This is a genomic window from Novipirellula artificiosorum, assembly GCF_007860135.1.
Lineage (GTDB): Bacteria > Planctomycetota > Planctomycetia > Pirellulales > Pirellulaceae > Novipirellula_A > Novipirellula_A artificiosorum.
Map to the genome: position 1 here is coordinate 1 of NZ_SJPV01000019.1, position 57,671 is coordinate 57,671.

Below are 57,671 nucleotides of genomic sequence, written 5' to 3' on the forward strand. Positions count from 1 at the left end.
GCTGTGTTGGTGATAGTCCAGTCCGACGTGATAGGTTATTTTCGACATTGCTCGTTGCTCCGAGTGAAATCAGGGGAAGTTAGATATCACTTGGTTTTACTCTGCAGCGAGCATTTCATCCCCATCTACGTTTAGATCAAGCGGTAGCAAAGCAATAGGCAGTCGGACGGCTAAACTCCAACGGTTACCAATGACTCGGTAGCCGTCGGGGTTGTCCCTGGTGGTCTACACAGGCGATCGTGGTGGTGCCTTCGACGATCAAAAGACCATCCCGCTCGATTCGGTAGCGGTGATAGAGCCGGACTTTGCGGAATCCGGTCAGCTCCGTCGTCATGGTCAAAACATCGTCAAAACCCGACGGAGCGTGGTATTTGACGTTGATTTCGGTCACCACCAACATGAACCCTGCCTCTTCGAGCCGCTTGTAGCTCAATCCGGCGGACCGCAGCATCTCAACCCGCCCGCGCTCGAAGTAGCTGGCGTACCTCGAATGGTGGACATGTCCCTGTCCATCGGTTTCGTGGTATTCAACGCGAAAATTGATCGTATGAGTGGCACCGTTTTGCAGAACGGGCGAATTCGTGCTTGCCTGGGTCAAGTTTGCACCCTGATGAAGAAAAATAACGAAGATTGACCAACAACGTGGCCGAAGCCTACACTGGCAGCTAGTTTTCTACCAGCATTTACGCGACAAGACGAGCGAATCATGGGCAACAGCGAAGGATCGGATTCAGGAACGGCATTCGAGACCGCTCGCGGTCGCAACTACCCGGCCTTGCGCCAGTTTACGGTCTTTTTGGAGAACCGGGTTGGCCAGCTGCTGGAAGTCGTCAAGCGTTTTGAGGGAACGGGGATCCGAATTTGCGCCCTGTCGATCAACGATGCGGCCGAATGTGCGTTCGTCCGTTTTTTGGTCAGCGACGCCGACCGTGGCCGTGAAATCCTTGAACGCAGCGGACTGGCAATCATCGAAACGGACCTCGTGGGGATCGAGCTACCCGAAGGCCCCCAACCCCTGCTTCGCGTTTGCACGGCGCTGTTGCAAGCGGAACTGAATATCGTTCAGGCTTACCCCCTGTTCGTCCGGCCCCATGGAAAACCGGCGGTCGCGATCATGGTGGAAAACATCGATTTTGCGATGAAGACGCTGCAAGAAAAGGGCTTCCAAATGATCACTGAGGGTGACTTGTCGGACGATCCGATCGGCGACAGCTGATCCCACAGCGGTTACCAACCGCCGTCTTGCCAGGAATTCACTCGAATCGTTCCGCGCTCATCAAGCTGGACACGAATCGCTCCCACGTCGGCTGTCACATGGACGGTCGATCCCAAAACACCAAGCATTTCACGGACTTCCGGTCTGCGGGCCCGCTTGCCGCCGCTGACGATCACCTCCGCGGGCCGTGACCACTGCAATATCGACTTGGCGTCCATCGTCAAACTGCCATGATGCGGAGCCATTAAGACGCCACCGGGCGGTGGGCGTCTTTGCTTGATCAACACGTCGGTTCCAGGCCGTTCTAAATCACCGGGCAGTATCAAAACCTCCCCACCATGGTTGATCTGCAACACCATACTTTTGGCGTTATCACTTCCGCCTATTTCAAAGCGTGGTGGGTGCAAAACCGAAACACCTGATCGGAACCCCGTGACCCGATCACCTGCGGCAACTTCTTGAATCGGTACGGCATGTGCCTGAATAGCCTGACGGATCGCGACCAAACCGATCTCTCGTTCGGCAAGGATCCCCGGTGGGGACACGATCAAGTCAACCTGGAACCGCCGCAAAATTCCTGGCAGCGCATTGTAGTGATCCGTGTCCGCATGCGATAGGAAAATCGCGTCCAAACCGGTCACTCCCATCGACCAAAGCGTCGTGTCAATGTCTCGACTACTGCCATTGCTGTTCGCAAGTCGTCCGCAATCGTAAAGCCAAACGCGATCGCTCGAATCACGAAGCACGACGCAGGTTCCATGTCCGACATCAACAAATGTCGCTTCGAGTGAATCGTCTGGCAGGGGCGAAGGTGTCGTTGCCAATCCCCATGCAATCAAGCCCCAAAGTGGGATCCAAGCGTAGCGAAACCATGACGCCTTCGGATGACGCAGCGATAGCGAGCCAACCATCACCACATAAAACAAAACCACCCACCACACCGGAGGCGATGGCAACCACCAATGCCCCGCCGGAATCGCTGCAGCAACGTCAATGATCCCGCGCATCACCGACAAACCTGCGGCGCACAAGAAACCAGGAAGGACCGCCAGGGGATCAAGGATCCATCCGCCGACCACCGTCGCCACTCCCATCGCCAAACACCAAAACAAGAAGGGACTCAATACGATGTTCGTGACGACACCGACGAATGACACCACATGAAACTGGTGCCACACCAACGGCATGCTGATCGCGCTGACACAGCCGCTGTACCAGACGGCTTTCGATAACTTGCTGGCGACCCAATGACCATACCGGTAGTAGGCGGGCTGCGAAGAGCGAATCAATCGGTCAAGCTCCTGTTCGTTCTCCAACGCAGCCTCGGCACCTCGATTCGAGGCGATCGATCTCCGCCCACAAAGGAACAAGGTTCCGACGGCGAGAAAGGACAGCTGCACCCCTACATGAAACAAGTTCTTGGGATTCAAAAACATTAAGATCAACGCAGCAAGTGCCAATGTGTTGATGGGCTGGGCCGGACGGCGAAACCATAGCGACAGCATCACCATGCCAACCAAAACGGCCGCTCGCATCACCGGAGGTCGACCGCCCGTGATCGCGGTGTAGAGACCACAGATGAACAAGATCCAAGCAATCCGTAGACTCAGGGGAAAGCGAAGCAGCGTCGCCGTCCAACTCGCTAAGACAATCACGATCGCCAAGTGCAACCCGCTGACACTCAGCAGATGGGCGGTTCCCGTCACCAACAACAAGTCGCGCGTGTCGGAATCGACAAACTCACGTTGTCCAATCACCAAGGCCACCGCCAAGGGGCCGGCCGAGCCACCGCAGTGCCGAAGCAACAGCTCTCGGCTTCGTGCGGCCAGGGTAGCGATCGGACGATCGAAATCAAAGGATTCCCCGATCACAACGATTTGCTCTTTCGAATCGACATCCATTCGCGCGTGAATCCCGCGGTGACGGTAGACATCACGAAAATCGATTTCACCCGGATTGGTCGGTCCGTTGATCTTCTGAAGTTGCCCGTGAACTCGAACCACGTCACCGGGGCGAAGCTGTTCGAGCCGTCCATTGCTGACGACCAACAAACGCCCCTGACACGGTTGAAACGATTGGCCCCGCCGGCAATGCGTCAAGTCAAGCTCGAGGATTGACTGCCATTCCGATTGGTCCTTCCGCTGCGGTAAATCACCCAGCGGATGCCGTCGGATCACGATCGGCCGGTCGATTCGTCCGTCAAGTATCGCTGGTTCAGCAAACTTCGGAGCGATTTCAAGCAGAGGAGCCGTTTCATAGCGGTGGTCACGGTGCGCGTGACTGAGTCCCCCCAAAACCGTGACCCCCAGGACGAGACCCGCACGTCGGATCCGTTCACGATGGTTTGCAAAGGCGAGCACAGCGATGCCACTGGTCAAAATCCAAGCGACCAATCGCATCGAGAATGGAACGTCCAGTGCGACGTCCACCGCAATCCCGCCTGCGGACGCCAATGCCAAGAGCAACAGCGGATGACGGGCCCAAAAATCGTGCACTCGTCCGCTGTCAACTTGATCGGTTGTGACATCCGAGAACGCTGCCAACGAACCATTTCTCCTATTTTTAAGGTAGAATCCGCTTTGCACGCTGCGCATCCGCTGCCCCGAAGCCAAACGCATGCTGGGCCCCGTCAACCTGTTAACTGGCCAGCCGACCTTGCTTCACGCGCTGGGCAAGATGCTACGTTGCCTTCGGGTCGCAATCCGTTTGCGCGGCTCCGCCATGGCTTGCTTTCGTCCTTTCACCATCACTACCGCTCCAGGCAAACGATATTCAATGTTACACGTTCTTTGCAAACAAATGTTTGGTTTCCCGTTATGCTTTTTGGCTCTTGCGACACTCCCTCTTTCCGCAGCTGACTCGACCCCGACCAAGAAATCGACAAACACGATGCAATATCCCCAATCCAAGAGGGTTGACGTAACGGACGATTACCACGGCCACATCGTCGCGGATCCTTACCGTTGGCTCGAGGACACGGAAAGCGTGGAAACGGCCCAGTGGGTCAGAGCTCAGAACGAAGTCACTCAGGGCTACTTGCAATCATTACCGCAGCGGTCGGCCATGCGGGATCGGCTCGAGAAACTGTGGAATTACGAACGGTTTGGGCTGCCTGCGTCCAAGGGTGACCGATACTTCTATACCCACAACAACGGTTTGCAGGACCAGAGCGTGCTGTACAAGGCTGCCTCGCTCGATGCCGACCGCGAAGTGTTGATCGACCCCAACACGTTAAGTCAAGACGGCACGGTCGCGCTGGCAGGAACCGCGATCACCAAAGACGGACGGCGATGTGCCTACGCACTCGCGGACGGGGGAAGCGATTGGCGGACCTGGAGGGTTCGTGATGTCGAAACGGGGGACGATCTGCCGGACACCGTCCGTTGGGTGAAGTTCAGTGGCATCGCCTGGATGCCTGACGCTAGCGGCTTTTTCTACGCACGCTACGCCGAACCCGTCGAAGGCGAAGCGCTGCTCGGTAAGAACGAAAACCAGACTCTCTTTTTTCACCGACTCGGCGACGATCAATCCAAGGACCAGCTGATTCTCGAGCGACCCGACGAGCCCAAGTGGGGATTCCAACCCTCGGTGACCGATGACGGACGCTACTTGGTGATTCACAACTGGAAAGGAAGCGAACCGAAGTCGCAAGTCTTCGTGAAAGACCTCACGAACCCGAACGCAACCGTAAACCCACTGATCATGGGATTCGACGCCGAATACGAGTGCATCGGTTCAAGAGAAGATGTCCTGTACTTTCTGACCGACCACGAAGCCCCGCGACGACGTTTGATTGCCGTCACCGTAGGGAATAGCGGACGAGCCGACTGGAAGGAAGTCGTGGGGGAATCCGATGACGTTCTGGAATCGGTGAGTCTGTTTGGCGAAACATTTTATCTCAACTCTTTAAAGGATGCTCGCAGCCACATTGCACGCCATTCGATCGCGGGCGAGTGGATCGATGATTTGGCTTTGCCCGGTGTGGGTTCCGTGCACGGATTCGGTGGCCGTCAAGATGCCACGGAGACGTTTTTTGGGTTTACCAACTACGTCACCCCCGAATCGATCTATCGTGTTGACTTGAAAACCGGCCAGACGTCGCTGTGGCGGACTCCCGAGGTTGCCATCAATGTGGACGATTTCATTACCGAGCAACTGTTCGCGACCAGCCCAGATGGGACTCAGGTGCCGATCATTGTGACTCGTCACCGCGACACGAAACTTGATGGTGGTAACCGAACGTTGCTGTATGCCTACGGCGGTTTCAACATCTCAATCACGCCATCGTTTTCGCCAGCCAATGCAGCTTGGATCGACAGCGGCGGTATCTATGCAGTGGCCAATCTTCGTGGCGGCGGCGAGTACGGACGCGATTGGCATGAGGACGGCATGAGATTGAAGAAACAAAATGTCTTCGATGACTTTATCGCATCGGCGGAACACTTGATCCAGAAGGGCTATACCCAGAGTCACTTGTTGGCGGGGCAAGGCCGAAGCAACGGAGGTTTGTTGATCGGAGCGGTCATGACTCAGCGTCCTGATTTATTCGGAGCTTGCCTGCCAGGTGTCGGTGTGATGGATATGTTGCGGTACCACAAGTTCACGATTGGATGGGCTTGGGTGACTGAATTTGGCAGCAGTGACGAAGCCGATCAAGTCGAAAACTTGTTGTCCTATTCGCCGCTTCACAATATCGAATCGGGATCCTGCTATCCTGCTACACTGATCACCACCGCCGACCGTGATGACCGGGTCGTTCCTGGGCACAGCTTTAAGTTCGCAGCCACGCTTCAAGCGGCACAAGCTTGTGACCATCCCACGTTGATTCGCATCGAGACAAGGGCCGGCCACGGAGCGGGCACTCCCGTGACCAAAAAGATCGACGAGTACGCCGACACCTGGTCGTTCCTGATGGAGAACTTAAGGTGATCGAGGTCAACCGTCGACGTTCATCTCGCCGGTGATTTTGTCCTTAAACGTGGCCAATCGCCCGAGAGCGTTATCGATATCCCGATCGCTAACGCCATGTTGTTTCGCGGAGTCCGCAAAATGACTGCAGAACTTGGCAAAGTGCTGTGCACGAATGCCGCGGTTACGATGAGCCGCGGTCAATTCGACACCGGCGTAATTCAATGGCCCGTCAAAAGCGCCCGCGAGAAACTCGAATTGCATTTTCCGCACACGTTCCATATCGGCGTGCTGAAAAATGGGCGATAGCTCGGGATCGGCCAACACCAACTCGTACATCGTATCGACGATCTTCGACAGACCCTCGGTGCCACCAATTCGTCCAAATAGTTCCGACTCTTCGCTCATTTTTCGCCTTTTCGTCTACAGGATGCGGGATGCCCCCATAGTTTAACCGAACCGAGCCGCCCCAGGATGGCGTACCGCCGACTTTTTCAAAGTGCGCAGCTGTGTGAGCGATAAGGAAGGTCTGGCCCCGGAGAAATCGTGGCAGCTTACTGGACCGGCCTTTTGTGGCTGACTTACGGATTAACAGCGAAAAATGTGGTGGGAGCGTATTCGCTGATGACCTTCGCCAAGACCCACTCTACATCAATCAACCGGGTTATCGCGACGCTCGCAATTGCCCTCGAGCTCGGCGGATGGCGGTTTCTTTCAGCGAAGCTTGCTCCGGCGTGACCGAGGGCATTTCGAACGCTTTCTCCAACGAGGCTTGCGCCTGCTCGCTGTCGAGCAAGTCGACAGGGACCGCCCGGGAAGTGAGGACGTTAACGACGTCCTTCTCCACTTGAGCGAAGCCGCCGTCGATGAAGTATCGCTCGGGTCCCGCCGCCGTTTGCAGACGCAGCGTCCCATAACCAAGTCGACCAATGAACGGAGCGCGGCCGTTCAAGACGCCAAGCTCGCCGTCGAACATCGGCAACACCACCGAATCGGCCTCACGGTCAAACTCGGTTTTTTCGGGAGTCACGACAACACATCGAATCGACATCGGCTACTTCAACTCCATCTTTTTGGCTTGGGCTTCGGCCTGCTCGATCACACCGACATACATGAAGGCTTGCTCGGGCAGATGGTCCCACTTGCCATCACAAATCTCTTCAAAGCTGCGGATCGTGTCCTCGAGTGATGTGATTTCCCCCGCCTTGCCGGTGAACACTTCGGCGACCAAGAACGGTTGCGACAAGAACCGCTCGATCCGACGTGCACGATGCACGACCGTCTTGTCCTCTTCGTTCAACTCGTCGACGCCAAGAATCGCGATGATGTCTTGAAGTTCGCGGTACCGTTGCAGAATGGTTTGCACTCGGCGAGCGATCGCGTAATGACGATCCCCAACATACTGAGGATCCAAGATACGCGAGTTCGATGCGAGGGGGTCAATCGCTGGATAAATCCCCTTTTCGGAAATCGATCGTTCCAAGTAAATGAAGGCGTCAAGTTGGCTAAAAGCGGTCGCAGGGGCGGGGTCGGTCGGGTCATCCGCAGGAACGTAAACCGCTTGCACCGACGTGATCGCACCCTTCTTGGTGGACGTGATGCGTTCTTGAAGTGCCCCCATCTCCGTCGCAAGCGTTGGTTGATAGCCCACCGCCGATGGCATACGTCCCAGCAGTGCCGAAACTTCGGAACCGGCTTGTGAAAAACGGAAAATGTTGTCGACGAACAACAGCGTGTCTGCACCCGTGGAATCGCGGAAATACTCGGCCATGGTCAGAGCCGAAAGCGCGACGCGTAGACGCGACCCCGGTGGTTCGTTCATTTGGCCGAACACCATGCAGGTTTGCTCGATCACCTTGCGGCCGGTTTGACCGATTTCGGTTTCTTGCATTTCCAGCCAAAGGTCGGTTCCTTCACGGGTTCGTTCTCCGACCCCCGCGAACACCGAATAGCCACCATGGCTGCTGGCGATCCGAGCGATCAACTCGGTTAGAATCACCGTCTTGCCGAGCCCCGCACCGCCGAACAGCCCCGCTTTTCCGCCGCGAACGAACGGGGTCAGCAGGTCAATCACCTTGATGCCGGTTTCAAACACTTCGGTGCTGGTCGACAGTTCCGAGATGACCGGAGCTTGACGGTGGATCGGCCAATAGTCATCGGCTTCGACAGGGCCACGATTGTCGATCGGGTTACCGAGCACATTGAAGACCCGGCCGAGGGTTTGTTGACCCACGGGCACTGTGACCGGTTTGCCCAAGTCCAACACGTCCATGCCACGCATCATTCCGTCGGTGCTGCCCAACGCAATCGCACGAACGCGACCGCCACCGAGGTGCTGTTGAACCTCACCGATCAAGTTGATCGTCACACCTTTGTGCTCGCTTTTGATTTCAACCGCGTTGTAAATCTTCGGCAACTGGCCTTCCGGGAATTCCGCATCAAAGGTCGATCCAATCACTTGTGTGACCTTGCCGATCACGCCTTGTTCGGTTGCAGTAGACATGTTTTTGTTAGTTTGGTTTCAAGTAGGGTGATCGTCGGTACCGGAACTCTCTGCGAGTTCCGTTTCCGCCGTGTTCAACGAAAGTCGCTGCGACTTCCGCTACGTTGTTTTCTATCCTTCGAGGGCTTCGACGCCGCCGATGATTTCCATGATCTCGCCAGTGATTTGGCTTTGTCGTGCTCGGTTGTAGGTCATCGAAAGCTGTTTGATCATGTCGCCCGCGTTCTCCGTTGCACCCTTCATCGCGATCATCCGAGCCACCTGCTCGCTGACGGCCGCATCGAGGAAGCACTTGAACAACCGAACCTTGAAGCTGGTCGGCACGACCTCCTCCAGGATACTTTCGGCCGACGGCAGAAACTCATACTCGGCGTTAACTCCGCTTTCCGCAGACGATGCATCCTCGGCGTCGAGTGAACCGAGTGGCAAAAGCGTTTCGACCGTCGCTTGTTGGCGACTGGTGCTAATGAATTTTGTGTAAACGACATCCAACCGATCGAGTTCCCCGGTGATGTACATCGACAGGTATTTCTCGGCGATCTTCTCCACTTCGGCAAACGCGGGCTGGTCTTCGAAATTAAGGTAGGCGTCCGCTATCTTAATTTTTCGGAACTTGAAACCGTTCATACCCCGTTTGCCACTGACATCGACCGGAACATCGTCGATCGATTCGCGAAGCTCGCGGATCAGCGGCATGGCAGCACGAAGGACGTTGCCGTTGTAGCCGCCGCACAATCCCCGATTGCTGGTCAACACCAACGCGCGGGCGTGTTGGGTGACTTCGCGTTTTTCCAACAACGGGTGTTGGACCTCCAAGCCGGCAGCTGCCAAACGGCTGACGATCTTGGTGATTTGGTTCGTGTAAGCCGTCGCCGCGTGCGCACGATCCATCGCTTTCTTGTAACGCGCCGTCGCAATCAATTCCATCGTCCGCGTGATCTTGCGGATGTTTCGAATTGACTTGCGACGTTTATCGAGTGCTCGTGCGTTGGCCATAATTTTAAACTACTGGAACAAACGAAGGTTATAGGGATACTGGTAAGGTTTCCCGTCTCGAACCGCCAAAGCGGCAACAATTCCAAATACGATTTGCAAGACCATCGGGACAAACACGATCGGGAACAGCGTTCCGCAGGTCGCCACGGTGATGACCACACAAATGACACTTAGGATCAACAGCGTGATTTGGAAGTTGAGTGCTTCTTTCGCTTGTGACTCCACAAAAGGTGACTTGTCTTTGTACATCAAGTAAAGAACCAACGGTCCGACGAAACCAACCAAGCCGCCCAGTGCAATGCCCGCACACCCGCTAAGGTGCGCGATGAGGGCTAAATTGCGATCATCCTGGCTTGTTGAAAATTCATCGATCGATGCTGGGTCGTTTGCCTGATTCGATTCGGGTGGCGTAAAGGGGTTGGACATCGGAATCCTCACTTCTTTGGCCACAGGGGTAGTTACTGGTTTAAGCTTCCGCAGGCTTGTAGCCCGCTTTGAATTCCTTGATGATCGAAACGATCTTTTCGGCGACTTCGTCGGTCAGATCCTGCTTTTCAGCAAGTTCGTCGCACAATTTGCCATGCTTGTCTTTGGCATATTGCAAGAAGTCTTTTTCCCATTGGGGGACCGCTTTGATCGGCACATCGTCAAGGTGTCCACGTGTTCCCGCGTACAGGCTTAGCACTTGGTCGGAGACCGACATCGGTTGGTATTGCGGTTGCTTCAGCAATTCCACCATACGGTATCCGCGGTCAAGTTGGGCTTGGGTGGCCGGATCCAAGTCGGTGCCAAGCTGGGCGAACGCTTCTAAGGCACGAAACGCAGCCAAGTCGAGGCGCAAGCCACCGGCCACTTTTTTCATGGCTTTGATTTGAGCCGCACCGCCCACTCGTGAAACCGAGATCCCCGCGTTCATTGCTGGACGAATTCCCGCAAAGAACAAGTCGGGCTGCAGGTAGATTTGTCCATCGGTGATCGAAATCACGTTGGTCGGAATGTAGGCAGAAACCTCGCCTTCGAGTGTTTCAATGATCGGCAAACTGGTGATCGAGCCACCACCGAGTTCATCCGACAATTTCGCCGATCGTTCCAGCAACCGGCTGTGACAGTAAAAAACGTCCCCGGGGTAAGCTTCACGACCCGGCGGGCGACGCATCAACAGACTCATTTGGCGATACGCAACCGCCTGTTTGCTGAGGTCATCGTAAACCACCAAGGCGTGTCCGCCGTTGAACATAAAGTGCTCGGCCATCGCCGTGCCAGCGTAGGGTGCAATGTATTGCAGCGGCGCGGGTGCACTTGCCCCCGAAGCGATCACGCAGGTGTATTCCATGGCACCTTTCTGCGTCAGCACTTCGACGATGCTGGCCACCGCGGAGTCCTTTTGGCCGATCGCGATGTAGAAGCACTTCACCCCCGTGCCTTTTTGGTTGATGATCGCATCGATCGCAATCGCCGTCTTGCCGGTTTTTCGGTCACCAATGATCAATTCACGTTGCCCACGTCCAATCGGCGTCATCGCGTCGATCGCTTTCACGCCCGTCTGCATCGGTTCGGTTACCGGTTGCCGTTCGGCAACGCCGGTTGCGATGATTTCCACGGGACGAGTGATATCGGTTTGAACGGGGCCTTTGCCGTCGAGCGGGTTGCCGAGTGGGTCAAGGACACGTCCCATGACAGCATCGCCGGCAGGAACGCTAAGCAACGTTCCAAGGGCTTTGACTTCGTCACCTTCTTCGATCGACAGGTAGTCGCCGAGGATGATCACGCCGACGGAGTTCTCCTCAAGGTTGAAGGCGAGTCCAATCGCGCCGTTGGGGAATTCAACCATTTCACCGGCCATCACGCCTGACAGGCCGTAGACGCGTGCGATCCCGTCACCGACTTCTAATACGGTGCCGACTTCGCGAACATCAATCTTATTGTCGAATTGATCGATCTCTTGTTGGAGGACCGATGCGATCTCGTCGCTGCTAAATTTCATGGGTAACGCTAATCAATGGATAGGGGCGTTGGTTTGTATTTCTAAAATTTACGTGTTGTCATTCAAAAACGACTCAAACCGTTTCATCAACTGGCTCGAGAAGCCTTCGCGAGCCTTACGGCCCATTTGATCAAGCCGATTGGCGACGCTGCCGTCGAACACCGTGTCGCCAACGCGAATCACCATCCCGCCGACCAAATCGGGGTCGACCGTTTCCTCCAACCGAACCGCCCGACCCAACACGGCCGACAATCGTTCGGTGACTTGCCCACGCAGGGCTTCATTGAGTGCGGTGGCCGTACGAACGGATGCTACAACTTGTCCCACCGATTCATCCAACAAGGTTTCGGCTGCGATGCGGACAGCGGCGACGTAGCCGAGACGCTCACGATGGGCCATCACCTTCAAGAACTTCACAAGCACTGGGTGAAAATCGTCAGCAAAGAGTCGATCGATGACACGAATCTTTTCTTCCTGCTTCACGCGAGGCGACGCGAACGTCGTGGCAAGCGGTTCACTTTGCGAAAGGTAATCGTCCACGACGCGACCGAGCTGCTCGACCACTTGGTCGGCCACCCCTTCGTTTTGTGCTGCACCCATCAGAGCCCGCGCGTAGGTCCTGCCCAATTGCTCGGCGCCGGTATCAAGAACCGTGTCGTGTTTCGGGGCTTCGCTCATAGTGGCTCTTGCGTTTTTTGGCAACGCATTGATAAAGTCGGATGGAACGGAAAACAGATCCGTTGCTGACAAAGGGATCGCACCCCTTTTCAAGCAACGCTAATTATTGCTGGGCAATCGATCGAGCGATTGGCGAACCAAATCGGCATGATCTTCGGGGCGAAGTTCGCGACCGACCACTTGCTTGGCAACTTGCATCGCGATGTTCGACGTTTGTCCGGCGAGCTCGGTCAGTGCGACTTTTTTCGCTGTGTCGATATCAGCAACCGCACGCTCGCGATTGCGATCGGCTTCTGCTTTCGCCTCGGCCAAAATCCGTTGGCTGTTGGCCTCGGCATCTTGACGTGCCTCGGCCAACATCGCTTGGACTTGACCGGACGCTTCGTCAAGCTTCGTTTGGTACTGATCGAGCATCGTACGAGCTTCCGTATTGATTCGCTCAGCATTTGCCAAGTCACTATGGATCTTGTCCTCGCGTGCTTTCAAACCATTGAGGACTGGCGGCCATACGAACTTTGACAAAATGGCCAACACGCCGAGAAAGATCCCAATGTTGACGACCGCCGAACCGACATCGAACTGCAAAATCGGTGGCGTATGGGCATCTTCGTGTTCAATCGCTTGGCCTTCACCGTCGACCGCAGCGTTTTGATGCACCGCATCGGCAGCCTCCGCAAAACAAACCGTTGACGAGATGCCGCCAAACGTCACTGCAACGAGGCACGGAATCGACAAACGAACCAATTTCAAAAGCATCAGGGTGCCTTCACACGCAACAAACGGAGAACGGAAAACAAATTCAGCAAACGAAACTAGCCGTTAAGCATGAACATCACAATCAACGCAATCACGGTCACCCCTTCGATCAACGCCGCGGAAATTAGCATTTGGGTGCTAATCGGGCCAGCGGCTTCGGGTTGACGCGAAATGGATTCCACTGCGGTGCCACCGATACGGCCAATGCCCCAGCCTGCGCCAAGGATCACAAGACCAACGCCGATGCCAAGGCCCATCTTGCCGAAATTCATTGAATCTTGAACGACGGCCTCTTGTGCCAACATCATCGCCATTTCAAACATCTTCGCATTACTCCTGAGGTATTTTTCTCGAAAGTGAAAAGTCTGCGACCGTTCGCCGATAGCAGACCGATTGGGTGAAAGTCAATTTAACAAACGAACTAGTCGACCAAGGGACCTAAACGTTTCAGGTCCGTGATTTTATCCAGGTCCATTCGTCCCGCGTCCGAATGGGGATCATCATGTTCGTGATCCTCGTGGTGCGTGGCAGTCATCGAAATGAACAGGACCGTCAAAAACGTGAAGATGAACGCCTGTAAGAAACAGATGAACAACTCCAACAGCGTAAGGGCAATGCCACCGAGAATCACTGAGAACTCTACGCCGTAGCCGAGCATCGGAGAAACTTTCGCGGCCATGAAAACAAGGCTAACGATGGCGGCAATCACAAGGTGCCCCGCCATCATGGTTCCGAAAAGTCGCATGGCAAGGACCACCGACTTGATGAGCAGACCCACCCACTCCAAGACGTAGAGCGGGATACCAATCAGCAACATCTTGGGATCGTCCCAGCCGACCGGGTTGAAGTGGGCAAAAAAAGCTTTGGCACCCGTTTCGCGAATCCCAATAAACAAAATCGCCGCGAAACTCGTCAGCGCCAACATCACGTTGAGCGACAAGTTCCCCGTCGCGGTTCCCCCCCAGTGCGAAAAATGAGTGTCGCCCGTAATCGATTGAAGGATGTAACCGATCGGAATCAAACCCATCACATTGCAAAACAGGATGAAGAAGAAAACGGTCCAAATGTAGTAGATGTACTTGTCGGTCAAGGAGCCAAGATTTGGGCGAGCCACTTCGTCACGGATGAACGCGGCCATCGTTTCAAACAATTGCGAAAACCGACCCTTCGTTTTATAGGCCTGCAATCCTTCGCCTTTCGGACGAACTCGCATCGCCACATAGGCAAAAACGATGAATACCGTGATCGCTGCCACCGCCGTCATCATCAAATGATTGGTGATGAAGAACCGATAGTGCCCGTCGTAGATGTTCAACGCTGGAATGTCGCCACCCCCAACGTGGAGGTCAAAAATCGGCTCAGGATGCAGCGGATGCGGAACCACATGAGTGATTGGGCTATGATCGGCAGCGGCAACGAGGAAAGGCATCCGAAAACGTCGTTTTGGTTAGCGATTCATGAGCGGAAATTCATGGCCCGGGCAAGAGTAGACACTTCAATCGTCGTCAGGTAGATGTACCAACCGAGGACGATCAGCGCGAGCCAACCTTCTGGTTCGGCCAATTGATAACGGCAGAACAAAAACAACGCAACCGTCCCGACCAAACGAAACATCATCGCCGCCGCCCAAGCGAACAGGAATCGACCGAATTCGGCCCCTTGTTCAATGCGTCTCTGAGCGACTTCGTCGAGCTCCGATGGGGTCAAGGGAGCCAGCGCCGCCTGTCCCGGTTCGACCTGGCTGTCCACCTTTTTGTTCACATCCCTCTGTCCCCTTGAAATGGCCTCCTTGGCCACGCCCAAGCCCAGGCCGGGCAGCAACGAACTGATCGCGATCATCCCGCTGAAGATCGAGAGGATCAGAAAGCTGGGCAACCGATCGGGCGCCACGATCCCGGTCGTGAGGGCACCCATCCCCACAGCCAATATCCAGCATGCCAGTACGTTGCGAAGCGCGATCACGTAAACGCAGCCCGTTTGGACATTCCGCACGCGACCGCCGCTGGGGTGGCTTGGGTCACCCGTTCTCGGCACGTTTTGAGCCTGGTTTTCCTTGCAAAATCGCTCCATTTAGTGTTTCTCGCTCATATGCCTTCCTGGCGGCGTAGCGCCTTGCGACACCCCACTGTTGAGTGCCACGATGATGAATCGAGTCATCCCAAGGCTGAATCCAACGAGCATGCCCAGTGCGGTCGCCAACGGCCGCTCGGCGTCGCGCCAAGCATCAATCCAGTATCCCAACGCGGTAAGGAGGAGGGTCGTCCCGGCCAGTTCAAGCCCCATGCCGGCGTAGCGAAACCATGCCGTATCTGACGAAAACCGTTGACCTGGCGGCAACAAACCGCTGCCCTCGATGGGTGCGTCCGTCGGTTCGGCCCGCATCGGTCCGGTCGTCGTTCTTCTCTCAGATTCATCCATTCTGGTACCTCATCGTCTGCTGCAGGTTCCCCGGCCGCACTTCCTCGCACAAGCAGGCGCGAGAGCATTCGCCACAGGCCAGACGCGACATTTTGCCGCACCCCCATTCGGATTTTTTTATGGCCACTCGTTCGTTTCGTTCGTAACGGAAGGCACCACAACATTCCTTAAGCCTTGGCAAGAGTACGGGAACACTTGGCAAGTTTGACAAGGCACTCGCCCAGGGCAAGTTGGGAAGAATGCGTTTTCTAACACTATTTTTACGAAGAATAGGGCTGCTCCCCTGATTTCTAAGGGGGAATGTCAAGCTTTTCGCCAGCTGCATCTAGAACCGAGCGGGCTCCCTTGCCATAATGATTCCGGTGACGATTATGCCATTACTGTCGAAAATCGGGGCGAAAATAGCACAATCGCCCGACGGCAGGGCGAATCGGTCGCAGGCAAGGGAGGCATTTTAGTGCGGGGCGTCGGGGCCGTTCCGGACGAGGAAGGTGCCGTATCAATCATGATTTATAGACAACTTGGAACCGAGTGATTCGGGCGAGTTCAACAGCTGGGAGATATGCAGGGTGATCAAGACCGCAGACTTAAAAGCACAAACACGACGCGAACTCGCTGAATTAGCCAAGAATTATGGAGTCGAAGGCTGGCACGGGATGCGGAAAGACGATCTCGTCACCGCGATCTCGAAGGTCCAGCGGCGTCTACGGCGGAAAGCGGATGCGAAGAATGGGACCAAAAGCGATAAGAAGAAGGCATCGCCGAATTCGCGGTCCCGTCCGAGCGTTGTGAATCGATCAACTTCCAAGGTGGATGTGAAGCAAACGCCGACTCCGAGCAATTCAACCAGTCGACCCGCGCCGAGCAAGTCGGCTCGAATCGCAGCCGCCCGAGCCCGGACCGCTGCGGCGAATTCTCAGCGAGCAGCAGAGGAGATGTCCAAGAAAGAGGAAAACGAGCGGATTTCAGCAAAAACCGCTCGCATTCGAGCTCAGATGCGTAGCCGACGAGAAACGATGCAACAGCACCGTGATCTTTCCACCGGCACGTTGGTTGGTGGTTCGGCCGTCTCCAAGGGCGCAAACCGGGTCCGAGCGGCGGAACCTCACCAAGACCGAGTGGTGTTGCTGGTGCGTGACTCTTATTGGCTTCAAGCGAGTTGGGAGATCACACGAGCGAGTGTCCAGCGAGCTGAGTCGGCCATGGCCGAGCGGTGGCATTCTGCGAAACCGATGCTGCGACTGCTGGCGGTTGGCGACATTTCCAACAATCGTGCCGAAGTGGTTGCGCGGGATATCCCCATTCATGGTGGGGTGGACAACTGGTACATCGACGTGGACGAGCCACCGGCGCGATTCCGCGTCGTCATCGGGTATTTGGCAGATACCGGTGATTTCTACACGCTTTGCCGCAGCAATGTTGTCGAAACGCCGAATCCCGGCGAATGCGAGCGGCTCGATGAGCACTGGAGTGACATTGCGGAAGATTACGAGCGAATTTATTCACTCAGTGGCGGCTACGACAACGACGCTGGTGACTTGAAGGAGGTTTTCGAGGACCGTCTGCAGCGTCCAATGCCTAGCCGAGGTGATCAGGGCCAAATGGTGGCCGACCCCAGCTTGCTACGACAAACCAGGTTGCCGTTCAAGGTCGATGCGGAGCTGATCGTGTTCGGCAAGACCACTCCGAATGCAACGGTGAGTATCGCCGGTCGACCGGTCAAGCTTCAAGCCGACGGTTCGTTCACCGTTCGAATGAAGCTACCGGACAAGCGTCAAGTTTTGCCGGTCACGGCGGAAAGCCGCGATGGTCTTCGCCAACGGACGACGGTGGTCGCCGTCGAACGGAATACGAAAGTGATGGAAACGGTCGAGTTGGACGATCGTTTCTAGACTTGGGCTCGTTGCCTGCTGCAACTCCATTCATTTTGAAGCGTTGTCGTCCCCTTTCCATCCTAGCAGTGTCGTAGGACTTGTCCTGGCTGGATCGCGGATAACAGGAAAGGTCCTCGTCGTTTTCAAGGCTGCCTTAGGCACCGCCCAGCAGATCGAGCAGAGCTTGGTCATAGGACTCAGGTTCCCCGCTGGTCTTGCGCATCATTTCGTTGATCACTTCTAAGACATCAACGGCGGACACTTTCCCGTCGCCGTTCACATCGAGGTAGGGCGTTGGGTGAACCGTCTCGGTGATGCTGGGCAATTCGCCCGTTGCTCGGTTATGAATTCGCGCGTCGGTCAGCTCATTGATGATCGCCAAGGCGTCTGCTGGAGAAACGTCGCCTTTTCCATCCACGTCAAACCGTAACTTCGGGTTCTGCCATTCGGCTTGAACGGGATAGTTGATCTCTTGATTCAGTTCATTGATCACCTGCAAGGCATCGAGTGCCGTCAATCGTCCGTCACCGTTGACGTCGTAGAATGGCGGCGGTCCAACGGTTTCGGTAATCGGGAACAAGCGGTAATCGTCCACCGGATCATGAACCGAGATCGCCCTCATTTCGTTGATGATCGCCAGCGCGTCGGCAGCCGTCACGCCATTCATGCCATCGACATCAAAACGGTTGATCGGGTTCTGCCAACTGACCTCCGCAACGTCGGCACGGAGTTGGATGTCACTCACGCGAACGCGACTGGCGTCCTCACCAAAGCCAACCAAATCAAAGTACAACGTCGCGGTCTTGCCATTTGCCGACTCAGGAATCGGCACCGTCACAACAATCGGTTCCGCCGACAAATCCACTTGATCACCGCTTTGGCTCGCACCAGACACGATGACTGAATCTGCAAAGAAGGTGTTGCCATCGGCTTGGATATTGAGCAGCGCATCCCCGCCGGCCATGCCTACCATGTCGCCGAGCAGCGACGTGGTGGTATTTGCATCAAGTAGTGCGACTTCAAATGCCTCGGGCGGATGAGCCCCACTTCCGACATCCAAGTTCATACCGCCCAGTGTGAAGGTCAGTTGGTTGACACCCTGAGGAATCACAAACGTCTGCGACAGATCCGAAACCATACCGACGTCTTCGCTGATCGTGGCAGCACCCTCGGCGATCATCACATCGCCGACGACATTCCATCCAAACTGCTGCGAGGATGGATCGCTTACCGCAAACGTCGTGTTGTTGAGTGTTCCAATTTGACTTTGCGTGGACAAAGCGGTTTCGATCGGCTTGAATCCGTTGGCGGGGCTACCGTTGAGTCGACCTTCGACACCGAACGATCCGAAACCAATTTCTGAAGCCCTTTGAGCCATTTCAATCGCGGAGAATTCCGCGCTGCTGATGGTCTTGCGAACACCTGGTTGTAAATTGCCCGCCATCAATTGATTGGGATGTCGACGTGCGTCAAGTTCGTTGCCGGATGGATCGAGGTACAGTGATCCGGCAGCGGTGTCAATCACTTGACGTCCTTGTCCATCGCCGTGACTCAAGGCCTCGAAACCGTCAAACGATTGCGAGAAGCCCAATATGTGTCCCAACTCGTGCTGCAACACGCTTAACAGGTCGAAGCTTCCAACAGCATTCTCGTCAACGGCAACAAGCGCACCATTTTCATCGAAAGCGAATTCCTCGGACTGATTTGGCGTGGAATCGATAAACCAGCCATGTCCCGCACCATCGTCATCGATCACGATGGTCGCTCGAGAAGGCAATCCGTCTTGATCGGTTGCTCCGAGTTCAACATAGCCAAGCTGAGTGCCGTAAAGCGGCTGAACCAAAAGCGTTACTGCGGGAAAAATGTTCAGATTTCCAACTTCGTTCCACGATTCGATTGCCGCATGGAGAGACAAGCTGGCATCCTCTGGCGACAGAGTCATCGATGGCGATAGACCGGGAGACGAATCAGAATGCAAGAATCCGCTCGGTCGTAGCGACGTGCCTGCACTACGACCTTGCGACGAGGCGGGAACCTTGGTCTTGATGACGAGGGAAAGGGGGAATTGCGTGCCAACCACAGTCTCGTTTTCAGCAAACAATGGAATGCCGGTTCGCGGAGCTGTCTTGGGCTGCGTCGATCGATACGTTGCCACCGATGTTTCGGTGAAAATGGGAACCCCCAAGCCCTTCAGCGCGGCGAAAACCGCATCGTCGTCAAGCACGAAAGATGCGAGTGCATTGGCGGAGCCGCTGATCTGTGAGTGAGGAGAGTAATCGGGCCGTATCGGGTTGTGAGCCAAATCTCTCAAACTTTGCCAAGCGTTCGCTTCAAACACGCGATTAAGCTGTTTCTGACCGTTTGAATAAACGTCAAGTGAGAAGTCGGCTCTTTTGGCGATATCGGTCCAACTGTGACTGTCCAGCATCCTTTGGAAAAACGCAACATCGCGTGCCCGCACGTCCGGCAGGTTTCGGAACGGTCGATTGAATGACAATGAAATACCGTCGGCGGCAAGTTCAAACGCGCTGCCACCCAAACTGTAGGGGTGATCGGCAACGATTTGACGAAGAGCTTTGGCACTTTGGTATCGTTGCCGAACGGTCTTCGACACACCAAAACTTGGCAGATTGAGACTCGCGTCGGTTGGGAAAGTTGTCGCTATCAGAATCTCCAGATCGTTTTGCAGACTCGTTTGTCGGGTCAATGTATCGTAGTGCTGCTGGAGGGCTGATTGTCCAATCCTTGGACTAGCGGCGACTGAATCCACGGTTGGGTACTGACGCAGCAGACTTTGCTGGCGAGACTGCTTAATCATGTTTGGTAGAGCAGAAATGAAGTCGTTGGTTGCTCGAACACCGGAACGACTGTTGAACTCGTTCAGGAACGATGCTGCATAAACGACGTCAGCTGCCTGATAGACCACGTTCGCGTCAGGAATCTCATACGACAACAGAGGTTGCTGTAGCCGGGAATCCACCAGATCACGAATCGCTTGTTTATAGATCACGTTTTGCTCGGCGTTGAAGCGAATCACCTGATTGGCTCGGCCGTTGATGTCAGCGGTGAATCCGCGGCCTGCAAATTCGCTCGTGATCGCATCGATTGCACTGACCGAGCGATATAGGTTTTTCTGTGCTCCTCTGACACCTCCGAATCCTACCGAGTCGAATTGACCATTCCCCAGAATTCGACTGTGGTCAGTCAAAGCAGAGACCAACTGTGAATCGGCCAGAATTGCCTCGATAGGATTTCTCGCAGCTACGACACCGTCTCCGATAGCGTCTTGTGCAACGCGAGCTACCCTGTTGTTAACTCCCGCGCCTCGGTCGTTTAGAATTGTCTTTGCACCGAAGCGTACATTCCCTTGATGCGTTCCATTCCAACCTACCATGGCGGCTTGGCGGATATCGGAGACTCGACTCAGCGTTTTGAATGTCGATGATCGATACATTGGCGGCTCGACAATCGTGCGGTCCACAAACATCGCGTTCTGTTCCGGCGTCAGTTCGCTGCGTCGCTGATGCACGCTGCGGCGATAGTTGTGGAAATCCTTGACGTCCGATTTGATGCCTTGAATCCGCTTTCCGGTTGCCTGCCATTCGGAGCGAATTTGCCCGAATTCGTGAGAGATACCGCTCCTGACGCGATCCCCTCGGCTTGCAAAATTGCCGCGTGCCCCATCACCAATCCCTGCTCTGGCACCGCCGACGCCATCTCCGGCGAGCCCAATCACCGATCCCTGTATGCGACTCCACCTGCGATCGAAGTTTGGTTCGTAGGCATAGCTGGCCGCAATATCGGTTACGTTCGCGGCCACACTCAGATAAGTGCCCGTGCGCACTCCGATGCGTGCAGCAGCAACTCCAATGACAAGCTTCGCAGCATCGATGGCGATGAACCGGGAATCGTGATTCGCTTGAATATCGTCGTACAAGGTCACAAGTCCAAAACCGGTTTGGGTGATCAAACCACCAAGAGCAAATCCGACTCCCACAGGCCCGGTAATGAGCGATCCGAGCGCGATGGCGATTGCCGGAGCTTGCGCTATCGAGTCACGCACAACACCACTGGCGAACGTTTCCCAATCAAAATGGAACGTCGAACTGGACTGTGCATTAATCTTGCTGTCGTTGACATCGCCTTGCGCGAGTCTTACCGAATGGGTAACCGGATTGGTAATTGCCGACCCCGCTTCCAACCCCGATGGGTCGGAAAAGCTGATCGGATCAGAAAGCCCGTAGCGGTACAGATTTGGTTCGCCTGCCGAGAAACCAGACGGATCGGTGCTAATGAATCGGCCGTTGTTCGAGTCGTAGTACCGCGCGCGGTTGTAATAGAACCCCAGTTCTTTTTCAAATGGCCGCCCGACATGGTAGTAGCGGTTGAAGACGGTTGGGTCAGTTCGAGACACAATGGAACCGAACGCGGTGTATCGCAAATGGTCAAGCACTTCGGCATCACTGCTGATGATGTCCCGGACCGATCCTTGCACGTCAGGCAGCAGCCATGTTACCTCGCCGCTACGATCCTGAGCCATAGGCATGTCAGTGGAAGTCCCGTGCAAATAGACCACATCAATCTGCGGAGGATCGCCGTTGTCCAAACCATCGTCGTCCGAAATTTCCAATAACACGTCTTGGTCGTTGTAGATGTAGGCTCGCCAGGATTCAGGTTGCGGCCCATCACCGTCTGGGTCCACTTGCTTCGTGACCCGACGATCCAACGCGTCATAGGTCAGTGTCACACGTTCCACCAACACACCGTCCGAATCGCGAGTCTCAGCACCAACCAATCGATTGCGATGATCCCACTTGAAGGTCGTGACATGGCTCGTCGCAATTTCGGTTTCCGTCTCTAGGTTGCCTTCCGCATCGTACGTATAAGAGTACTCGCCATTGGTCGCTAAACGGTTTTGTGATAGATAGCTGTAGCCGTCGCCGTGTTCCGTGGACTCCGTTCGGTTGCCTGCATCGTCCAACGCAAAACTCTCATCGGTCATCCCGGCATCGGTATAGGTAGCCGATTCGAGTCTTCCCGAATCGTCATAGGCGAAAGTTGAAAGGCCAAATAGATCGGTAACGGTCTCGATTCGAGAATCAGCGTCGTAGGTGTAGTCGTAACGCGCCAGTTCGCTGCCTTCGTCATCACCACCGATGTGTCGGATCTGTTGAACGAGTTGCCGATTATTTAGGGTTGTCCGCGTCGTAGCGACAAGTTCGTCTTCGGTAAATCGTTGAATCTGTGAATAAGAAACGACGCCTTGGTGATAATCGAACTCGATCCGTTTATCCGTAACCAAGGAACCTGACTGCGAGATCGAAAGCAGCCGATCGTCGCTTTCTCTGTACGAGAAGGTCTGCTGAACAATGCCAGTTTCATCAGCGTAGTCTAGCGTGAACGCGGTGAGCTGGCCGATGGCATTTTGCGTGAATGCGTACTCAAACTCTTCTGCGTCTAACACGGTGTTACCGGCTCCAAGGAGTCGCCCGCTGGCATCATCCGCATAACGCAACGTGTTGACGTTTCCGCCATCGCTGGACCGAATCATTCTTCCCAAAGCGTCGTAAGCAAACGTCAACTCGTTGACGACCACGGCGTCAGTGAGCCATTGTTCGCTCAACGGACGATTGTTTCCATCGTACCGTCGTTCGATAATCCGGCCGTTTCGATCCTTGGCGGTCACGAGGTTGCCGGCGGGATCGTAGGAATAAGTGCGTGTGCCAAATTCATTCGACTCGCGAACAACGCGTCCCATCGCATCGTTGACAAATGTGGTTTGGTTACCGACGCCGTCGACAAGTTCCGTCAAATTCCCGGCTTCGTCATAGTTCATGAACGTCGTGCCGCCATCGGGTTCGACAATTTGACGCTGGCGATTGAGAGAATCGTAGAAATACTCGAGTGGTCTGCTGTCTCGTGCGTCCTGTTTCGTTTTCAGGTTCCCAACGGCATCGTACGTATAGTTGTAGGCGTGACCGTTCCCATCGTTTTCCGATTCAAGTCGATTCAAGGCATTGTAACTGTAATTTCGCTCGACGTTTCCAACGATGAGTTGCTCCAGGTTTCCATTCTCATCGTAAAAGCGTTCCTCTGTCTCGGCCGAGTGTTCCTCGCTACGAACGAGCCGCTGTGCTTTGTCGTAATCCAATACGAGCGAGGCGTTTCCGGCCTCATCAAACTGTTCGATACGATAGCCTTCGCCAGTGTCGACGTAGTTCCACGTGTTGACCAAATCATCTTGACCGCTGCGTCGGACGACTTCTTTCTTGATTCGCCCCAGAAGATCGTATTCGCGATCGATTATGTGGCCGAGCGCATCGGTAATTTGAGTCGTTTGGCCGGCATTGTTGTAGACAAACGATTCGCTGACTAATTGCGGATTATCGGGTGTGCCGACTTGACGTTCGATCTTCGAGACGCGGCCAAGGCCATCGACCGTGTTGACAAACTTGTAGAATTCGCCTTGTGCCGGCGTCTTGGAAATCACATTGCCAACACCGTCGTATTCGGTTGACTCAACAATCCAATCATCGCTTCCACCGGGTGACCCGATGCCGGCCAAATCGGCAGTACCCGCGCGGCGGCGGGTCTCGATTTGTCGTCCACGACCATCGTATTGGTATTCGGTCCGGTAGTATTCGCCGCGCGGATCGATCGACGCCGTCAAACGACCTAGGACATCGTATTCATACGACATCGATGTTTCGTCGGGCGTACCGGTACCGTACGAAACCGATAAAGGAAGGTTCCGAGCGTCAAAAGTGGATCGACTGATATTGCCGTTTCGATCGATCGTTTCCACCACGTTTCCAGCCGCATCGTACTTCTGAGAACTAGAAATACCGGTGGCATCAGTCGCTTTGATGGGACGACCGAGACGATCACGGTGACCTTCACTCGCATTCTCTCGGGCGTCAATCGTTGTCATCTCAAGCCCACCAGCGGAGTAAACGAATCGCGTCGTTTCTTCCTCAGGATTCGTGGATTCGGTGGGACGATTTAGACCGTCGTAACGATTCGTCGTTGTTCCATAGACATCGGTGACTGTCAGAACGTTACCGAAGCGGTCATACGACCATTTGGTTTCTTCTGCAATGGGATTGACGGTGAGAATACGACGTCCGAGCGCGTCATACTCGTAGGTCGTCACATATTGCGGCCCGCCGATGCCAACGTGCCGAGTCAAGTTACCCTCGGCGTCATAGGTAGATGTCTCGGTGACATAGTCTGCTCCGGCAGGATCAAGAACCGCATAAGTTGCCGTCAGCGGACGCCCGGCAGCATCGACTTGATAGTTGGTGGCGTAGGCTTCGCCCCGCGGATCAATGTGTTGAATGACATTGCCGGCCAAATCGTACATATATTTGTCGACTTCATAAAACGGGTTTTGTGATGGCCCGGATGCCATGCGGACTTCCAACGGATTGCCGCGATGGTCATACGCCGTTTCCGTCGCGAATGAATCACCCCTGGGACCGACCACGCGGAGCACGTTGCCTACACCATCATGTACAAATTGAGTCACCAAAATGTCGCCTGGTTCGAACTCCGTTCCGGTTGGCTGAGACATACTTATCAGCCGATTCGCACCGTCGTATTCATAAGTCGTATCAGCCCAAACACCGCGAGCATCGCCCACCTTAATGCGATTTCCAGCCAAATCGTATTCGAAACTGGTGACTTCGTTCTCGGCGTTGGTTTCACTTCGCACTAGTGAACGACCGTCATAGGAAAACTGCGTGACCGAGGCACCGTCCTCGTTCGAAAATGGGCCGACAATCCGTACCAAATTTCCAACGGCATCATATTCGTTGGTCGTCTCGAACTTCTCGGGATCCGTCGTCTTCTTCAGTCGCCCAAGCTGGTCATACTCCATCGCGGTGACTCGCGTTGACGTGGTCTCGTCACCGGTTTCGGTCATACGAAAAGTTAACCCTGCCGCGTCGATTTCGTAAGTTGTTAGGGCACTGGTGCTATCGCGCATCGACAATCGTCGTCCGGCAGAATCATAGGTGTAGACGGTGGGCAATACATTCTCGCCCGCGTTCTCGCGAGGATGATGGATTTTGTCGATGGTTCCGCCCGGAAAATAGTCATACGTGGTGACAGCCGGAGATTGTGGCAAAGCCTCTGATCCCTGAGGAACGGTTTGCGAGCGCATTCGCCCAAGTTCGTCCACTTCGATCTTGGACGTGTAATACTCGCCGCGCGGATCAATCTCAGCAGTTAGGTTTCCAGCTGCGTCAAAGACGTACTGCCGAACCTCATCCGGCCCAGGCGAATCCTCATTCCCGGTGGGCTGAGTGGATTTGACGAGACGATTTCCCGCGTCATACTCGAACCGAGTTGTATGATATTCGCCACGTGGGTCCGCGCTGCGAATCAGGTTGCCGACCGCGTCGTACTCGGTGATTGTTTCGAGCAGGGTCGAGTCCCCCTCTGCGCCAACTGCATTGACCCTTTCGCTGGTTCGGAAATACAGCGAATCGTAGTCGTATTCAGTGTAGTATTCTGGGCCGCGCGGATCCTCGTATCGTTCTAAGTTTCCAACTTTATCGAACACGAACGTTTCTTTGGCAACTTCGTCGCTTCCCTCGGCCCCAATGGTCTGCCGTCGTTCTTTCAGATGTCCTAGAGCATCATAGTCGTATTCAGTGAAGAACTCACCCGGCGTCGATGGATCGAAGGTTCGCGGATCGACTTCCCGTATGACGTTGTCGAGCGCATCGTATTCTTTTTCGATTCGATACCCTTCCGCATCGACGACGGCGGTCAAACGGCCGATTCCGTCGTAGTACATACGAGTCGCAAATTCGGTTTGGCCGAGTGCGCCCGAGCAAGATTCTAATCCACTGCGTGGATCGACGCTGACAATGACGTTGCCACTATCATCATTTGCAAAACAGGTGGTATGCCCAAGTGAATCCGAAACGCCACTTTGGAATCCTAGTGTATCGTACTCGATCGTCATGACCGCTGCGTTCTCACCGTCGAGCGATGGCGATTCGACTCGAATCGTGTTGCCGGCGGCATCATAGAAATACTCTGTTTGTTGACCCATTTGGTCATACGAGAACTTGAGCCGCCCAGCATTGTCATACCGCATCGACGTTTCGAGCCCGTTTCCGCGAGGATCATCACGGCGAATTACATTTCCGATTTCGTCATAATCCGTTATGATCGTAAACGGTTTTGGATCGCCGGGCGTCCCCGAGGGGGCGGTCATTTCGACTTGACGCTTTAACTGGTCGTACTCGAATGATTGCGTGTAGAACTCGCCGCGCGGGTCAGTGACCGAGAGCAAATTTCCAGCAAAATCATAATCGTAGGTTGTGGTAGCTGATTTGTCCGACGAGTAGCCAACGGTAATCGTCTCTGGGTAGTACAACTCATCGAAGGTTGTTTTCGTGACTTGACCCAACGGATCGGTCACGGTTTCGACCATGCCCAAGGGATGGTAGGTGGTTGTGGTGGTTGCCGCGAGTGCCCCGGACCCCGCCGCAGCGACTTGTTTAGCGATTCGGTTCAATTTGTCGTGTGTGAATTCGGTTCGGGTGGCTGCGCCACGGGCATCGGTCAACGCAATCAGGTTTCCGATTTCGTCATATTTGAAATCGGTGCGTTGTTTATTCGCGTCAATCGTCCACTCACGTCGATTACTCTTGTCAAACTTATGCTTGGTGATGTCAGTCACCACTCCATCCGCTGTCAATCGTTCTCTCGAAATCTGTTCAACATTACCGCCGTCGTCATATTCGTACGTCGTTTTCCGTCCGGCGGCATTGGTTACCGTTTCGAGCCGATTTGCAGCATCAAACGTATTGATCGTCTGCAACGGCTGCTCATCGGTGGACCTAGGATCGCCCACCAAAACTTGATTGCTCATCTTGTCGTACTCATAACGAATCTTATCCCCATTGGGATTCGTTTCCGATACCAGACGATTCAATGCGTCATATTGGAAAGACTGACGGAAGTCTTCACTGTCACGGTTTCCTTTGGAACGACCATCAACCACCGCGACTTGATTTCCGTTACCGTCGTAGACAAAGTTGGTTGCGTTTTGCTCCGCATCGATTTGAACCACTAAGCGACCCAATTCGTCATATTGGAAAGTTGTGGTTGCATTGTCCGCGTTGGTCGCTGACTTGATGCGTCCGCTCGGGAAGTACTCTTTCGATGACTCTGCCAATCCGTTTACGGTTGAGATATGACTTCGACCGCGTCCATCAAGGTCGTGTTCGATGATTCGCTTGTCCGTTCCCGTTGCATTCTCAACCGCTCGCCGTGGATTCCCCGCCGCGTCATGCTCAATGATCGTAACGACATCGATTGCGTTGGTCGTTTGTGCGATTGCATCATGAAGGTTGTAGACATTGGTGATCGTTTGATCGCCGGTTCGACTGTTTTTGAAAGTCTCGGATATGGCTCGATTTGCCGCATCGTAGCTCGTTGTCATGACCTCTGTCGTCGGACCTTCGCGGCGTACTTCGCGGCCCCGCCCATCGGGTGTCACCTTGATCAATCCGCCATTGGGCAAATCAATGCCGACCATTTGATACGCATCGTTGTATCGATAGGTCGTTACGCGACCGAGCGTATCGATGTTTTGCCGGAGATTACCCATCCGGTCGGTGACCGATAGCGAGACGTGGTCGCGGGCATCTTTGGTGTACTTGTAGCTGAAGTCGGGATCGTTCTTCACACTCGCGTTGACCGACATGGCACCAAAATCGTAGGCAAACTCGGTCGTGATGTCTAAATCGTCGGCAGCTTCGATTCGCTTGGTTGGTCGATCAAAAGCGTCGTATTCGTACTTCGTCTTATTCTCGTTTCGGTCGGTTTCCTCGACTAAGTTTCCTTCCGCGTCGTAGTTTGCTGATTCGGTATAGGTCACACCATCGATGGTGATGTCGACGCTCGATGATGCAAACCGATTCATCGAATTGAAACGTGTTTCCACGACGAATCCGTCCGCGTCGGTGGAACGGACGGAATAGCCCGCTCGATCAGTATACTCGATCATCTCTTTCCCGTCGGCGAAACTCGTTTCCTCCAGACGACCATATTCGTCATAGCGGTATTCGCTGACGATTCCGATCGGATCGGTCATCTTCTTCATCAGGCCATCGGCGGAACCCGATGTGTAGTATTCATACAAGGTGGTCGCTGAAGACGGATTGCCTTGCACTGGAGTAATCGTCGTCGAAATGGTTTCGGTTTTCACATTTCCCGAATCGTCGAGTGCCCGAACGGTTGTTCGGCCAACTGCGTCTGTCCGCGAAGTCCAAATGCTCTTGAAGTCGGAGTCGGCATAAACGTACGTGACCGTCGCTGCGGCCGTGCTATTCGGACCTGCCGGAAAGTCGGTGGTTGTTAGTATGTTTCCAAAGTCGTCGTAGCTGTGACATGAAACATTGCCAACCTGGTCGACTTGAACACCAATCAAACCAGAATTCTCGCCGCGACCGAACGTTTGTCCGGGTTGTGGATCGTTTGCAGTGCCAGTATCCACATGCACAAATTGGCCGAACTTGGTCATCTGATAGACCGCTTCTTCGCCCTGGAAATCAGTATACTTTGCTTCCGCCGTGAATTCAGAGCCCTTGACTTTCTCAGGAGCAATCTCGCATTTAGCAGCAGCATGATCGATGCTTTGCTGCTGCGGAGCCGGTCCACGCAGCGCAGCGACAACAATCCCCTCGTCGGGGTCGCTGGTGTCGGACAGCGTGGATACCGCTTTCATCTGTGCCGGGGTCAGCAAGAAGGTGTCGTCGTCGATCCTCTCGCCACCGATCACGCGCCCAAAATCGTTGTACTCGATGGTCTCTTCGAAGGGATTCGACAGTTTTTCAGTTGAGTCGTTGCCGCGTTTACGGACTTGTCCGGTCATCAAGTGTTTGTAGGGCTCGATCAATCGGTCTTTGGGAACCTTCGCGTCATACTCAAACGTTCGCTTACTGCCGTCCGGATCGGTGATGCTGACAAGGTTGTCACCGTCGTAAGTGAACCGCGTCGTTCGATCGGCGGGATCGGTGATCGAAGTGACTTTCTCACCGCTGTAGTTGAAAGTGATTTTTAGCCCAACCGGATCGGTAATCTGCGTGATGCGTGTGCCGTTGTAGCTGTAAACGGTAACGTTGCCATGCCGGTCGGTGACAGATTGAAGTAACCCTTCACCATCATAGTTTTCAACAGTTCCGTCGATCAATCGTCGCTCGAATTCCCCGTCGTCGTCGCGTTTCAAGACGCTACGATCGAGCGACACCGGCGTGTAGGCTTCGGTCGGCACCAAGGGTGCGAGAAAAATCTGCTCGGTTCCATTGCCATCGACCAACAGCAAACCGCCATCGCCCGGATAAATACGTTTCAGTCCTTCGATGGACCAACCGGCCCCAAACTCGCTCTTGCGGCTATTGATCACCGGCAGCAGTTCGCGGTCGGATTGAAAATCGCCGTCCACGTAGCCGCTGCGGGTTTCGCCAAACAGGCCGAAGTCGAAGGACAAGTCATAGACGCCCGTTTCCGCATCTTGCAGATCCATTAGCAAGCCGGCACCGTAGACTTGGTCTTTGTCGAGTTCTTTTGGCAGCCCAAAGAAGTGTTCCTCGCCGCGAAAACCGACGACCATCTCGGCGGACTTGGGCTCATAATTCGATTTTGCGACGTAGGACTGTTGGCCCAAAGTCGCGGTAGCTCGAACAACCAGTTTCGCGTCTGCGTTGTCCGCTGCCCCCGCTAGTCCTGCGATGCCGAAGTACGTTAGCGGTCGTGGTTCGGCCCGCAAGGAATCATAGTGCAGCACGATGCCGCGATCGGTTTCCTGAGATTTGTAGGTGACGAGCGAATGTGTTTCGTGCAGTGCTCCACTGTGAATCTCAGCCTGCGTCGTACGGCCGGTTTCAACGGTTTGTGTCTCCGACGGAAACGCTTGCAGCGTTGGCGCGGAAGTATATGGTGTTGGAAACAGTGCCAGTTCCGGCAATGTCTGCTTGGGTTGCGATTCAATTCCCCGAGGCAGGTTGCCAACATCAATCGGCCCAAACTTGTTCGGAGTCAAACCAAATGGATCGACATTTGGTACGCCGTAGCCCGTGTTGTTGTCTCCATCGGTAAACCCGAAATGAGCAGCAATCAGCGTGGTAGGATACATTAGATCGATCGGAATCTGGCCCATCGGACCACGCACTAACGCCGACAAGGTTTCCGGCACATCCTTGTAAGGCGATCGATCCTCGTTGAAGTCAAGCGGATCGGCAGCGGCATGAAGCTCAATCGCTGCGATGGATTGCGGCACGTTGTAGGCAAACACGGTGTCATAGCGTTGCATCGGAACCAACGCAAAGCCCTGCGTCGAAACGGTAACGTCATCCGCAAAACCACCGAGAACCGGATTGGTCGCAGCCACTAAACGCGGCTGAAGCTCTGGATCGAATGGGCTGCCGAGCGGATTGCGAATAAAGCCGATATTGCTGCCCGCACCAACCGGGAATAGGCGTCGTTGGCGAACGGTTCGCGTGTAGGTCCGGCCGTTGGCTCCCAGGAACGGTTCGTCGACATCGACCACCAACGGTACAGCCGGATCAACCGTGGGACCGATGTAGCTGGCGAAAAATGGCGCGAGGTCAGGATTCTTTTTCGAGTCGAGCGAACTGGTTACCGCGTTGTAGGCACTAAAGACCAGATACGATGGATGAGGTCCGATCACGTCGATGTACTGGTTCTCGGCAACAAAATCAATGCCTTGCGCATTGCTGACGCCAAACGCCTGAACCCCGCGACCTTCACGCGGATCGAGCCCAAACGGAGTTAAATCGATCGGCGTAACTTCATGCTCGACAAACCCATCAAGACTTACTAAACGGCGAATGATTCCAACGCCTTCTTTGTCGTTTGTTCGATCGGTTGCGACCATCACGTTGGGATCGCTGGTCGCAGCAATGTCGTAAGGCGTTCGGCCAAACTCGATCACCGAATCCGGACGCGGCTCGAACGACAACGGTGCCACCAAGACAGGTTCTTTTGGCTCGTCTGACTCGTTTTTTTCCATTTCGGACGGAGCCAGCAGACGGCGACGATCCGCGATTGACAACAGATCCACAACAAACACATAGCCCGGCTCGCCCGTGTCTTGGCGGAACAGATCCCGACCGGGGGCCGCGACATATACACGCGATCGATCCGCCGAAACAGCCAATCCGCGCAGCCCCATTCGCACCAGTTCCGCACCATTGGAATTGAAACTGAGTGTTTGCAAGAGCTTATGGTACGTCGGTGAATACGGATCGATGTCGATGACATAGAGTGCATCTTTGGCTCGATCCGTTATGAACAAATAGCGATCGTTTCCGTCAACGGCCACGTCGAACGGACGGGCTCCCGGAGGCAGCGGGATGCCTTGCGTTCCCGTCGTTGTGGAATCGCTAGGATCGTCCGGAACCATGTCGACTTCTTGCAGGCCAACCGCGTCGATCATCGAAATCATCGCGGCATTGTCATACGTCACGTACAATCGATCGCCACCCGAAGTAATGACGCTTTTGGCCGGGTTCAGTTTGTCGACTTGATCGGTCCCGACACCCAACTTGATCCGAGCAAACTCGCGCGGATCGGGGATATTATTAGCTAGATCGATTCCGTAGCCTTCGGTCGCTTCCAAATTGAGCACAGTCACCGTTCCCTCAGCACCGTTGAGAACAAAACCGTAGCGTGATTGGACCAACAGTTTGACTGGATTGCTCGGTACTTCGATGACACGGTAGACGCCGTCGAGTGCTCCCTCTTGTTTTCGAGTCACCGTTACATTCGCATCGCCAACGAAAGCTCCTTTTGGAATCCGCACCAGCAGCTTTTTGTTCACGATCGATAAGTTGTCCGCTTCAATGACAACATCGCGCCCGCCAACAATACGCGGTTCACCCGACGGTTCGACCGTATCGCGACCTCCCACTTCGAGGGTCACGTACAAGTCTTCCTTGCGGGTTCCAAACAGCGATCCTGGAGGCGTCACTTCATCGGCTTTGAGTAGGAAGGTTCCTTCCAACTCAAGGATCGGTCCCGAAGCAGCTGCCTCGGTTTCAAACCTCAGTTCACCTTTGGTGATCTGCGGTGCGAGGGTGCCAAGGTTGACGCGCGTTCGAAGCGGCAGCGCGATCTCGGTCAACTTGGTCGACGGGTCAATCTCAACCTCCGTTACCGACAACAGTTCAAGTTCCTGTTCCCCAGCCGACAAAACCCCCACCTTGATTTTGAAATCGGGGACTAAAGGAACGTAGTAGTCGCCCAGTAAGTCACCGGCTCCGAAATATAGATCTTCGCCACTGCCACCCGAAATATCGCCAATACTGACTACCGCTGGATTGCTCTTCGCGCGAGAATTCTGGTCCGCCCGCGCGAATGCGAATGTCAGCAAGGACGGGGAGGCCAAGAACGCAGCTCCCGCAACCGAAGGTTTCGAATGTCTGCCAAAGCTGATCCGCGTCCGTGCACCGACACCCAAGTTGGGCGGCGATGTGGTGTGAGCTATGCCGTCGTCACCAACGACCAACGAATCGACAATTTCCCACGAAGACAAAACACGCCCGTCAGCCAGTGTCACGTCAACCGGTTGGAACAAATACATCAGGTCGCCCGGCGATTTATCTGCCGGCGCAGGCATCGAAACGCTAAGCGGATACTTGGCCAAATCGTTGCCGTAGTCGATCATCAGTCCGCCGCCAAAGTTCCAGTGCGTCGGCAAATTGTAAGGCAAATCGGTTTCCGCCAATGCGGTAACGGACAGATCAATCGGTGTGTCATAAGCTCCGGGCGGAACACCCACCGTGATCGATCCACCATCGCTGATCAGCCCACCGTTCTCATCGATCGTCACCACGCCGGACTGCACCTCGTTGATCGTGATCGGGATCACTTGCGATTGACCACGCTGAACAATCGTGACCTCGGTTTGACCGATCCCCGTCGCTACTAATTCACCATCGTCTGAAACGCTCAGCAGCTCCGGATCGCCGACGAAATAGCGAGTCCCATTCTCCGCGGCACTGATTTGCATCACGCTTTCCTCGAGCCGCTCGCGAACGATCAATTGACGCGACTCCCCGACTGACAGAGCGTAGGAATCAGGAAAGAAATCGAGTTCGCGAGTGTCTCGGCCGTTTACGCTCACCGCCGTTGCCGCTGTCAAACCGAATGCTGTGACCGATACGGCGACCGAACCACCGGCACCGGCGATCATCAAACCACGATCGGTTACCGAGACGATTGACGGATCGCTGCTACCGTATTGGACCGCGCCGTCCGGAAGCGACTGTTGCTCGCCATCAGCCGTGTAGCCGACAACGAACAATTGACTCGTCCCGCCAGTGGTCAGAAACTCATCACGGTTGACGATTTCGATGCGAGCGATTGCATCGTCGATGACCGCGATGGGCTGAGAAGTACTCGAAGCGACGAGCAGTCCATCGTCGATGGTCACGTCAATGATCGCGTCTGAGTTAGCCAACAGCCGATAGAAACTGCTTCCTAATACCTCGACGTCAACCTCTGTCGATACCGCCCGAACAAGAAGGGTATCTCCTTCGGGATCAGACGCAACTTCGCCTAAATCGACGACCGTTGCCAAGCCATCAAACAGCTTGATCTCGCTAGCCGAGTATTGTGGGCTTTGATTGGCAACAAAGCCAGACATCGTCGTCAAACCCTCACGGTCGGTGGCGTCCACGTCGCCGTCGCCGTCGAAGTCGGCGGCGTTGTTGTAGGTGATGAGTGCTGCATCGAACGCGGTCACATCATCCGCATCAACCTCGGCATCGCCATCGACGTCGCCGACCAGGAAAACATCGGCGGTGTAGTCGCCACTGCCATCACCGCCGATCTGCATCACATAGGTGCCAGGCTTGGAGATCGCTAATTGGGAAACGCTGCGGCCCTCTTCGCTGAACTCGAATCCGGCGAGTTCGCTCTCCAGTGACGCGGGCGTTGGGTTGAATTCGCTCGATGTCACTTCCACGCCAAGGGTGATCGCGCCGGTGGGACTGGTGCGCAGTTCGCCTTCGGTCACGGTGAATGCGTAGCGGTTAGCAGTGCTGCCAAGCGTGCCGCTGATTGGATTGGCAAACAGCGTTCTCGTTCCGCCAAGATGCGGAGCGGTGTCTCGCAATTGGCCGTTTGCATCGTAGCTGTAGAACGACCGGTCGCCGCTGGCGGCATCGATCGCCGCCGACATCTGGCCCGCTGCGTTATAACGATAGACGACGTGTTGGTTGTTTGGGCCAACGAGTTCGGACACACGTCGCTCGCCATCACGCACGATCGTCAATCGCGAACCATCCGCCGCGATGATCGCACTGTCCGTCACCCGCAAATCACCGATCCGCGTCACCGAAAAATTGTTCGGCGTCACTGAAAAGGTGTCAGGTACCGTTTTCGAGATCTCGTGACGGATTCCAGCGGGGGAAACGAGCGTGAAGGCCGCTTGGTTATCGCGAGCAACGGAGGTTTCGTATGGCAACCCGCTGCCAATGACAAAATAGCCGTTGCCAGCTTTGCGCAAACTTGCGTCAAAGCTTTCGAGTGTCCAGCCGATATCCTCGTCGGCGGTCCAAGCAGGGGCGAAGGTCTCAAAACCGCTGGTGACGTTGGTGGCTTCCGGCGTGAACGTGAAGCCAACTCGCTCGCCTGTTGGTAGCGTCAAGTAGATCCGCGTGCTGTCGGTCCATGCGGCAAATGCATCCCCGTTCGTTTCAGTGATCGCGATGTTGGGTGACACAAGCGGCCATGACCATGAGTCACCAAAGTCGGAATCAGCGGCGGTCATCGATAGTGAATCGGCGATCCGGGTGATCGGCAACTCGATCCCGCCAAGCGTGACCGTCATTTCGTTGACCGACTCGAAACGCGACCCCGTCTTGTCCGCGGAATTGATTTCGATACGACTGGTTTCGACGGTTTCCAACCCACCAAAGTCGCGGGCGGTGACCTTGAGCGTATAGAACCCGTTAGCGAATAAGGCGGGATCAAGTGTGACATGTTCACAAACTGCAGCGGTTCCGGTTTTCAGTACTGTGGCAGCCGATCCGCCAACAGAGATGAATTCAATGACAAAATCTGCCAGTCCATCGTCGCTGATTTCAATGTCAACTTCGGTTGGCTCCGTAACAATCGGCGGGGTGAGAGCGGTGATGGTGACAATCGGGGCTTCACGATCAGACGGGTTGCGTACCAAGATCGTTTGTGTCGTGGTCGTCGTGCGTCCTTCGATATCCGTCACCGTGGCGACGGCTTCGTAACGACCGGGCGAGTCCGCAACGAAGCGACCTTGACCGAGTCCGTCCAGCACAATCGGTTCACCATCGACCGTCAAGGTCGCTTCACCAATCGCTACATCGCTATCGGCGATGGGTTCGATGAGGATCGATTGGCCTGGTGTGGCCGGGAAGCTTGGCGTGGTGACAATTCGCAACTTGGGTGAGACCGGATCAAGTGATGCGATGAGTGTCAATGCTCGCTGAGTTTCCAACGCTCCGTCCGTGGCGGTCAGTCGCACGGTGTAAGTGCCTGTCTGGAAGCTTTGCGGCGTCCACTGCAGCACGTTGTCGGTTCCGACGATGTTCAACGTCGCGCCCTCGGGCAAATCACGAGCCAACAACGTGACCGCATCACCATCGGGATCACTGGCGGGTACCGTCAAAGTGAACGTCTCGCCGATTTGTGCATTACGAAGCTGGGGTGCTTCGATCTTTGGTGACCGATTCGTGTTGAGCACTTGCACTTCGATATCGAGTGAGTCGCTCGCACCGCTGGGGTCCGTCACGATGAACGGCAGCACATAGTCACCGGCCGAGTCATAATCGATATCCCATATCACGGTTCGTGTTTGTGGGTCAAAGCTGAATCCCGAAACCGAATCACCGCTGTACCCATAAACAAGCGGCTCGCCATCGGCATCACCTGCGTTGACACTGAATACCAACTGGTCTCCTTCGCGGCCAAACAGTCGTGGCAACGTGCTAAAGACAGGCGTTTGGTTCGTGTTGGTCACTGTGATCAACACATCTTCACTGCGCGATCCAGCTCCATCGGACGCTGTGATGCGAATGCGGTACGTACCCGCTTGCGTTGCCGACGGCGTCCAATCAAAGACACCCGTGGCGGGATCAAAATGGACCCCTGTGGGCAGACTTCCCGTCGATGCTCCTTGAACCAATGATGCCGAAAAGAAAACGGTATCGCTGTCGGCATCGGTCGCTTCTGCGGCAATCGTCAGCGTTTGTCCTTCGGCGATCGTTTGGGCGCCGATCGGACTCAAGTCTGGCCGCACGTTGTTATTGCGAACGGTCAGTTTGACGGTTTGCGAATCGGTCAGTACATCGCCCGCGCCGTCGTTGCCACTGTCGGCCACATGGAACGAGATCGTTGTTTCGCCAATGTCCGCAGCCGTGGGCGTCCAGCTAAAGATCGCTCGCCCATAGAAATCGGGCTCCGCAAACGCCGCGTTACTGGGTAACGTACTGGTCGTGAACGTCAAGTCATCTTGGTCAGCATCCTTGACGTTGAGTGTCAACGTGAACGGTTGCCCGACCAAAGCAACCGAATCAAACACCGGATCAAACACCGGCGGTTCGTTGTCACTGGTCGCTTGCAGAATGAATTGGACCGATTCCGAAAGTGGTAATTCACCGATCGTCTCTTTCGCCGAAACCGTCACGAGGTAATCGCCGCGATGACCGGGTTCGGGAGCCACCGAAAGCATTCCGGTTCCGTCGCCGTTATCGACAAACGTCGCCCATGAAGGCAACCCAGCGGCTTGACCGATCTTCACATTGAGTGTAATCGGCCCACCATCGGGATCTGTGGCGACAATCGGAATCTCAAGCGTTGCGCCAACGGGGACGATCTTATTCTCAATCGTGGTGATCTCGGGGCGGAAGTTGGCATCGCGGACGTTGATCGCCAATGTCACCGTGTCACTGCTGGGTGTTCCCGTCCCATCGCCATCGTCGGTTGCGGTAAAGCGAATCTCGAATCGCTCGGTATTCTTATCCCCTGTTGCATCAAAAGACGGCGTCCACAAAAAGACTTGCCGCTCGGCATCGTAAGTTGCATCCGGTGGCAGCGCATCGTGAGTGTAAACCAGATTAGGCAAAAACGCTTCGAAGTCGATGAAGAAATCTTCGCTTGTCGACAAGGGATCCGTCGGAGCGACGGGGAATTCGGGGTCGAACGCGGCAACTCGCACCGACAATGTTTGGCCTTCGAAGATGGTAAAGTCATCAATCGAAGGGAACGCTACGGGGCCGTTGAGGTTGTTGACCGTTAACGTTGTCGCCACTTGGGCAAGCGATGTACCGTCATCGGCAAAGAACGTCAACTCGAACACGCCATGTTGATCAAAGCCTGGCGTCCACTCGAAGGATCCGGTGTTCGGATCCAAGAATGCACCGGGCGGCAAATTAGGCGACAGGTATCGAATCGCATCGCCATCTTCGTCTTCGGCAAACAAGCGGAACGCGATCGCGTCGCCTTCGTTGATCGTCCGATCGGCGACGGGGGAGATCGTTGGCGGCACATTGTTGTTGGCGATCACGATATCGAACGAGACGCTGGATTCGACGAAGCCATCACTGGCGATCAGCGTCACGTTTTCATACTCGCCCGCATCATCGCCACCCGGTCGCCAACGCAGTGCCTGTCCGAGGTGGTCGAACACCGCGCCCGGCGGTAAATGATCGGCAAAGTAGAAGAGGTCATCGCCATCCGGATCAAACGCACTGACGGGTATTTCGATAAAATCGCCTTCGGTCGCAAATCGGTCCCCGACTGGCGCAAGGATCGGAGCACGGTTGGCTCCCGACACATCAACGGTCCATGTTTGTCGGCGGTAGGCACCACGAGCGTCATAGGCACGCAGTTCAAACTGAGCGACGGGACTGTTTCGCTTCAACGGCATCCATTCGATCGCGCCGGTCTCGGAATTGACCTTGGCTCCTTCAGGCGCATCCGTCAGCACATAGCGGAGATTCGCACCGTCGGGATCTTCCGCTTCGGCAACGTAATCATACTGGCCACCGACTGCGGCAGTTGTCACGGGCGAAGAAAGGAACAACGGCAATTCATTCGGGGGCAACGTTGCCAAGACAATGGGATCAAAGTTCAGATCCAGTAAATTTGGATTAGCGATCGTGATGGTTTGAGCGACTGCGGAAGTACGTGCTGCCAACACCGCTCCATCCACCATCAGCTGGAATCCGTTGGCATCCGCAGGTGCGCCATTGTTTCCGAAGAAGACGACGGAGTCGTCACCAAGCCCGTTGAAGAGAATGTTGATTGGCCCCGCGATATCGAAGTCGGCGGTGTTGCTGATAACAACATCAAACAACAGCGTTCCGTCGGCGCGATTGATTCGCGTGTTCTCGTACGAAACCTCTGTCGAGATCGAAACGTCTTCAAATATTCGGAAGGTCGTCGAGAAACCGCTGCCGCCGATCGGGACTCCTTGTTCGCTTTCGATCGATGGTGCGACGGTCAATTCATATTCCGCAGGTGGTAAGGACTCGAACAGCAATTCGCTCGTTCGTGAACCGGCATCGTAACGCACTGCGCCGATGGAAACGTCTTGCCCCGTTTCTTTGTTAAGAATCTTATAGTTGGTCGGACGTGTTGCACTGGCAGGTTTTGCGGTATCGGTAGCGTTGAGTGAGACATCGAATACAAGCGAAGCACGGTTGTTGCCATCTTGGATAATCGTTTCGATCACGCGAGGTGCCGCGACAGAGAAGAAGACATCGACTTGCCCGCCTTGTGTGACCAGGAATCGGTCGCCGCTGAGCGGTTCGATCCCTTCAACGCGTCCGCTTCCGCTGGTTGCGATTGTGGTTTGCCGCAGGGAAAGGGGATCGACGATCGAAACACGGCCGTTCTTTTCGTGTCCTACGATCAACGCTCCTTCGAGGAGTGATCCCGGCGAACCGAACGCCAACGATTCTGCGCCGCCGTCGACCGTGGCAATGCGCTCAGCCCTGCCGCGGAAGTTGAATCGCAAGATTTGGCCACCCGATGGCCAGGCGGTCCCGTACAGTGTTCCATCCGCGGCGACCGCCATCGCATCGACGCGAATGTCGCTGAACGGTGTCAGTTTCCGCGAGGCGGTGTCGAAGCGACTGATGCCAGAGGTTGTCGAAACATAAAGTGCCGTTTCGCCAGGAATTGCGGCGATCCCCAAAGCGATGCCGGAAGAGATTTCATCCAGCACCGCACCGGTAGCCGGATCGAGCTGCAACAGCCCTTGGCCGCCCGTGGATGCCCAAAGCTGTCCTGCCGCATCGAACGCCAATTCATAGATGGGCGTGGAACCCGTGGCCAACGCCGTCGGCTCACTCGATTGTGAGTCAATTCGGTAAAGCTGATTCCGTCCGGCACCACCGGACACGTACAGACTGCCATCGGGTCCAACGGCCATTGCCAATGCACCGATTCCTGCACCCGAGTCACCAGGAATCGTTGCAAAGCGTTCGGCTGCTAAGGGGCGGGTCACTCGTGCGAACTGGCTTGGCCGCGTCGCACTCGTTCGCGATGGAATTCCGAACGCCGATTCTTCGAACAAACGATCGGCGACCGTTTCCGCTTGACGCTCGGCCTTGGGAAGCGGTGGTGCGGCCACGACCGTCGCCGGAGCGGCGCCGCCTAGATTGATCTCTGGCACGAGTCGCGGCACGCGGATGCCGTCAGCCACGGGCTCGACATTCCCTGCCGCATCGATCGATCGCACTAAGAAGGTGGGGGTTTCGCCCGTGGTTGCTTCGTACACAAACGACGTTGCACTCGTTCGATACAAAACGCTACGGAACCGAGTACCACCGTCGCGAGAGACCAGCAGCGAATAGGCTGCCACGCCGCTGCCCCCTTCGTCGTCCGCCGCCGACCAATTCACTTGATAACGATCTCCGCCAATGGGTGTCGCCGTGTACGTGCTGACCGGAGCAACGGCATCGAGCGTTGCCGCGGTCACCAGCGAATCGACCGGGGCCCCACCGTCGACGATCACTCTGGCGGAGAGCAAGATTTCATCGCCGGTCCGTACTTCGTTTTCTTCGTCACCCGCCGCATTGGTATCGTTCGCACTGACAAAGAACCCGACCTTGACCGATTCACCCGGTTGTAACAAACCGATCGCGGAATCCCTCGGCGGTAAACCGTCACGAGGATCAATTGCACGAAGCAGATACGTGGCAACTCGCGTAGTTGCGTCCACCCCAGCGGTGACTTGTAATTGATAGCCGTCGCTGTCAAACAGATCGAATTCGCCCACAAAATTCGGTCGACCGGGAGGCAGCGCAATCGTGCGGCTGCCGAGCCGAATGTCGGACAATTGGAAGGATCGTTCGTCAAGCGTTTCGTCGAGCGGAACGACGATGCGAATCTCGCGAGCTGCTTCGGACGAGTCGTTGTCGTAGGTCATCGTGACCGCATAGGGCAGTGGCGTTTCAATGGGAACAAAGTTGAGTTCACCAAAACCGGTTGGCGCGGTCATCGTCACCCGTTCGGAAACCTGATCGCCGATGCCGTCGGTATCGAATACGATATCCTCGACGACTTCGCCGCCATCGAAACGTGGCGGTGGCCCCGCTCGCAATTCGAATGCGACAAACGAGGTCGGATTGGGGAGTCCGAGATCATAGTCTTCTCGTTCTGGAACGGTACCTCCGCCATTGACCTCTTCGGTGTGCCCAAAATAGACGCGAAGTTTTTCGATTAACTCGCTCAGTGTCGTCTCGGCGGTTGCTAAGTTCGCGGCTGCGTCGTCGATGATCCCGGCACCCGCATCTCCACCCAACAGTCCACCGATGGCGCTGAAGAACAAATTGACATTGTCCGACGAAGCCGTTGCGGTCGGTGGTGAGTCCTCTTCACGAAGCAGTCCCGTGTCGGCGAGTGCCGTCAGGAACAAGTCGGTGAATGCAGCGGAATCAGCCGCGATCGACGTGAGAGCGATGGGAGCGTCGTCGTCGCCAAGAATCACATCTCGCAGTCGGGCTGCTTCAGCGCGTTGATATTCGACATACTGCTGACTGGTCAGCGGCGTTGCCGCAGCGGTGACGTAGAAGTCAAACCCCAAATCATCGAGCTCGCCCGGGCCCAGTTCTTTCAAGAAATTCGGGTTTGTTTCCAGCAGTTCGCGCAGTCCTGGGTAGATCGTCACCGCGCTACCGACTTCGGTCACACCGCTTGCGGGCAAATCGATCGCGACAGCTCGAGCGGTCAACACGCCATCGAGATTGAGTTCAGGGGTGACGCTGCTGAAGTCGAAGGTCGAAATCGAATCGAACAGCGGCGCGATCGTTCCTGCATCCCCACGAAGACCCGAAACGAACTGGATCGCGGGACCAGGAATCAAGTCTTGGCGTTTATTCTTGATATTTGGAAAAGCGTATTCAATGATCGTGTAAGGCGTATCGACATTGGCAAGGTTCTGAGCTGCAAACCCATACGCACCGGTCGCCCCGAGATCAATTTGCGCCGGGCCACCCACACCAACGTTCACTTCGAGCGGATCGGCGGCTTCGACTTGGAATCGATAGGGATCGATCGCGACACGTCCGTCGGGGTGAATCACCTGCACGTCATACAAGCCATGTGGCGCGTCGCGAAGGTCAAAAACGGCAATGATTTTTGTAGCGTCGACTCGAGTGACGGACACCGGTGCGAACTCAGCGAAGGTCGGGCGGACCAAACGAACGGCCGCTTGCTCGGGGAACTCGGCTCCGGAAATCGTCATCGTTACGTAGCGATCATCACCCCCGGAATCTGGGGTCACCCCCGTGATCCCAAACGGAATCCGGGTGGCATTCATCGTGATCGGATACTCGTTGCGGTTGCGAGGATCGTAGGTTTGCTCTTCCAAGTCGACTCGCACCCCAGCGCGCGCCATGATGAAATAGCGTCCGCCGAGTGTTTCGGGAATCAGCAACGATTGATCGGCCTTCAAATAACCTTGATAGGCGGCATCAAAGTCAAATGGCCGTGGTAACCCTTCGTGCTTGGCATAGAGCTCATGAGAACCCACATCGGTTGTGCTGTCCAAATCGATGCGAATCGTTTGCCCTGGCGACGTATCGAGTTGGAACAGTCGCGAAACACCTTCGGCCAACTGATCTTCGAGCGGGATATCGAGCCGAATGAGCGGCACGGTCACTGCGACCGAATCGGCAGACGGCAGGTCGTTGTTACGATTGTTCTCACCCTCGATAACGTCGTCAAAAATGTCGGTTCGGACAATGATTTGGTAATCGTCGGGCAGAACGACCGGAATTTCAAAGTCGAGCGATGCGGTATAGGTATCACCCGGGTCGAGGGTGCGAACGAAGTTGGCTTCGACTCGGCCCAGCAACCGATCGCCAACATCCCAAATGTTATCCGCAGATAGGTAGACGGCATCAGCGATTCGTGCTCGCGCTCGCACATCGCCACGGTTTTCCACCGTCCAGGAAACCGTCAACACATCCCCCACGCCACCGGAGCTTGGCGCAGCGATATCGATGACTTGCAAATCAGACGGTGGTGGCTGGACGATCAACATCGGCGTATCGGCAACGCGGATGTTGTTGGTTTCGTCCGTTTCCAGGACCTCGCCGTCGGGCCGCGACGCGCCGGGCACATCGGTCGCAACAATCACGTAATAGTCGCCAACCAAACCACGAGGCACGCGAACCGTTTCGGTAATCGTGCCCGTCTCGCTGGGACCGAGAGCATCGGTACGTTTTATTTGCTTGACATAATGATCACTCGATACATCCAAGAATCGGTCTCGCGACAGGTAGACACGATCGTAGTACGGTGTTTGCCGGGACGGAATGGCTCCACCATCGTTGCTGTAGACATAGCTAAACGAAAAATCCTCTCCTACGTCGATTCGAGTGGTGTTGGTGAGTGAATCAATCGTCAGATCCGGTGCGGGGACGAATTGCACGTCCAACAGCAGACTTGCCTGATTGTCACCTTCGCCTTCAAACTCCAATACCTTGTCGTTGACCGCGCCCAATCGTGTCGGCCCGGCCGATTGGGGATAGGGCAGCGGCCGTCCGTAGCTGCGCGAGGAGAATGTCGAATCGGCAAACGCAATCAAGTAAAAGTCGCCACCGATGTTGTCGGGCATTCGGACTTGGAAGTTGACATCATAGCTATCGCCAATCCCGAGTGTTTCGAGCTGTTGGTTGTTGCCTAATTCAATGTCGTATGCATCGATCGACGTATCGGTGGATAAGAACACGCGATCCGCCCAGCGATCGACGCGAGTGGCTCGGGTGCCTGAATTGGTAACCGTGAAGGACACGTCCAGAAGACTTCCACTATCGGGATCGACGGGGACCGCAACCAGGTCGCTGATCGTCAAATCGGCTTCGGCATACTCGACCGCGATTTCATTGGACACCTTGAAGTTGTTTGACTTGTTGCCGTCTTCCCAAGGCTTATCGGCGAGGTAGCCGACCCAGTCGGGAAAGGAGCCTTTGCTCCATCGGTTCAAGACGGGATGGCCGTAGCGATTGACCGTGATGTTGGTAAAGACGTGTGCATACCACTTGCCACTGCTGCCCGGCGGCGTGGCGACGACGATCGAATCGGAATAGGTTTCGCCGGGGCCGATCGGATCGTCCAGAACTCGGACTTTCGATCCGGCCAAGATCGCGCGGCTGGCATCGAAGACGAGGTCTTTCGATAGATAGATGTATTGTCGGACCGAATCGGTATCGGCAGCCGTCGCATGGTCGCCTTCGTTTCGCACGATCCAGTTGACCGTGATCGGTTCGCCCGATTGGCTCTGGGGCGTTGCCGTTACGGTTTCGACAACCAAGTCCGTCAGCGCGTCATCGACGGGCAATTCAGCAGAACCGACATTGTTGTCGTCGAAGGGTCCTTCGTAAACCAATTGCAAGGTATTCGTGGGACCCGCGAGAATGGCCCGCAGTTCGGTTTGCGAAAACTTCTTTAAATCGCTGATCTTCGTTTCACCGAGCGGTTTCCCCGTTGCCGCTTCGACTCGTTTCAAGACCGCGGCAACTTCATCGAGAAATTTTGCCTCTTGCGTCAGTGCAATGCGTGGATCGACATTCGTTCGCACCAACACGTGTGAACTGCTGGCGGTGGGGGGGAGCGTAAACTCGGCCGCTTGCGAATAGGATTGGTTCGGTTGTAAACGCCCGGCATGAGGCAGTGCAAAGACGAGTTGGTCAGACGGATCCCAGATGCTGTCATCGGAGAGATAGATCGCATCGGCCCAACTTTCGCGATCGGTCGCAACGGTACCGATATTGTCCACGGTCCAACTCAGCGATAGCTTCGCGCCACCAACGATTGGCAGCGGGATACCATTGTCATCCGTTGGTACGGTCACCTCGGCAACTCGCAAATCGGCGGGTGGTGTCAACAGTACGTTTAGCGGCGTGCTGCCGAAATTGCTGCCTTCCAAGTTGTTTGGTGCATCGGGGTTCACGTTCGATTCGAACGCTGCCTCATAGACTCGGCCATAGCCATCGGCGTAAACCGTTAAGAAATACTGTCCTGTTAATCCAGCCGGGATATTCACGGTCGTTTCCGCCAGATAGCTTTCGCCAACTTCCAACACGCCGCTGTGTCCGTAGGTGCCGATCAAACGGTCACCGCGAGAAGACTTTGGGCCGTCTTTGCCGAGCGTTAGCCAAATTTGATCGGTCCACGATCCAGGAACGGTTGGACCGGAACCACGGTTGGCGACTTCGTAGCGAACGGTGAACGAGGAATCATCAAACGAATCGCCAGGCCCCTGGATAAAGTCAACGACCAAGTCGGGCGGCGGCACGGGATTGGCATCGATCGCCAGTGCTTTCGCGTCACGATTATTGTTTTCGCTTGGAAATTCATCGACGGCTCCCCTGGCATCGGTTTGCACCAGGATGAACCAATTTCCCGAGAGCGCCCGTGGGATCAAGAAGGTTGCCTCGGTCACGTATTCCGTGGACAAACCGTTGGCGGATCCCGGAAAACCGAGAGCCGAACCGTTGTCGAGTTCGCCCAGTAGAATCGCGCCGGACGTGCTGCTGGACGATGACGATAACCAAACGCGATCTTTCCAGCGGCTTCCGGCCGAGGGTGTATCGGCCGTGCCGAGGTTGCGTACCTTGAAACGGACATCAAGGATCGTGCCAGCGGTGATCGCGGCAGGGTAATCGCTCTCTACCGTGACTTGCAAATCAGGCCGTGGGCGTAGATTGATTTGGAACGGGTCGCTAAATCCGGTGTTCCGCAAATCGTCCGTTTCAAAGATGCTCTTATCCGTATCCGTATCGATAAAGAAGCGGAATTGGCCCGTCGTTCGCGGCAGCGTGACGATCTCGGTCCGTGTGACGGTTTTACCTGCGTCGATCGGATCGTCGAACGTGTATTTACCGAATGGGTACGTCTCTCCGCCGCCTGTGGACTGTAGATACAGCTTGTCACGCCATCCGGTCTCGGTTGTTTCGCCTTGATTCTCAATCGTCCAGGTGACTTCCACTTGGGTGCCATCCACAAACTCGGTCGCATCACCGATCGAAACACTTTGCACGACAAGATCGGCATTGGGCGGCGGAATGTAAAAGACATCGATCGCTTCGCTGCGAGCTTGGTTGCCGCCGCCGTCTTCACTGAGTGGTGCTAGCGAGTTGTAGACGAATTCGAAAGGTCCGCCGGTTCGCACAAACACGTAATGTTCGCCGTCGGTGTCTCGCGGCAGGATAAAACTTTCGGTACGCGTGTACGCCGCGCCCGCTGATAGTGCTCCGCCATGCGTGCTACTGCCGATCAATCGCAGTCCTGTCGCACCGGTCGGATCGGAGGATAGGTAGACGTAGTCGGTCCAAGAATCTCGGTCGGTCGTGCCGGTGGCGCGTGCTTCGTTATTGCGGACGGTCCAGCTGACGTCGAGCGGTTGCCCGGAGGATGGCGAACCGGTCGTACTGACCGAATCGACAACCAAATCGCTGTAGGTTGTTCGCGAAACGTCGACGAACGATGGCGGTGTGGCAACATTCGGTGCATCATCAGCGAGTTCAAAGACGGCGTCGTTCACGTCGGTTTGAACAAACAGAGTGAAACGGCCTTGAGTACGAGCTGCTAAGGGGATGATTTCCGTGCGAGAGTATTCCGCATCGACCGGGACGATGCCGGTGTGTGTATAGCTGCCCAGAACGATATCGTCGGCATCGCCAAGAACGTCGTCGGTCGATAAGACCACGCGGTCGGTCCACGTGCTGACGCGGCCGGGTCCATCACCCACATTTTTCACGGTCCACGAAACCGTCAAATCCACCGGATCGCCGATGATCAACTCCGGTGCGGTGACCCCGGTCACCGTTAAGTCGGCGTACGGGAATAGCGAAATCTCGATCGGGTCGCTCGCGACCGCCGATGTCGCTTCGCCATCCCCTTCATTCACGCTGTTCTCGGAATCGGGAACCACGATGAAGTGATGCGGACCGCTGATTGCTTCAGGAAGAGAGACCGTGAGCGATCGGGCAAGCGTTGCGTCGATCACCATATCGTCGGATGTTGACAATTTACCGAGCAACACATCGTCCGTGGAAAAAACATCGTCGGTCGACAGATAGACGGCATCGGTCCAATCAGCCGTGGCGGTTTTGTCGCCGCGGTTGGTGATCGTCCAATTCACCGTCACTTCTTCGCCACTGATCGGTGTCTGTCCTGCCGTTAATGCCACGCCGCTAGCAACCAAATCGGGTAAGGGCGCGACGGCGATGGTGATCGCGGAATTCGACGACGTCGTATTGTTGCCTTCGGCCGTCGGTTCTTGAACACGGTTCGACGAATCGGTTTGGACGATGACGAAATAGTTGCCGGCCGCGACCGAGGCGGGAACGATCAACGATGCGGTCATCGTGTAGGAAGCGTTCGATCCGAGCGCGCCAGTATGGGTGACGTTGCCAAGAAAGATATCGCCGCCAAAGTCGGTATCACTACTGAGGTACAACCGATCGGTCCACGAGTCGACCGTCGTGGTCGCTGTGCCGTCGTTACGGACTCGCCACGTCACGTCGATCGAATCGCCAATGAATCCGTTTGTCGGCACCGAAATCGCATCGACAATCAAGTCGGCGGGGGGATCTTCGAGTTCGATGGTGATCGGACGAACGAGTCGATTGTTTGTTTCAACTTTTTCGAAGATCTGGCTCGAAGAATCGGTACGAACGATGATGAAGTATTCGCCGCTGATGCCAAAGGGAATCGCCGCATCAATCGATCCGATGTAGGTTCCATCGACCGGCAGCACTTCGTCGTGAACCAAGGTGCCGAGCAAACGATCGTCGCCATTGCCGTAGATTTCGTCTTGTGACAGCACCACGCGGTCAGTCCACGGATTTGCGGACACAGCATCGCCGATGTTTGTCACCGCCCACTCGACAGTGACGTTTTCCCCGTTTTTAGCCGCGTCGTTCGCTGAAATCGAATCAATCGTGAGATCAGGAGTGGCAAAAGAGACGGTCGCGATGAAACGATCTTCATCGACTTCACCGAACGTACCGTCGCCGTCTTGGTCCATTGCGTTGCCGGACGGATCCAAAATGTTGGGACCGATCGTGAACGTGTATTCGCCAAGTGTGCTCTGGGTTGGGAACGAAATGCGGACCATGTCGCTGTCTCGCGCGACGACTTGGTTGACTGCGATCACACCGTTGGGACCGATCAACGAAACGTCTTGCGGAGTAAACGTCGACACATCGATCGCTTCGTCAAACGTGACATCGACATAGAAATAGGGTTTGGTCACAAAGTCAGGTGTGTACGACATAATCCTCGGGCCGCCCGAATCAAGAGTGAAGCTCGACGTGAAAACGTCGTCGCCGACTTCACCCGCCGTGCCATCTTGGTCTTGGTCCATCGCGGTGCCTGCAACATCCGTCAGATTGGGGCCGATCGCAATGCTGTAGCCACCGGCACTGGTGACGGCAGCGAACGAAAGGGTGTAGGTCAAGGCGTCATCCGACGTGATGCCTGTGATGGGGATGACTCCATCCGGACCGGAGAGTGTGATATCGGCGACACCGAATGTGTTGGCGTCGAGCGCTTCGGAGAAGGTAACACCAACGGACGCGAGTGGGGCGGGGATTGTACCGACAGGTACAAAGTCGGTGACGACCGGACCGGCGCCGGCCAAGGTTAGAGTGCTCTCGTAGCGGTCGTCAATTTCGCCGGGGATCGCGTCGCCATCGCTGTCCATGAAAGTGCCGCCAACATCCGTGATGCCGGGTCCAACGATGATTTCGTAATTCCCATCGGCTGTCGAACGAGTCAAGTTGATACGATACCTCGTGTCGGTAATCCGCTCGACGCTGTTTGCGGCCACGCGTCCGGCTGGACCGACAACACGCACGTCGCTTGTGGAAAAGCTGCCTTGATCAATAGGGACGTTGAAGGTGACTTCCAAGGACTCCAACGCGCCGACTTTCGTCCCCGTAGGTGACTGGGATACGATCCGTAGCGGTTGTCGATCGACGCTGATAGTGCTGAGGTAAACATCGTCCGTTTCACCGCCAACGCCGTTTGCGTTCTGATCGTGCAGGTTACCTGAAACGTCTTTGGCCGTTGGCTGAATGCGAAGTTCATAGTCGCCATCGATCGGTTGAGGGGGAAACGTCAACCGAAACGTGGTGCCGGTATCGTCGATCGATTCGACGCCGAGCGTTGGAATGCCGTTGTTGAATTCCGCATCATCGCCGACCAGATAGAAATCATCATCAAATGCCGTCTTCGTTCCCTGGGCGACGGACAGTTCAAATCCCGATGTGCCGGTCAGCTCATAGAACACGAAATTCAGCGGGTACTCGCCGGCGACAGGAAAATCGAACGTAACCAAATCGGTTGAAAAAGCACGCCCGGCGGAATATTCGGCGGAAAAATCACCGATTTCTAGACGGTATCCGTCGTCGCTGCCGATCGCGAAGGTCCACGGACCCGCCTTGGGGACGACCAAAGTTGCGGTCGCTTCCAAAGCGAAATAGTTGTCATCCCCTGGTCCATCTAACGGGTTCAACCGATTGTTGTCAAAATTTGATCCTTGGGGGCCATAGTTGATGACCGGGGGGTTATCGAACAGGGTTTCGGCTTGGTTCTCACTATCGTCCAGCACAGCCAACGCGCCGGCAAGATCGCTGAACGACTCGGCTGCACGAACTGCCGTGACAGCGAAACCATCCGTCAATGACAACGGGGCAAACGCATCAAGTGCAGCTCGAACCGCTGGACTGATCAATTCCACCGATGCAGGAGTCAGTGTCGCGGGATCGATCGGTTCGTTGAAGGTCACGGTGAGCGAGGACAGTACCGACGAAGTGGTATCGGCCGGTGTTTGCGAAACGATTCGCGGCCCGGCCTTGTCGACGATGAACGATCCGTGGAAGAGATCGTCGGAAGGTTCGCCGGCGGTGCCATCTTGATCTTGGTCCATCGCCGTACCAGAAGAACCAAGAATCTCCGGACCGACCGACAACGTGTAGCTGCCTGCGTTATGGATGACGCCTGACAAGGTCACCTCGAACGCCCGGTCACTGATGGGGCGAACCGATTGGACCGAAGTGGTGCTTGGCCCCGACAGAGAGAAGTCGCTGACATCGATCGAATCGGCGATGATTGGCGAATCAAACACGACCAGCAATCGATCCTGACCTTGGCCCAGATCGATCGTTCCCTGGTCACGAAGAGCAACCATCTCGGCATCGCTGACGCCACGATCGATGATCGAAACCTCGTCGATGCGACCTGAAAAGAATCCCGCATTATTGAATGTCGAACTACCGATACGAACGCCGGCGGTCGAGGGAGCGTAAGGCGTACCGATATCGAGACTGGCTCGTAGGACACCATCCGTGAAGAGGTAGCAGATGTTGTCGCGCAGTGTTGCCGCCACATGGGTCCAAACACCCTGCACGGCCGTCACGCCACTATCGAGAATTTGGCCTTTCACGATCGCGGCAAATTTTCCCTCGACAATTTCGATGGCCCAGTCTCGAAATTCCGCCCGCGTCCCCACGATCCCCGCTGAACCGCTGGCGTCGGTCGGGTTGACCCATGCCGCAACGGTCCACTCGCTCGCAGGAGCCCAGTTGCCCAGGTTCACGTAGTCGCCATCACCGTCGAGCGCGAACGAAGAACCCACAACACGTCCGGTCTCGAATCCGGCATCGCCGACGAGGGTTCCGTTTCGAGACCCGTGCTCATCGAGTACCGATTCGTCAGCCTCATAGCGATGGTGAATTGGGGTGGGGATCGGAGCGAGTTTCTGTAGCTCGAGGGCGCGTGGCCCCACCGGACGCGGCGGTACCGACAGAAACGCGCCGTAATCAACAAAATTGCTAACCGGTGTGCCAAGCGGATTGTCGTTGACGAATCCGTCAGTACCCGACGGATCGTGTGGACCACCCGGATGCCCCCAGTAGTTTCCGGTGAATATCGCATTGGTTCGATCCGTACCGAGATTTCTGGCGCCGAACGAGGTTTGACCCACAAAGCTGCTACCCGTTACCGTTGCAGTCGATCCGTTGTCGATCAAGACACCTTCGACACCACCAAAGAAATCGGAATCGGTGAGGGTCGCATTGCCATCGTCAATGTGCACGCCTTGCGTATCAACATCAATCACTCGCAGTCGTGTTAGCTCTACATCGGCACCGCCGTGGATTCGCACCCCACGATTGTTCGATGAAGTGATCGTTGTGTCGATCACGGAGGCGTCCTCACGCATATCAATAGCCGCAACACTGTTGCCGTTATTGGGACCCGAGGTCGAACCGGCATAGCGGACTTCGACGTTGGCCAGAACCGATTCGTCGGACCACAGATAGATCGATTCCCAATTGCCCGGTGTTGGCGAAGTCGCATCGCCGTCAGCATTCGAATCGCCACCGATGGTGTCGTCATGAACCGATGTGAAAACGATCGGCGCATCGACCGTCCCCGTTGCCTTGAGAATTCCTGGGTTGGCACTGATGTATTGAGCGTGTGCGATTTTGATCACGCTGCCGGGAACAATCGAAAGCGTCGCAGGCGTGCCAGCGTCTTCGCTGACAATCACATCGTTGGTCAAGTGAATCGGCAAACCGCCAAAGTCCCAAGTGCGATCGGTTCTCAGGGCTCCACCAGCCAGTTGCACATGATCGCCGCCCGCGTTGTTGCGGGCCGTGACGCCGTCGTAGGTTGGATCGGCAGCAAAGGCTTGGCGAATCGCGAACGCATCGCTATTGGTGATTACGACGTTTTGAAACGTCGAAGTTCCCGACTCAATATCGATTCCGATGAAGTCGCTGTCAGAGATCCGAACATTGCTGAGCGATGGACTGGCATTGATTTCAACCGCACCGAGGCTGTCACCATTATTGGGACCCGAGGTCGAACCGGCATAGCGGACTTCGACGTTGGCAAGAACCGATTCGTCGGAAAATAGATAGATCGATTCCCAGTTGCCCGGTGTTGGCGAGGTCGCATCGCCATTGGCATTTGAATCGCCAGCAACGGTGTCGTCATGAACCGATGTGAAGACGATCGGCGCATCGACCGTCCCCGACGCCAAAAGAATTCCCGGATTGGCACTGATATATTGTGCGTGTGCGATTTTGATCACGCTGCCGGGAACAATCGAAAGCGTCGCAGGAGTACCAGCGTCTTGGCTGATAATCACGTCGTTGGTCAAGTGAATCGGCAAACCGTCAAAGTCCCAAGTACGATCCGTTCTCAGGACTCCACCAGCCAGTTGCACATGATCGCCGCCCGCGTTGTTGCGGGCAGTGACGCCGTCATAGGTTGGATCGGCAGCGAAGGCTTGGCGAATCGGGAACGCATCGCTGTCGGTGATCAAGACGTCTTGAAATGTTGGAGTTCCCGACTCAATATCGATTCCGATGAAGTCGCTGTTGGAGATGCGAACATGACTGAGCGATGGACTGGCATTGATTTCAACCGCACCGAGGCTGTCGCCATTATTGGGGCCCGAGGTCGAACCGGCGTAGCGGACTTCGACGTTGGCCAGAACCGATTCGTCGGAGACAAGATAGATTGATTCCCAATTGCCCGGCGTTGGCAGCGTCGCATCGCTATTCGCATTGGAATCACCGCCAACGGTGTCATCATGCGTCGAGGTGAAAACGATCGGAGCGTCAACGGTCCCTTCCGCTTTCAAAATTCCTGGATTGGCACTGATGTATTGAGCGTGTGCAACCTTGATCACGCTGCCGGGAACTACGGTCAATGTGGCCGGAACACCGTCTGCCTGACTCACGACAATATTGTTCGTCAAGTGAACCGGCAAACCAGCAAAGTCCCAGATACGGTCGGTTGTGATCGTTCCTCCAGCCAATTGAACATGATTGCCTCCGAGATTGCTGTTTGCGGTCACGTTGTCGTACGTTGGTTCGGCCGGAAATGCCTGTCGGATCGCTGCGGAATCACTTCGGGTGATCTGTAGGTTCTTCAGTGACGGTTTTCCCGATTCGATATCGATGCCAACAAAATTGCTATCGCGAATCAACACATCGGATAGTTGCGGAGACGCACCGCTGCGAATTTCAACCGCGCCGACGCTATTGCCATTGTTGGGACCCGAAGTCGAACCTGCGTAGCGGACCTCAACGTGCGTCAGTCGTGCTGCGTCGCTATCGAGGTAAAGTGATTCCCATTGGCCCGGAACAGGAACGCTGTCGATCCCATCGGTCAAATCTTCGCCAACGCTGTCATCTTGGACGGAGGTAAACACAACGGGCTCGGCCATGGTGCCGATCGCATCAAGTGTCCCGACCGAGTAGAGCCAATGGCCTTGTTCAAACTTGATCACGGTCCCCGGATCGATCGACAGCGTCGCGTTTTGGGCAACGGTTACGTTACTGGTCACCCGGATTGTCCCCGACCAGGTTTCGTCCTCGTCGATTACTCCGGCGACATCTGTTGCCAATAATCGCCGCGGTTCAAGCTGTTCAAATAGGCTCCGCCGTTTTCGTCGTCGCTCGGATGCGGCCCTTTGACGTTTGGCGTTTTGTCTTGCAAGCAGTGACGTTTTGCCACACCAATTTGGCAACATAGCATCGGTCTCACGGGTGTTACTAGCTGCGCACGATTTAATACTTCCGGAAAAACCGGAAGTCGCTGCAGCTATTCGAGTAGTTTGTATGTCCCCCTTATGGTGGAGTTCGGTCGTAGCAATTGCAAGGATAAATCGTTTATTTGTGGGCTCTAGTCTCCCACGAGCGTGTGCTTTTGTACCGTATCCTTTTTTCGGTTGCCACGGCAGTTGCCTCGCAGCGCTGTCCTCGGTTGGCTACCGCGCGCCCGTATTGCGATTCACTATATTGGGCAGGTCCGTGCCAATCCGCACGGTTCCCGCTGTCCCATTTTGGAGTTTCCTGATGCTACGCTGCTCGCGTTTAACGGCCATGCTCTTGGTGTTTTCTTGCTTCACTTTATCCGTGGGGTACGCAGACGACGTCACAGCCAAGAGGTCAGCGCCTGCTGTTGAGGCGATTGACCAAGCCATGCAGGCATTTGTTGATTCGGGCGATCTGTCGGGCGCCGTAACGCTGGTTGGGCATGATCGCAAAATTGTTCATTATGGTGCGGTGGGTCATGCCGATCTTGACTCGGGAAAACCGATGACACGACAGACCCTATTTTCGATCGCGTCGATGACCAAACCGATTACCTCCACAGCAGTGATGATGTTGGTTGAGGAAGGCAAACTTGACCTTGATGACGAGGTCAGCAAGTTCATTCCTGCTTTCGCCTCCGTCAAACTTAGTAACGGTGAATCGCCACAGCGACAAATCACGCTTCGCGATTGTCTGACTCACACCTCGGGACTCCATGGCACGCAAAGTTTTAGCGATTCACTCAGGGAAGCGGTTGACGAATTATCACAACGACCCCTCGCCTTTGAACCCGGCAGCAAATGGAAATACAGCCCCGGGTTGAACGTCGCCGCAAGGATCGTGGAGATTGTTTCGGAACAACCTTTCGAGGCTTTTCTGCAGAAGCGGATCTTCGACCCCCTGGGAATGAAGAACACCACCTTCTATCCGGAGTCGAAACAGCAGCGACGGATCGCAACGCAGTACCGCCTTAGCGATGAACGAAAATTGCAGGCGGTCGAAGACAACCGCATTACGAATCTCTCGTCTGACCCCAATTGGCCTCGAACGCAAGGTCCGAATCCCTCGGGCGGACTGTACTCCACTGCTCGTGATCTGTTCGCGTTCTATCAGATGATTCTCAATCAAGGTCAATTCCGTGGCACGCGACTGTTAACCAAGGAATCGATTGAGCAGATGACGTCGCCTCAAACGGCTGACTTGGAAACCGGATTTACACCGGGTAACTGCTGGGGACTCGGGTGGTGCATCATTCGCGATCCGCAAGGTGTGTCCGAGATGTTGTCGCCGGGAACCTTTGGCCACGGTGGTGCGTTCGGCACTCAGGGTTGGGTCGATCCAAAAACCAAAACGATTTCCATCTTGATGATCCAGCGAACCGATTTGCCGAACAGTGACAATTCGGAAATGCGAGCGGCGCTTCACCGTTCCGCGGCGGAGTCGATTGGGATCGAACCCAGCCGATAAGGGCGAGCGGCCATCAGGAATAAGATCGCAAACGAGAAATGCTTCATGTACGCTACGACGCAAGATCATACGTCACTCCTGTGAAAGAATTTTTCGTGCATGCTTATCGTGAACCACTCGTCGTTTTATTGCTCCTTGGTCTGTTCGGTCGTGTTGGGATGTCACAGCCGTATTTGCAGGCGGCGACGACCGATGGTTCCGTCGAGCACTCGCTAGGGGCGATTGTAGACTCGCTTGTTGAAATCGATGCACTCGTCGACAAGGCGATCGCAGCGGATCAAATCCCCGGAGCGGTTGTTACGATTGGGCATCGGGAAGCGATCGTTTGGAACCGCTCGACCAGGTCATGGTCTTGTCCCAAAAAGAAATCGATCAGTTCAAGCAGCGACGGGAGAGCTGTTTGCTGTATGATCAGGGCACTCTCGATGAGGTTCAACCCTAGAGTCTTTTGTGATCTTGGTTTCTCGTTTTGGGGCGGTCCGATGGACCCCGGTGTCGTTTTCAACATTCAACGTTTTTCGATTCATGATGGGCCCGGAATCCGTACAACCGTGTTCCTGAAAGGCTGTCCGCTGCAGTGTCCGTGGTGTCATAATCCCGAAAGCCAGGATGCGAAACCAGTGATCGGCTTTCTGCCGGATCGGTGCATTGGTTGCGAAGCGTGTCTGGAAACTTGTCCTGAAAAGATCGCCGAACCACTTGATTGGAACCCGCAAGGCCGCGGCGATTTGTCGCGGTGCACGATTTGTGGTACCTGTACGGAAACATGTCCTGCAGGTGCTCGAAAGTGGATTGGGGACACCTACACCGTCGACGAGTTGATGGCTCAAGTCGATAAGGATCGCGTTTTTTATGAGGAATCGGGCGGAGGTGTCACCTTTTCTGGTGGCGAGCCCACGACGCCAAGTCGCAATTCGGGATTTTTACTTGCCTGTTTGGAGGCGTGTGAAGAGCAAGGCTACCACCGCACGGTCGATACCTCGGGCTTTACGCCACGCAAAATCATGATGTCGGTCGCAGCGCGGACGGATCTCTTTCTTTATGATCTGAAGCATATGGATGATCGCCTGCACCGCCAGCACGTTGGCGTCAGCAACCAGCCGATCCTGGAAAATCTGAAGGCGATCAGCGATTATGGGTCGGAGGTTTGGATACGCATTCCTTTGATCCCCAGCGTGAATGACGATCGGAGTAATCTTGACGCGACGGCCGCCTTTGTGGCGGGTTTGAGCAAAACCTATCCGGTTTTCCTGCTTCCGTACCACAACACGGGGAGCGACAAACACCGACGACTTGGGACAAGCAATTTGATGCAAGAGATTTCACCACCGACGCAAGAACAGACCGAAACGGCTGCGGAACGGTTCCGCTTGCTTGGTCTCGACGTCACCATCGGAGGCTCACGATGATGAAGGAACGAGTTTGCCGACTGAGGCAGCGAAGCGTCGAAACGAAGCCGTCGATTTCGGCCGAACGGGCCGAGCTACTGACTCAGTTCTACAGGGAGCACGAGGGCAAGCACTCGGTGCCAGTTCTGCGAGCGATGTCCTTTCAGTACCTCTGTGAGCACAAGACGATCTTCATCGGAGAAGACGAGTTGATTGTGGGCGAACGGGGACCGCGTCCTGCGGTCACGCCAACGTTCCCTGAATTGACCTGCCACAGCATCGAAGACTTGGAAATTCTCAACATCCGCGAAAAAACCAGCTACGACGTCCCCGATCGAGTGATCGCCGCCTACGAAGCCGAAGTGATTCCCTATTGGCGTGGTCGGTCGATTCGTGACCGCGTCTTCCCGTTATTGCCACCGTCGTGGCACGATGCCTATGAAGCAGGCGTGTTCACGGAGTTCATGGAGCAACGTGCTCCGGGGCATACGGTTGCAGATGGAAAAATCTATCAAAAAGGATTGCTCGATTTTAAGCAGGAAATCGCTGAATCGATCGCCTGCCTTGACTTCATCCATGATGCCCACGCGTTTCAAAAGCGGGAACAATTGTGGGCCATGACGATCGCGGCGGATGCGGCCATTCGTTTTGCCCAGCGGCATGCGGAGCTTGCCCGAACCATGGCATCCGCAACCGAGGATCCGCTGCGAAGAGTGGAGCTCGAACAGATCGCAGCCACCTGCGATCGTGTGCCAGCCAACCGACCGCGAACGTTTCGTGAAGCACTGCAAGCGTACTGGTTCTATCATCTTGGAGTGATCACCGAGCTGAATGGATGGGATTCGTTCAACCCGGGACACCTCGACCACCATCTTGGACCGTTTTACGAGAAGGAAACGGCCGATGGAACGCTTACTCGTGAATCGGCAAAAGAGCTCCTGGAATGTTGGTGGATCAAATTCAATAATCATCCCGCGCCTCCCAAGGTGGGCGTGACGGCGGCGGAAAGTGGTACCTACACCGACTTTGCGAATATCAATATCGGTGGGCTCCGCCGTGATGGTTCGGACGCCGTGAACGAGGTGTCGTACCTGCTGCTTGAAGTGATCGATGAAATGCATCTGTTGCAGCCGAGCAACAATATCCAACTTTCGCGTAAGAACCCTGATCGGTTTGTGAAGGCAGCTGCCAGGGTGATTCGCCAGGGCTACGGCTTTCCATCGGTGTTCAATGCCGATGGCGTCGTGGAACAGTTGCTGCGACAAGGAAAACGTGTGGAAGACGCTCGCGAGGGCGGCACCAGCGGATGCGTCGAATCGGGCGCGTTT

General features: G+C 55.3%; 22 protein-coding genes (1 of these 22 running past the window's edge). 6 read left to right on the plus strand and 16 right to left on the minus strand.

Going from position 1 to position 57,671, the window contains the following annotated elements; genetic code table 11:
* Positions 1-184: 184 nt before the first annotated feature.
* Complete coding sequence (locus Poly41_RS30245) at positions 185-598, minus strand: acyl-CoA thioesterase (RefSeq protein WP_231616080.1); 414 nt, start codon at positions 596-598, stop codon at positions 185-187.
* 108 nt (positions 599-706) lie between these two features.
* On the opposite strand from Poly41_RS30245, the gene Poly41_RS30250 reads away from it, so the two are divergent.
* Positions 707-1,216, plus strand: a complete 510-nt coding sequence (locus tag Poly41_RS30250) for an acetolactate synthase (RefSeq protein WP_146531113.1) — start codon at positions 707-709, stop codon at positions 1,214-1,216.
* Positions 1,217-1,227: 11 nt separating this feature from the next.
* On the opposite strand, the gene Poly41_RS30255 is transcribed toward Poly41_RS30250, so the two are convergent.
* On the minus strand, positions 1,228-3,759 hold the full coding sequence (locus Poly41_RS30255) for a ComEC/Rec2 family competence protein (RefSeq protein ID WP_197231853.1): 2,532 nt from the start codon (positions 3,757-3,759) through the stop codon (positions 1,228-1,230).
* Between the two features lie 346 nt (positions 3,760-4,105).
* Here Poly41_RS30255 and Poly41_RS30260 point away from each other — a divergent pair, with 346 nt between their 5' ends.
* Entirely contained in the window at positions 4,106-6,145 is a 2,040-nt protein-coding gene (locus Poly41_RS30260) for a prolyl oligopeptidase family serine peptidase (RefSeq protein WP_231616081.1), read from the plus strand.
* 6 nt (positions 6,146-6,151) lie between these two features.
* Here Poly41_RS30260 and Poly41_RS30265 read toward each other — a convergent pair whose 3' ends face one another.
* The 12 genes from Poly41_RS30265 to Poly41_RS30320 all read right to left on the minus strand — a co-directional run bounded on the left by Poly41_RS30265 (position 6,152) and on the right by Poly41_RS30320 (position 15,459).
* A complete protein-coding gene (locus Poly41_RS30265; protein ID WP_146531115.1) occupies positions 6,152-6,532 on the minus strand; it encodes a group I truncated hemoglobin in 381 nt (126 codons plus the stop codon).
* A gap of 256 nt (positions 6,533-6,788) precedes the next feature.
* Positions 6,789-7,175, minus strand: coding sequence for an ATP synthase F1 subunit epsilon (atpC, locus tag Poly41_RS30270; protein ID WP_146531116.1), 387 nt, complete (start codon positions 7,173-7,175; stop codon positions 6,789-6,791).
* Between the two features lie 3 nt (positions 7,176-7,178).
* Positions 7,179-8,627 (minus strand): F0F1 ATP synthase subunit beta, encoded by a 1,449-nt coding sequence (gene atpD, locus Poly41_RS30275; RefSeq protein ID WP_146531117.1) that lies wholly within the window; start codon positions 8,625-8,627, stop codon positions 7,179-7,181.
* 111 nt (positions 8,628-8,738) lie between these two features.
* Positions 8,739-9,623, minus strand: a complete 885-nt coding sequence (atpG, locus tag Poly41_RS30280; protein WP_146531118.1) for an ATP synthase F1 subunit gamma — start codon at positions 9,621-9,623, stop codon at positions 8,739-8,741.
* 9 nt (positions 9,624-9,632) lie between these two features.
* On the minus strand, positions 9,633-10,049 hold the full coding sequence (locus Poly41_RS30285) for a DUF4870 domain-containing protein (RefSeq protein ID WP_146531119.1): 417 nt from the start codon (positions 10,047-10,049) through the stop codon (positions 9,633-9,635).
* Between the two features lie 40 nt (positions 10,050-10,089).
* Entirely contained in the window at positions 10,090-11,607 is a 1,518-nt protein-coding gene (gene atpA, locus Poly41_RS30290; RefSeq protein ID WP_146531120.1) for a F0F1 ATP synthase subunit alpha, read from the minus strand.
* Between the two features lie 48 nt (positions 11,608-11,655).
* The gene (gene atpH / locus Poly41_RS30295; RefSeq protein WP_146531121.1) at positions 11,656-12,285 is read right to left on the minus strand and encodes an ATP synthase F1 subunit delta; all 630 of its coding nucleotides are present in this window, start codon (positions 12,283-12,285) and stop codon (positions 11,656-11,658) included.
* 99 nt (positions 12,286-12,384) lie between these two features.
* Entirely contained in the window at positions 12,385-13,041 is a 657-nt protein-coding gene (gene atpF, locus Poly41_RS30300; protein ID WP_146531122.1) for a F0F1 ATP synthase subunit B, read from the minus strand.
* 56 nt (positions 13,042-13,097) lie between these two features.
* A complete protein-coding gene (gene atpE, locus Poly41_RS30305) occupies positions 13,098-13,364 on the minus strand; it encodes an ATP synthase F0 subunit C (protein WP_197231854.1) in 267 nt (88 codons plus the stop codon).
* 98 nt (positions 13,365-13,462) lie between these two features.
* Positions 13,463-14,470 carry a F0F1 ATP synthase subunit A gene (atpB, locus tag Poly41_RS30310; protein WP_146531123.1) on the minus strand — a complete coding sequence of 336 codons (1,008 nt, stop codon included), beginning with the start codon at positions 14,468-14,470 and terminating at the stop codon, positions 13,463-13,465.
* Positions 14,471-14,496: 26 nt separating this feature from the next.
* Positions 14,497-15,111, minus strand: a complete 615-nt coding sequence (locus Poly41_RS30315) for a hypothetical protein (RefSeq protein ID WP_146531124.1) — start codon at positions 15,109-15,111, stop codon at positions 14,497-14,499.
* Complete coding sequence (locus Poly41_RS30320) at positions 15,112-15,459, minus strand: AtpZ/AtpI family protein (protein ID WP_146531125.1); 348 nt, start codon at positions 15,457-15,459, stop codon at positions 15,112-15,114.
* Positions 15,460-16,028: 569 nt separating this feature from the next.
* On the opposite strand from Poly41_RS30320, the gene Poly41_RS30325 reads away from it, so the two are divergent.
* On the plus strand, positions 16,029-17,351 hold the full coding sequence (locus tag Poly41_RS30325; protein ID WP_146531126.1) for a DUF4912 domain-containing protein: 1,323 nt from the start codon (positions 16,029-16,031) through the stop codon (positions 17,349-17,351).
* 136 nt (positions 17,352-17,487) lie between these two features.
* Here the strand turns inward: Poly41_RS30325 and Poly41_RS30330 are convergent, their stop codons facing one another.
* On the minus strand, positions 17,488-53,238 hold the full coding sequence (locus Poly41_RS30330; protein WP_197231861.1) for a CARDB domain-containing protein: 35,751 nt from the start codon (positions 53,236-53,238) through the stop codon (positions 17,488-17,490).
* A gap of 35 nt (positions 53,239-53,273) precedes the next feature.
* Positions 53,274-53,429, minus strand: a complete 156-nt coding sequence (locus Poly41_RS34555) for a hypothetical protein (RefSeq protein ID WP_197231863.1) — start codon at positions 53,427-53,429, stop codon at positions 53,274-53,276.
* Between the two features lie 320 nt (positions 53,430-53,749).
* Between Poly41_RS34555 and Poly41_RS30335 the strand changes: the two genes are divergently transcribed.
* The 3 genes from Poly41_RS30335 to hypD form a co-directional block, all read left to right on the plus strand.
* On the plus strand, positions 53,750-54,955 hold the full coding sequence (locus Poly41_RS30335; RefSeq protein ID WP_197231864.1) for a serine hydrolase domain-containing protein: 1,206 nt from the start codon (positions 53,750-53,752) through the stop codon (positions 54,953-54,955).
* Between the two features lie 80 nt (positions 54,956-55,035).
* Positions 55,036-56,364 carry a glycyl-radical enzyme activating protein gene (locus Poly41_RS30340; RefSeq protein ID WP_197231865.1) on the plus strand — a complete coding sequence of 443 codons (1,329 nt, stop codon included), beginning with the start codon at positions 55,036-55,038 and terminating at the stop codon, positions 56,362-56,364.
* Positions 56,361-57,671, plus strand: the 5' portion of a protein-coding gene (gene hypD, locus Poly41_RS30345; protein WP_197231866.1) for a trans-4-hydroxy-L-proline dehydratase. 1,053 nt of this gene lie beyond the right edge of the window; only the first 1,311 of its 2,364 coding nucleotides appear in the window; it begins with the start codon at positions 56,361-56,363; its stop codon lies beyond the right edge, outside the window. Before Poly41_RS30340 ends, hypD begins: the two co-directional genes overlap by 4 nt.

Bases quoted from the DNA above. Each gene is read 5' to 3' on its own strand.
- atpC (WP_146531116.1), bottom strand. From the start codon at position 7,175: ATGTCGATTCGATGTGTTGTCGTGACTCCCGAAAAAACCGAGTTTGAC.
- Poly41_RS30320 (WP_146531125.1), bottom strand. From the start codon at position 15,459: ATGGATGAATCTGAGAGAAGAACGACGACCGGACCGATGCGGGCCGAA.
- Poly41_RS30335 (WP_197231864.1), top strand. From the start codon at position 53,750: ATGCTACGCTGCTCGCGTTTAACGGCCATGCTCTTGGTGTTTTCTTGC.
- Poly41_RS30250 (WP_146531113.1), top strand. From the start codon at position 707: ATGGGCAACAGCGAAGGATCGGATTCAGGAACGGCATTCGAGACCGCT.
- atpG (WP_146531118.1), bottom strand. From the start codon at position 9,623: ATGGCCAACGCACGAGCACTCGATAAACGTCGCAAGTCAATTCGAAAC.
- atpA (WP_146531120.1), bottom strand. From the start codon at position 11,607: ATGAAATTTAGCAGCGACGAGATCGCATCGGTCCTCCAACAAGAGATC.
- Poly41_RS30265 (WP_146531115.1), bottom strand. From the start codon at position 6,532: ATGAGCGAAGAGTCGGAACTATTTGGACGAATTGGTGGCACCGAGGGT.
- Poly41_RS34555 (WP_197231863.1), bottom strand. From the start codon at position 53,429: ATGCTATGTTGCCAAATTGGTGTGGCAAAACGTCACTGCTTGCAAGAC.
- Poly41_RS30315 (WP_146531124.1), bottom strand. From the start codon at position 15,111: ATGGAGCGATTTTGCAAGGAAAACCAGGCTCAAAACGTGCCGAGAACG.
- Poly41_RS30260 (WP_231616081.1), top strand. From the start codon at position 4,106: ATGCAATATCCCCAATCCAAGAGGGTTGACGTAACGGACGATTACCAC.
- atpB (WP_146531123.1), bottom strand. From the start codon at position 14,470: ATGCCTTTCCTCGTTGCCGCTGCCGATCATAGCCCAATCACTCATGTG.
- atpH (WP_146531121.1), bottom strand. From the start codon at position 12,285: ATGAGCGAAGCCCCGAAACACGACACGGTTCTTGATACCGGCGCCGAG.
- atpD (WP_146531117.1), bottom strand. From the start codon at position 8,627: ATGTCTACTGCAACCGAACAAGGCGTGATCGGCAAGGTCACACAAGTG.
- atpF (WP_146531122.1), bottom strand. From the start codon at position 13,041: ATGCTTTTGAAATTGGTTCGTTTGTCGATTCCGTGCCTCGTTGCAGTG.
- atpE (WP_197231854.1), bottom strand. From the start codon at position 13,364: ATGTTTGAAATGGCGATGATGTTGGCACAAGAGGCCGTCGTTCAAGAT.
- Poly41_RS30285 (WP_146531119.1), bottom strand. From the start codon at position 10,049: ATGTCCAACCCCTTTACGCCACCCGAATCGAATCAGGCAAACGACCCA.